Raw genomic sequence first — 56,430 nt, 5'->3', positions numbered from 1 at the left:
CAGGAAGTTGGCCGACATGATCACGGCCGCTGGCGGCTTGCCGGCCTTGATCGAGGCGCGCGTCTTGATCAGCGTGTCATCATAGGAGCCGGTGTAGACCGCGGTCGCCTTGATACCGGGATGACCGTCATTGAACTCCTTGATCAGCGTGCCCATGTCGCGGGCGAGCTTGCCGTCGACAGGGACAGGAAAGAATAGGTCGATCTCGGTCGGACCCTCGGCCATTGCCGGGACGGTGAGGGCGGCTGCCATAGAGCCTGCCATGGCGAGGCCAAGCATGAGCCTGCGGGAGAACAGCATCGAAAAATCTCCTATTTGATGCCTGAGGTGACGAAAGAGCTGATGAAACGCTTCTGGAAGATCAGGAAGGTGATGAGCAGCGGTGCGATCACCATCAGCGTGCCGGCGGCGATGGTGCCCCAGGCCTGCGTGCCCTCGGCGGTCTTGGTGAAGACGGAGAGCCCGACCGTGAGCGGCCGCTTGTCCGGCGAATTGATCACCATCAGCGGCCACAGGAAGTCGTTCCAGTGGCTGGTGACCGAGATGATCGCAAACGCCGAGAAGCTCGGCAGCGACAGCGGCACGTAGATGTGGCGAATACGCTGGATCAGGCTGGCGCCGTCGATCAGCGCCGCGTCCTCCAGCTCGGTCGGAATCGCCTCGAAGGCCTGGCGCATCAGGAAGGTGCCGAAGGCCGACGCGAAGAACGGCATCATCACGCCGGCGAGCGTGTCATAGAGGCCGAGTTGTGCCACCAGACTCAAGTTCGGCACGATCAGCAGCACCGGCACCAGCATCAGCTGCATCAGGAACAGGTAGAAGATCAGCGTCTTGCCGGCGAAGTCGAGCCGCGCAAAGGCGAAGCCCGCCAGCGTGATCGTGACGAACTGCACCAGAAGGATGCCGGTGCAGATGATGGTGGTGTTGAGCAGGTAGCGCGGGAAATCGCCGATCTCCCAGGCGTCCCTGATATTGTCGAGCGTCGGCTTCAGGCTCGGCATCAGCTCGGCCATCAGGTTGATGCCGTCGGAGGCCGGGCGCAGGGTCGCCACGCCCATCCACAGGAACGGTATGAGCCAGGCGAGCGCGAGCAGCACGGTCAGCGCGAAGCCGAGCTTCGGGGTGATCTCGTTGCGAGTGGCGAGCGGGGCGTCCCCGCAGATCCGGTCGATCAGCTTCATGGCCCGCCCTCGCGGTTCGCCATCGTGCGGAACGAGAGCGCGGTGAGGCCCATCAGGGCGGCGAGGGTCAGAAGCGTTGCGGCCGAGGCCTTGCCGACATCAAAATGCTCGACGGCCTGCTGATAGATGTAGAACAGCACGAGATTGGTCGCGTTGGACGGGCCACCCTGGGTCAGGACGAAGACGTGATCGACCTGCGTCACCGCGTTCAGCGTGGCGATCACGATGACGAACAGGAAGGTTGGCTTGAGCTCCGGCAGGATGATGTAGCGCAGCCGCATGAAGGGACCGGCGCCGTCGAGGTGCGCCGCTTCCATCACGTCCTCGGGCACGGCCTGGAGGCCGGCGAGGAAGAACAGCATGTAGTAGCCGGCGTTCTTCCAGATCGTGATGATCATGATGGCATAGAGCGCGATGTCGGGGTCGCCGAGCCAGTTCGGCAGCACCGGCAAGAGCCGGCCGATGTAGTAATCGAGCAGGCCGACATTGGGCAGGAAGATGAACAGGAATAGCGCGGAGGCCGCGACCATCGGGATCAGCACCGGCAGGAATAGCGCAGCCCGCAGCGCGCTGGTCACCGCATTGGTGCGCGCCAGCGCCAGCGCGAACAGCAGCGCGAGGCCGATGCTCGGGATCGCCGTGCCGACGGCGTAGACGAGGTTGTTGACGACGGCGCCGGTGAAGGCCGAATCCGCCAGCACGGCGCTGATATTGTCGAGGCCGACGAAGCGCAGCGGCGCCTTCGGCGTGGCGCGCTGATAGAGCGCGTCGATGAGCACGCGTCCCATCGCACCATAGGTGAACAGCGCGAGGAAGATCAGCGAGGGCAGCAGCAGCAGATAGGCCGGCAACGAAGCTTTGAAGCGCGTGGTGAACCGCCTCGCGATGTGCAGGCGCGGCGGCGCCGGCGCCGCGACCGGGAGAGCCGCGGGTTCAGCGAGGCTCATGTCACCGCGCCGGGAAATTGAGCGCATAGTCGCGGCCGTCCACTGCTGCAGGTGGATCGAACGGGAAGCGCAGGCTGGTGTCGAGGAAGTCGTGGCTGTGCACGACGAGGTTCTCGTCGTCGATCAGCACCACGCCATAGGCCGGCGGCTCGTGGCTCGCCAGATGATCGGTGGCGGCGGGGTTGAGCTCGAACCAGACCTGGTGATTGGTGCCGCGCAGCGTCGAGAACGGGATCTTGCCGAAGCTGCCGAAGATCGGCCGGTGCACATGTCCGAAGAACAGGTGACGGATGCGCGCGCGATAGGGTGCGATGACCTCGGCAAACTCTGCGCTCTGCTTCAACGCAATCTCGTCCATCGCGTGGACGCCGACCGGGAAGGGCGGATGATGCATGAACACGACGAACGGCTGGTCTGCGGGCGCGGCCGCGAGCGTCTTCGCCAGCCAGTCGAAGCGCCTGGCGCACATCTCGCCGGCGTGGCTGGTCTCGTCCAGCGTGTCGAGGAAAACGAACAGGCCGTGTTCGGTGGTGCGCGTGCCCTGCACGAAGCCATTGGGATCGCGCGGCGCAGCCTTCAGGCCGTCGAGGCAGGCCACGCGCTTGTCGTGATTGCCGACCATGGCAATGTAGGGGATCTTCAGCGCAGCCATCGCTTCAGCGAAATTGGCGTAGGAGTCGGGCTCACCCCAGTGAGTGAGATCGCCGGTCACGACCGCGAACGCCGCGTCGGACTGATGCTGGTTGATGTCGGCGATGGCCGCGTCGAGGCGGGCGCGCGGGTCGAGGCCATAGAGCTGCTGGCCCGGGTCCGCAAGATGCGTGTCGGTGAGGTGGATGAATTTGAAGGGCATAGCGTGTGTCGGTCTTCCAGGGAGGACGGTCGCCTCCGGCAAGACGGCCCGCCAGCCGGTTAGAGTGACAGTGTTTCAGTTTGATGACAGTGGTCGCCGATCCGGCAAATTGTCGGGCGGAAGAGCAGACGGGGTCAACGGGGTCATCTCGCGGTGCGGTAGTCGCCCGATGGCACAAAAAACATCGAAAACAACCCCATGCACAGTAGCCTGTGGTTGCCGGACAACAGGCGCCGTTCGACGTCCGTTGACACGTCGGGCAAAACAGCGGCATGATGGCAAAATCGGAAAATCCGCAGATCGGCGAGCTCCATGAACGGCGCGCGTTCGTCGCGTAGCGCGACGTCTGTTCTGCCGTTTACACCCGGGCGCCCAAACGGTGCTGGCCGGCTCGGGCCGCAGGCTTCGTCGGCTCGCGGCCAACGCTGGTTTGACCGCGACGCTGCAACCTCATGTTGCGGTTGAGACACAGTTGGACACGATTCGATCATCCGTTGAACCGGGCGGAACCCACACCCATGGCTCGCCCGCCAGGAACCGGCTACGCAGTGACCGTTTGAAATAACTGACAATAAAGCGCGTCGGGCGGCGCTGTGGAATTTGGAATGATCGGGGCAGGTTTTGCGAGGCCCGCACGTCGGGCCGTTGCGTTCATTGAGTCGTTTCAGCCGGCGCGTGCAGGTGCAGTCGAAAGCGTCCGGGCGGTGCGAACAGGGAGCCGGAGCGCCGGTCGAGCAACCAGGATAGGCCTGCTCGCTCTCGCGTTGGCGAGCACGAGCCTGTCGAGTGTCAGGGCGCAAATTTGGGGTAACGTCGGCTCGACCACGGCGACGAGCGACTACAATCTCGACACCAACTGGAGCAATCCGCCGGCCGGCGCACCGCCGGTCAACGCGGGTCAGACCGCGATTTTTACTTTGACAGGCAGCGCGACCGTGTCTGTCACGGCCGGTCCGATCACGCCGGACTCCTGGACCTTCACCACCAGCTCGCAGAACTACACGATCAGCGGCCAGGCCGTGAACTTCAACGGCGCCGGGCCGAACCTCGTCAACAACGCGTTTTTCGGCCAGACGATCTCCATCTCAAACAACATGACTGGTACCTCGATCTCGCAAACGGGGTTCAGCACGCTGACATTGTCAGGGACCAACACGTTTACCAGCACCAGTGTCACCGACGGCACGCTGGTCAATGGCGGCAGCTTGACCACTGCTGTCGCCAACAGCGCTGTTTTTCGCAACAACGGGACTTTGACCGGCGCCGTCAGCAACACAGGGACCCTCAACAACAATGGGGGCACGATTTCTGGAGCCGTCACGCAGAGCGCAGGAACGACCACCAACAGCGGCTCTATTAATGGTGGAGCCATTCTGATCGGCGGTACGCTCACAACCACCGGCACGATCCAGACCCAACTGAACAGCACAGATTCCATCGTGAATGTGCAGGGCACGGTTGGCGCCGTTTTCAACTTGGGTACCAGTGTGCTCAATGTGACGGGCGCGCTAACGACAAACAACACTTGGCTCAACTCCGGTACCGCGCAGCTAATGGTGTCAGGCGGCGATTTGACCGGTCTGCACTCGGACCTCAACAACTACTCGACTTCGGCGAACGCCGTGGTGGTATCGGCGACACGGACATTGAGCCTAGCGTCCATCGCTAACAACGCCGGGACCTTCACCAACAACGGCACGGTCACGACTACACCCAGCGGGACGTTCAACGACGCTCTATTTATCAACTCCGGAACGATGAACTCCGCGGTGGGAAACTCCGGCACCTATATGCAGAGAGCGGGTTCAACCAATGGAGGCATTTCTAACACCGGTACGGTAAATGCCAGCGGTGGGGCTCTGAACGGTGCGAACAGCAACTACGCAGCCGGAACGTTCTCCATCACTGGCAACGTGACGGCCAACAGCACATTCGCAAACAATGGCACGGGACATCTTCTCGTTTCCGGCGGCGATTTCACGGGCCTGACTGCGCTCACGAACAATTCGACCTCAGCCAGTGCCATCCAGATATCAGTGAACCGTACACTTGGTGCGACCAGCATCGCCAATTATGTGGGTACGTTCACAAACAACGGAACGGTCACGACGACCGCCGGGATCATGAATGCCGCTGGCGCGACGTTCAACAGCACGGGCACGGTCAACGGTGGGCTCACGAATTACGGTACGGTGAATGCCGGCGGCACCATCAATGGTGGTATCGCCAATCAGACCGGCGGCAATTTTACGGTCACGGGCAACTTGCTTTCCAACGGCGCGGTAACGGCCGGCGACCTTGCGTATTTTATCGTATCTGGTGGCGACATCACGGGCATCAGCACGTTCACCAACAACGCAGGCAGCATGATCTACAGTACGCAGATCGGTGCCGGGCGGACGCTGACTGCTGCCAACGTCGTGAATAACGGCATTATGATCGTTTATGGAACCGTGAACGCGACGAATAGCTTCGCCAATGCGGTCGGTGCCAACATCGTGGTCGATACCACAGGCAGGATCAACGGATCGATTGATGCCGCCGGCGGATACATCCAGCTCTACGGCGCGATCAACGGAAACGTCACGCTCTTGAGCAATCTCGCCACTATGAACAGCTATGGGGGCAGTGTCTCGGGGCGCGTAGACCTTGCATCCATCGGAGCGCGAGTCTATTCGACGTCGGGTGGCGCGACCTACGGATCGCTAGCTGGAGTGGCGTTCACCCAGGTCGATGTCGGCGGTTTCACGCTGATGGTCGGCAGCGACAACTCAGATTCGACTTTCGCCGGCTCAATTACCGGAACCGGCAACTTCGTGAAGACCGGCTCCGGAACGATGTCATTGTCGGGCGACAGCGGCACATACGCCGGCACCACGACCGTCAACGACGGTACCCTCATGGTGAGCGGCTCGCTCGCCGCGTCAGCCATGACGGTCAACAACGGCGGGGCGCTCTGGGGTTCCGGCACCGTCGGCGCAACCCAGGTCAACGCCGGGGGCTTGCTCGCGCCCGGCAGCCTCACGCCGGGCACGTCGATGACGCTGACAAGTCTCGCGATGCAGTCCGGCGCGGCCTATCTCGTCTTGGTCGATCCAACGACCTCGACCTTTGCGAATGTGACCGGCAACGCATCGCTCGGCGGCGCCACGGTGGGGGCGAGTTTTGCTCCCGGCAGCTATATCGCGAAGCAATACACAATCCTCAAGGCAGGCAGCATCACGGGCGCGTTCGACCCCACTGTGCTCTCATTCGGCCTGCCGACAGGCTTTCATGTCAGCCTGAGTCAGGACACGCACAACGCCTATCTGAATCTCGCGCTGAACTTCGCACCGCCCTCGGGCAGTCTGAACGGCAATCAGCAGAGCGTCGGCAACGCGATCATCAACTTCTTCAACACGAACGGCACCATTCCGATTGCGTTCGGCGGCCTCGGGCCGGCCGGACTGGCGCAACTCTCCGGCGAGGTCGGCAGCGCGCCACAGCAGGCGACGTTCGGCGCGATGACCCAGTTCATGGGGGTGATGACGGATCCCTTCGTCGCCGGGCGTGACGATGCCGCAGGTCCGGGCGGCGCCTCCAACGCTTACGCCGAGGAGAGCATGGCTTATGCGGCGAGCGGCAAGGCCGGCGCGAGGAGCGAGCGCGACGCTTACGCGGCCGTCTACACCAAGGCGCCGGCTGCACCGTCGTTCGCGCAACGCTGGAGCGTATGGGCGGCGGGTTTTGGAGGTTCGCAGACGACTGACGGCAGCACCGCAGCCGGTTCGAACAACAGCACCAGCAGCCTCTACGGCACTGCCGTTGGCGCTGATTATCGCATCTCGCGCGACACGCTGGTCGGCTTCGCAGTCGCTGGCGGCGGCACCAACTTCACGGCCGCGAACAATCTGGGTGGCGGACGCTCCGACCTGTTCCAGGCCGGGGTGTATGTCCGACACATCGTCGGTCCCGCCTATATCTCCGGCGCGCTCGCTTATAGCTGGCAGGACGTCGTCACCGACCGCACCTTGACGGTGGCCGGGATCGATCGGCTGCGCGCCGAGTTCAATGCCAATGCTTATTCCGGCCGGCTCGAAGGCGGCTATCGTTTCGTGAGGCAGGGCGTCGGTCTCACGCCCTATGCCGCGGCGCAGTTCACCACGTTCGATCTGCCGGCCTATGCCGAGCACGTGATTGTCGGCAGTAACCAGTTCGCGCTGACCTACAATGCCAAGAGCGTCACGGATACGCGCAGCGAACTTGGCCTTCGCACCGACAAATCCTTTGCGGCGCCGGACGGCATCGTCACGCTGCGCGGGCGCGTCGCCTGGGCGCACGATTTCAATCCGGACCGTGGCATCGGGGCGACCTTCCAGACATTGCCCGGCGCGAGTTTCGTCGTGAACGGCGCGACCATGGCCGCCGACGCCGCGCTCGTGACCGGGGCGGTCGAGAAGAAATGGCTGAACGGCTGGTCGGCCGCGGGGACCCTGGAGGGCGAATTCTCCAACGTCACACGCTCCTACGCCGCCAAAGGCCTCGTGCGCTATGCGTGGTAGGTGTGCGCCGGCTCGCGCTTTACGTCCCGCAGAACGTCTGCAGCACCCGCTGGTCCGGCAGCGGTGGATCGGCATAGGCGGCATACGCCGGCTGGTCCTCGAACGGCTTCGCCAGCACCTTTACCAATTCCTCGAATGGCGCGTAGTCGTCGTCATTCACCGCGGCCTGGATCAAGGCCTCGACGCGGTGGTTGCGCGGGATGAAGGCCGGATTGACGGCATGCATCGCGGCTTGCCGTTCGGCTGCGGTTTGCGGCTCCATCGCGGTGCGCGCGCGCCAGCGTCCGGCCCATTCGTCGAAGGCTGCCGGCTCCATGAACTGCGCGCGCACGTCGGCGCCGTCATCGCCCGTGGCATCGCCGAGCTTGCGGAAGGTCAGGGTGAAGTCGGCCTGGTTTCTGGCCATGGCATCGAGCAGGTCCTGGATCAGGGCCTCGTCGCCGTCGCGCTCCGTGAACAGGCCGATCTTCTTGCGCAGGCCGGCCTGATAGGCCGCGCTGAACGTCTCGCTGAAGGCACCGAGAATGTCCTGCGCTTCGGCGACGGCCTTCTCCTGATCGTCGGAGAACAGCGGCAGCAGGCATTCGGCCAGCCGCGTCAGATTCCACAACGCAATGCGCGGCTGGTTGGCATAGGCGTACCGGCCCATCTCGTCGATCGACGAGAACACCTGCGAAGGGTTGTAGGCATCCATGAAGGCGCAGGGGCCGTAATCGATGGTCTCGCCGGAGATGGACGAGTTGTCGGTGTTCATCACGCCGTGGATGAAGCCGACCAGGAGCCAGCGCGCGATGAGCTCGGCCTGGCGCGCGACGACGGCAGCGAGCAGCGCGTGATAGGGGCGCTCGGCATGAAGCAGATCGGGATAGTGCCTGACGATGACGTGGTCGGCGAGCCTGCGGATCGCGTCGGTGTCGCGGCGCACGGCGAAGAATTGGAAGGTGCCGACCCGGATATGGCTCGAGGCGACGCGCGTCAGCACGGCACCGGGGAGTGCGGTCTCACGGATGACGTGCTCGCCGGTGACCACGGCCGCAAGCGAACGCGTGGTCGGAATGCCGAGCGCATACATGGCTTCGCTGACGATGTATTCGCGCAAAACGGGCCCGAGCGCAGCGCGGCCGTCGCCGCGGCGGGAGAACGGGGTGGGGCCACTTCCCTTGAGCTGGATGTCGCGGCGGACGCCGTCCCTGTCGATGACTTCACCGAGCAGGATGGCCCGTCCGTCGCCGAGCTGGGGCACGAAATGCCCGAACTGGTGGCCGGCATAGGCCATGGCGATCGGATCGGCGCCGGCGGGAACCGTCTTGCCGGCCAGGATCTCGGCACCTTCAGGGGCCTCCAGCAGGTCTGGATCGAGTCCGAGCTGGATCGCCAGCGGCCGGTTCAGCTTGATCAGCCGGGGGGCGGCGACAGGGGTCGGCGCGACGCGGGCAAAGAAGCTGTCCGGCAGCGCCGAATACGAGTTCTGGAAGGGGAAATGGACCGTCATGGCCTCAAGATAGGGCTGGAACGCCCGATGGCAAAGGCTAGGGGCCGGATCGGGCAAAAATGGGCACTTCCAGCCCAAATCAGGCCGTTCCATTGGTTGCCGCATCGGGTTGCTGCTTTGGGCCTCGTCGGGTAAACCCTGCCGCAACTTCGGACCGGCCGTGACAGGCCGTTCGATTCGATCCTCAGACATCATTTTTGGGACGACCATGCATCGCTACCGGTCACATACATGCGGCGCGCTCCGCGAGAGCAACATCGGCGAGACGGTCCGCCTGTCAGGCTGGGTCCATCGCGTCCGCGACCATGGCGGCGTGCTGTTCATCGACCTGCGCGACCATTACGGCCTGACCCAGTGCGTGGTCGACCCGGACTCACCGGCGTTCGCACTCGCCGAAAAGCTGCGTTCGGAATTCGTGGTGCGGATGGACGGCAAGGCTCGCCGCCGCCCCGAAGGCACCGACAATGACGACCTGCCGACCGGCAAGATCGAGATCTATGTCACCGAGATCGAGGTGCTGGGCCCGGCCGGCGACCTGCCGCTGCCCGTCTTCGGCGACCAGGAATATCCCGAAGACATTCGCCTGAAGTACCGCTTCCTCGATTTGCGTCGTGAGAAGCTGCACCAGAACATCATGACCCGCGTCGAGATCATCAAGTCGATGCGCCGGCGCATGGAGGGGCAGGGCTTCTTCGAGTTCAACACGCCGATCCTGACCGCGTCCTCGCCGGAAGGCGCGCGCGACTTCCTGGTGCCGTCACGCATCCATCCAGGCAAGTTCTACGCGCTGCCGCAGGCGCCGCAGCAGTACAAGCAGCTGCTGATGATGTCGGGCTTCGACCGCTACTTCCAGATCGCGCCCTGCTTCCGCGACGAGGACCCGCGGGCCGACCGTCTGCCGGGCGAGTTCTACCAGCTCGACGTCGAGATGAGCTTCGTCACGCAGGAAGACGTGTTCGCGGCGATGGAGCCCGTGATCACCGGCGTGTTCGAGGAGTTCGCCAAGGGCAAGCCGGTGAGCAAGAACTGGCGCCGGATTCCGTTCGCCGAAGCACTGCGCAAATACGGCAGCGACAAGCCGGACCTGCGCAACCCCATCGAGATGCAGGACGTCTCCGAGCACTTCCGCGGCTCCGGCTTCAAGGTGTTCGCGCGCATGCTTGAAGATCCCAAGAACCAGGTCTGGGCGATCCCCGCGACCGGCGGCGGCAGCCGTGCGTTCTGCGACCGCATGAATTCGTGGGCGCAGGGTGAGGGCCAGCCGGGCCTCGGCTACATCATGTGGCGCGAGGGCGGCGAGGGCGCAGGTCCGCTTGCAAACAACATCGGGCCTGAGCGCACCGCTGCGATCCGCGCGCAGATCGGCACCAAGGAAGGCGATGCCGCCTTCTTCGTCGCCGGCGATCCCGACAAGTTCTGGAAGTTTTCGGGGCTCGCCCGCAACAAGGTCGGCGAGGAATTGAACCTCACCGACAAGGAGCGGTTCGAGCTCGCCTGGATCGTCGACTTCCCGATGTACGAGTACAACGAGGACGACAAGAAGGTCGACTTCTCGCACAACCCGTTCTCGATGCCGCAGGGTGGTCTCGAGGCGCTCAGGGGCCAGGATCCGCTGACCATCAAGGCGTTCCAGTACGACATCACCTGCAACGGCTACGAGATCGCCTCGGGCGGCATCCGCAACCACGTGCCGGAAGCGATGGTGAAGGCGTTCGAGATCGCAGGCTACGGCGAGCAGGAAGTGGTCGACCGCTTCGGCGGCATGTACCGCGCCTTCCAGTACGGCGCCCCGCCGCATGGCGGCATGGCCGCTGGTGTCGACCGCATCGTGATGCTGCTGTGCGGCACCACGAATTTGCGCGAGATCTCGCTGTTCCCGATGAACCAGCAGGCCATGGACCTGCTGATGGGCGCACCCTCGGAAGCCACGACCAAGCAGCTCCGGGAGCTGCATGTGCGGGTGAACCTGCCGCAGAAGTGAGAGTCTTCTGCGCTGGGAACACGCCACGAATACGTCATGCCCGGGCTTGTCCCGGGCATCCACGTTTTTGGGGTGTTGCGGGAACGTGGATGGCCGGGACGAGCCCGGCCATGACGGCAGGTGAGGGCCTGCGGTCCCAACTCCGGCCCCTACAACCCCGTCGAGGCCTCGATCCTGAACTGGGCCAGCGCGCTCTGCGGGTCGGTCTGCAAGAGCTGCATCAATTGCATCAGCGGCGCCTTGGCGCGCGGCGAGAGCTTGATGGACAGCGTCTGGCCCGGCGTCTCGACAAAGCTTGCGATGGCGTCCACTGCTGCGCCCGCATCCGGATTGGCGGCCGCGATCTCCTCCCGGTGCACTCTGACGCTGTCCGCGAGTGCCTGACGCGCCGCGTCACGGCTCACATTCTTGCCGCGTGCGTACTGCGTCGCTGCGGCCTCGACGCCGCCATTGTCGCGCAGTGAAAACTCGAGCGCGCCGGCCTCAATCCGAGCCGCCTGGCCCATCAACTGGGCGGGATCGGACGAAAACACCTCGCGCGGCACATTCTCGAGCGTGACACGCAATTGCGCTTTTCCAATTCCTCCGATGTCGAGGGTTGCCGGCGTCAGAGCGAAGCCGTTGGAAGACTCAGTCCACGCCGCGCCGAGGTCGAGATCGATCGCGAGCTTGTCGATCCCGACCGCAAGTAACGGGAGTTGCTTCGGATCGGATGGATCGGTGGGCGTGACAAATTTGGCCACCACGTGCGCCTGGCTCGGGATCGAGCCGATCAACTGCCCCCAGTCCAGGCTCAGCGTGTCGATCGTGACGAGCTTCTTGGTGGTCTTGTAGGGTGCCGTCACGCCCTTGATTTCGGCGCCTGCGAGCACGCCGAACAGCCCGAGCATCTGATCGGGCGAGGGCGCCCGCCCCGGCGTGGCAAGGCCCGCCGTCCAGCGCATCAGGTTTGCCGCGCTGAACGACTTCAGCGCGAAGCGCTCCATCTTGAACTGCCCCTGCGGGGCCGGCGTATCGACGCCCTCGATTGCGAATTCACCCTCGCGGTATCTGATCGCATTGACCTTGCCGGTCCCTTGGGGCGTGCCGACCGAGATCTTGCTGACCTCGGCCTTGCCGATGCGGAGGCCTTCATAGAAGCCGGCAAGCTTCTCCATGATCTCGCGCGCCTGCGCCGGCGTCGGTGGGGCCGATTGATCCTGCGGCAGCGCGGCAAACAGCTCGGCCAGCCGGAATTTCGACGGCTGCACGTCAATGTCCTCCATCGCGAAGCCGTCGAAATCGACACGCATCCCCTGAGCTGATCTGAGCGCGTAGGGGCCCGCCGAGACCTGCCGGTAGACGCGATGATAGGTCTCGTCACTGCTGGTCTTTGGATCGAGCGCGTCGATGATCGCGGTCGCATCGAAATCATTGACGATGATGTTCGACAGTTCGCCGGTCAGCTTGTCCTGCTTGCCCTTCTGCTTCACGTCGATCGAGATGACGGCGCGGTCCGCCTTCATCGCATCGATCTTGCCGTGCTTCAGATTCTGAATCGCCAGCCCGGAATAGGTGACGTCGCCGCTACCGCCGGGACCGCTGCCCGAATCGAAGCTCAACGTCAGCGTCGGTGCCGCGAGCGAAGACGCCTTGACGCTCGCGTATTGACCGAGCACGTAGCGGTACAGTTCGATCAGGGAGCCGTCCGCCGGCGCCGCCCCGGTGTGCAGGGGGCCGGCATAGTCGCGCAGCGTAAGTTGCGGGACCTTGTAGGACGCCTTCACCCTGGCCGGACCGACCTGATCCAGCGCGATGTCGAGGCCGGTGATGTCGATGCTGTCGGCCGAAAACCTGGTGTCGTCGATCTGGCGAACGCCGGTGCCTTTGATGCCGGCGATCTTGACCTGCGCCTGCGGCTGGCTGCCAGGCGTGACCGCGATGTCGTCGATGGTCAGCGTCCGGCTCATCAGGTCGAACTTGACCTTGCCGTGGCTCGCCTTGCCGCTGCTGGCGCGGATCTGCTCGAAGGCTGCCTCGATCTCGGCGGTGGCACGATGTTTTGCGTAGAGGCTGAAGCCGAACCATCCGGCCGCGGCCAGCACCACGACTGCGATCAGGCCGATCAGGATCCGCTTCATTCCCAGCTCCAGTTGTTCGTTGCGCGCTGCGCAACCTGCCATATTCGGGAAAGCTGACAAGGTCCAGGGAAAGCTAGCGCTTTCAAATATTTGAGCATGCGTCCTGTTGATGGGAACGCAATCGGATGTTGCCACCGGGCCTTCGGCCGTGCTTCATCCCGTTTCCACGGCCCGGAAATACCATCCGCTTGGATGGCCGCTCCGGATGATGCATTTTGAGCCGGTAACGCGAGGCAAGAGACCGCATGTCGTCCTATTCTGATGATCTCCACCAGGCGGCGCTGGCCTATCACCGTCTGCCGCGCCCCGGAAAGCTCGAGATCCAGGCGAGCAAGCCGCTCGCCAACCAGCGCGACCTCGCGCTGGCCTATTCCCCGGGCGTTGCGGCCGCCTGCACCGAGATCGCCAAGAACCCGGCGGAAGCCGCGACCCTGACCACGCGCGCCAATCTGGTCGCCGTGGTCTCCAATGGCACCGCGGTGCTCGGCCTCGGCAATATCGGCCCGCTGGCCTCCAAGCCGGTGATGGAGGGCAAGGCCGTCCTGTTCAAGAAGTTCGCCGGCATCGACGTGTTCGACATCGAGATCGCCGCCGACACTATCGACCGCGTGGTCGAGACCGTGGCGGCGCTCGAGCCGACCTTCGGCGGCATCAACCTGGAAGACATCCGCGGACCGGAGTGCTTCGAGATCGAGGCGCGGCTGAAGGAGCGCATGAAGATCCCGGTCTTCCATGACGACCAGCACGGCACCGCCATCATCGTCGCCGCCGCCATCACCAATGGCCTCCGCCTGAACGGCAAGAAACTGTCGGACGTGAAGATCGTGGCATCGGGGGCAGGGGCCGCGGCGATCGCCACGCTCAATCTGCTGGTGTCGATGGGTGCGCAGCGCAAGAACATCTGGGTGTGCGACATCGACGGCCTCGTGCATGAGGGCCGCAACACCTCGATGGATCGCTGGAAGGCGGTCTATGCGCAGAAGACCGACAAGCGCACGCTCGGCGACGTCATCGGCGGCGCCGATATCTTCATCGGTCTGTCGGCCCCGGGCGTGCTCAAGCCCGAGATGGCCAAGGCGATGGGCGAGAAGCCTCTCATCATGGCGCTCGCCAATCCGACGCCGGAGATCATGCCGGAGGAGGCGCGCAAGGTGCGGCCCGACGCGATGATCTGCACCGGCCGGTCCGACTATCCGAACCAAGTCAACAACGTCCTCTGCTTCCCCTTCATCTTCCGCGGCGCGCTCGATGTCGGCGCCAGCGCCATCAACGAGGAGATGAAGCACGCCGCCGTCGAGGCCATCGCGCAGCTCGCGCGCGAGGCGCCGTCGGATGCCGTGGCGCAGGGTTTTGACACCGGCGAGGCGGGTGGCTTTGGTCCGGGCTCGCTCATTCCGAGCCCGTTCGATCCAAGGCTCATCCTGCGCGTGGCGCCTGCTGTTGCGAAGGCCGCGATGGAGTCGGGCGTCGCGACGCGTCCCATCACCAATTTCGACGAATATGCTGCGCTGCTCGAGCGCTTCGCCTTCCGCTCCGGCCTCGTCATGAAGCCGATGTTCGCCAAGGCCAAGACCCAGCCGGTGCGCGTGATCTACGCCGAAGGCGAGGACGAGCGCGTGTTGCGCGCCACGCAGGTGGTGCTGGAGGAAAAGCTGGCGACGCCGATCCTGGTCGGCCGTCCCTCGGTGGTCGAGGCGCGCATCAAGCGCTTCGGCCTGTCGATCAAGGCGGGCAAGGATTTCGATCTCGTCAATCCCGAGGACGATCCGCGTTACCGTTCCTACGTGCAATCCTATGTCGAGGTCGCCGGCCGCCGCGGCGTGACGCCGGATGCCGCCCGCACCGTGGTGCGCACCAACAACACGGTGATCGCGGCGCTCGCAGTGACGCGCGGGGAGGCGGACGCGATGCTCTGCGGCGTCGAGGGCCGCTACATGAGCCATCTGCGTCATGTCCGGGAGATCGTCGGCTTTTCGCCGGGGATCAGCGACTACGCTGCACTGGCTCTGCTGATCACCAGCAAGGGCGCGTTCTTCATCGCGGATACGCAGGTGCGCCCCAATCCGAGCGCGGAAGAGCTGGCCGAGATTGCCTCGCTCGCAGCGGTCCATGTCCAGCGCTTCAACATCAAGCCGAAGATCGCCTTCGTCTCGCATTCCGATTTCGGCAGTTACGACACCGACTCGTCGCGCAAGATGCGCCAGGCGACCCAGCTGCTGAGGGAGAAGCATCCGGAGATCGAGGCCGACGGCGAGATGCAGGGCGACACCGCGCTCTCCGCCGCTGCCCGAAAGATGGTGCTGCCGCACTCCAAGCTCGAGGGCGAGGCCAACATCATGATCATGCCGACGCTGGACACTGCCAATGTCGCCTATCAGATGATCAAGTCGCTGGCGGACGCGCTGCCCGTCGGTCCGATCCTGATCGGCCCGGCCCGGCCCGCCCACATCCTCACCCCCTCGGTGACCGCGCGCGGCATCCTCAACATGACGGCGGTCGCCGTGGTCGAGGCGCAGGAGCGTGCGGCGCGACAACAGCCGACGTTGTTCACGTAGCGGCGCCGTTCCGCGGATTCGTCATGGCCGGGCTTGAGACCCGGCCATCTACGACTTGCCTCGCGGCACAATGACCGTGGATGCCCAGGACAAGCCCCGGGCATGACACTGAGAGCGTAGCGGTCAAGTCTGTTCCGGACGGTTCGAGTCTGCGAGGAAGCGCCAAAGCGCATCGTCAATTTTGAATAACTCGCAGTTTTCCATTTCCCCGTTTGAAAAGCGCAAACGGACTCTCCATAATCCGCATGCGTCCCGTGCTTAGCGTTTTGCAAGAGGCCGACCATGCCAGCGTTCGTGACTTTCGGGCGAATCCTGTTCGCCGTGCTGTTCATCTACACGGGCGCAACCAAGCTCTTTGCCATCCAGGAGACCGCCGATTTCATCGCCGGCAAGCTCGTGGTGCCCGATGTGGTGGCGCCTTATGCCAAGCAGGTCGAGGCCGCGACCGCGATGACGACGCCGCAGCTTCTGGCGATCGCGGTCGGTGGGCTCGAGGTCGTTGCGGGTCTGATGATCGCGCTGAACTTCGGCGCGCGCTTCTTTGCGATGCTGATGGTCATTTACATCGCGGTCTCGACGGTCCTGTTCAACGATTTCTGGAATCAGACGGCGCCCGAGAATGCCAAGGTGGTGGTCGACGCGCTGAAGAACCTCGCGATCATCGGTGCGCTGTTTATGATCATGGGTTATGGCCGCGCCACGCGCTCGGCCGAGACGGCCTACGGCGACGTGTGAACGCTAGGCTCGCCGCCACGGCGTAACCGTCACATCGTGCGCGGCGTCGAGCATGTAAGGCGTGCCTGGCCTCATGCCGTGGGACGTCAGCACCTCGTGCGGCGTCTGCTTGGGCACTTCGACAAAACAGCCTTCGCCGCCGGGCAGCCGCACATGCGGGGCTTCCGACAGCCAGAACGTGTCGTAGCGGTCCATGAACATGTCGAAGACGATAGGGCCGCCGATCACGGCGACTCGTCCCGAGGCGACATCGGCAAAGGCACAGGCTTCCTCGAAGCTCGCATGTTCCGGATTCCACAGCGTCGCGTTCGGCATCTCCGGATCGACGGTGAGGGCCTTGATCTTGCGGGTCAGGATCAGCCGCTTGCGCTTGGGCGAGTTCGCCTGCTGCTCATATGAATTGCGGCCGTGCACGATCAGGGCAGCACGATCGAGCGCCTGCTCGAAGAACAGCTTGTCGCCTTCGAACTTCAGACTGTCGGGCATGACATGGCTGGCGTCGGCAAGCATGCCGTCCGCCGAGACGATGACGTAACCTTCGAAATGGAAAGACAAGCGACGGCTATTCGGAGACGGTCGTCACCACGGAATTGACCGGACGCGTGCTCACCGTCGGCAGCTTGACGTCCTTCATCAGCTCCTGGTCGTATTCTGGGAGCGAGGCCACTGGTGCCTTGGCGCGCATCGCCACCACCTTGTAGCCGCCGGCCTTGAGACGGTTCAGAAGCTCGGGCAGGGCTTCGGCCGTGTGCTTCTGGAAGTCGTGCATCAGGATGATGCCTTTGCCCTTCTTGTCGAGCCCCTTCATCACGGTCTCGATCACCTTCTCGGGCTTCGAGGCCTTGAAGTCGAAGGAGTCGATGTCGCAGGAGAAGATCGCGACGTTACGGTTGCCGAGATAGGTGACCATCTCCGGCGGATGCTGCAGCGCCGGGAAGCGGAAGAACGCCGCGGGCGAGATGCCGCCGAGCGCCCATTTCACGGCGCTGATGCCCTTCTCGATCTCTTCCTTGCGCTGCGCTTCGGTCAGCTTCTTGTTGTTGAGGTTGGCGTGCGACCAGGTGTGGGTACCGACGGTGTGACCAGCCGCGTAGACCTGCTTCAGGATCTCCGGCTCATAAGTGGCGTGCTTGCCGATCGAGAAGAAGATGCCGGTGGTGCACTGGTCGGCGAGCGCCTTCAGCACGGCAGGCGTGTTGTGCGGCCAGGGGCCGTCGTCGAAGGTCAGGACGACCTCCTTGTCGCGCAGGAAGTCGAGCTCCTTGAAGTGCTCGAAGCCGAAGCCGGGGCCGCCGGTGGTGTCGATCTCCACGGTGCGGGCAACGCCCAGCGCGTTCGGATTGTTGCAGGCGGCGCGCGCCGGCTGCGGGGCCTGTTGCGGCGGCGGCGGGAAGGCGGCGGCCTGCGACGCCGGCGCTGCGGCAGGAGCCGCTGCCGGTGCCGGAGCTGCGGCCGGGGCCGCCGTGGGGGCGGCCTGCGTGGCGGCTGCGGGTTTTGCAGCCGGGGTCTGCGACCATGCCGCGCCTGTCAGCGCAACAGACATCGCGCTTGCCAAAATCAGTCCTGCCGCCACACGCATGGTGTTGTCCTCGAGATTGATCCCGTTGTTCCGCCGTAGCTTTTCGCCTCCGGCAAAACCCATCCTGCCCCTGATCATCCTAGCCTAGATGGTGGCCCATCGCCATTGCAACGGCTGTTTGGCGCTTCGCCACAATTGTGCCCAAGCCTGTTCAAGTCGGGAGCCTGTTCAAGTCAGGAGCCTGTTCAGGTCAGGAGCCTGTTCAGGTCAGGAGCCTGTTCAAGTCAGGCGCGTGTTCAAGTCAGGCGTGTCAGCTATCAGCCAAGGCCCTGGCAATCGCAGTCTTGATGCGCGTGTCGGCGGGCTCCACAGCGGACGGAAACACCTCAATGATATAGCCATCACGGCCGATCAGGTATTTGTGGAAGTTCCACTTCGGAACCTCCTTCGGTCGCGCCTCCGCGGCCCATTTGTAGAAGGGATGCGCCTTAGCTCCGACCACGACGGCCTTGGCGGTCATCGGGAAGGTAACGCCGTATTGGTGGTGCGCGGTCTCCGAGATCTCGCTGGTGCCTCCGGGCTCCTGACCGCCGAAATCGTTGGAGGGTACGCCGATCACGGTGAGGCCGCGCTCCCGAAACTCGTTCCAGAGCTCCTGCAGGCCCGCATATTGCGGGGTGTAGCCGCATAGCGAGGCGGTGTTCACGACCAACACCGGTTTGCCGGTGAAGGCGGCGAGGCGGATGTCCTCGCCGGACAGTGCGGGGAACGAGAAGGCGTAAGCCGAGATCCGGCTCATGCCGACATCGGCCCGCGCGTGCGTTGCCGAGGTGGCTGCTCCGAGCAGCGCGGCGGTGAGCACGGTTCTGCGGTTCAGCATGGCAGTGTCCCCCGGATGTGATCCGGGGCGGAGCTTACTCCGGTGATGCGACAGGCCCGCTCAACACCGCGTTATCGCCGTTCGAGGCTCAATAAAGGCGGACGATGAAGTCGGTGCCTTCGCCGGTCTCGCCCTGGTTGATGCCCTGGTCGGAGACGATGACCGAGCCGCCGGTGGTGAGCATCTCGTTGATCTTCGCCATGGCATCGGCCGGGATCGTGATGCGATCCAGTGCTTCGGCGGGGCTGTCCGGCGTGATCACCGGCTTTGCCGCGACGGGAATCACGGCAGCGCCACGCTGGCGGCGTATGTGGCCGTCATCGTCGCGCGCGGCGGCGCGAACAGCGACGGGCAGGGACACCACCGACCAATGCAGCGCATTGGAATCGGTCTTGTCGACCTCGGCGGTGAAAACGTGAGTGCCGAGCGGCCGGTCGCTTGCCGCGATCGTCACGGGCACGTCGAACAGCGGCGCAAAGTTCTGCCGGACGTAGAGCTTGGAATCCTTGCGGCTGATGAACACTGCAATCTGGCCGGTCCGCTTCGGCAGATCCGGCTTCACGGACGGCGCGGGATCGGCGAGGCGGGTTTGGTCTTTCTTCGCGTCGGGCGAAGCGGCTTGTGCCGGCGCCGTTGCCGTCACGGCCGCGTCGGGTTTCTTCTCGGCGGCGGCCGCATCGGATTTGGCCGGCTCGGCAGCGGCTTCCGGCTTCGGAGTATCGGTGGCCTCAGACTTCGCGGTCTCGACCTTGTCGTCCGAGGTCGCTTTGGGCGCCTCTGCAGTGTCAGTGGGCTTGGCAACCTCGTCCCTCTTCGCTGCCGCCTCCGGCTGCGTGGCCGGCTCGGAGGCCTCGGCGGACTTGGTGTCGGTCTTGGTTTCGATTTTGGCGTCAGTCTTGGCGGCTTCCTCGCGGACCGGCGCGTTGCCCGTGGTCACATCCGACATCACGGTGTGGCCGACCGTGGAGCGCAGTTCGAGCACGCCGTCCGCGCTGGCGGTCTTCGTCTCAAGAGACTTGGTCTCGACGGGCTTGGCATCCGTGACCTTGGTCTCGGGCGCACCCTTGTCCGCCTTGTCGCCAACGCTCGTCGTCGGCTCGAGGCTCGCTGCAGGCTGCGGCGGCACGCGCAGCGATGCGAGCATCGGATGCGAGAAGCTTTGCGGCGTCATCTGGCCGGGCGAGACGATCACGCGCGCGCCCATCTTGGTCCAGTTCCACATCTTCACCGCGAACGCCATCGGCATGCGGATGCAGCCGTGCGAGGCCGGATAGCCCGGTAGCACGCCGGCATGCATGGCAACACCGGACCAGGTGATCCGCTGCATGTACGGCATCGGCGCGCCGCTATAGATGTTGGAATGGTGGAATTTGTGCTTCTGGATGACGCTGAACACGCCCATCGGCGTCGAGTGGCCCTTCATCCCGGTCGACACCGGCGATTCCGCGAACACGCCGTTGGAGTCGTAGATCGTGACCTTCTGGCGGTCGATCGAGACGACGATGACGAGCGGACCTTGCGGCTTCGCGCCGGTCTCCTTCTCGACAAGCGCCTCCTTCTTGTTCTTAGAGGCTGCCGAGCCGCGCTTCTGCGGCTTCACGCGCGGCGGCTCGGGATACCGCTCCTGCCGTCCATAGGATCCGTCGGAATAATCCGAATAGTAATAGAACGCTGCTTCCGCCTGGCTCGCCGTGCCGATCGCACCCGCCGCCGTCACAATGGCGACCTGCCACAGCCGCCTCGGCGCGGCGGCAAAACGGGACCCATTCACGCTATTCATTCCTCGAATCCACAATCCAAATCAGACGTTAGTCTCGCAGAGGGGATACGCGTTCACCAGCATGGCGGTTCTGCCATCATCGACTTTTGTCCAAGACGTAGCAAAAAAGCCTCACGGAGCGGTAAACGGCGGCGGCAGCCGGCTTGCATCATCTTCCTGATCGGCCACCCCATGCCTACATTGCCAGGACTTGTTACCGGAGAACTTCATGTCATCTCGTTTCCCCGGTCTTTCCCGCATCCGCTTGAAAGACTTCGCTTTATTCCTGTTGCTGTTGGTTGTGCCGGCAGCATCCGCTTCCGCGGCCGATGAGCCGGATCTGATCTTCCGTCGCTCCACTGTCTTCAAGTGGATGAGCCCGAATGACAAGCTCGCGACCTACGGTCTCGACGACCCCGAAGTCGAGGGCGTGGCCTGCCATTTCACGGTGCCGGAGAAGGGCGGCTTCAAGGGCTGGCTCGGTCTTGCCGAGGAGGTCTCGGACATCTCGCTTGCCTGCCGCCAGGTCGGCCCGATCAAGTTCAAGGCCAGCAAGATGGAGCAGGGCGACGACATGTTCCGCCAGCGTCGCTCGCTCTTCTTCAAGAAGATGCAGATCGTGCGTGGCTGCGACGCCAAACGCAACGTGCTGGTCTACATGGTCTATTCGGACAAGCTGATCGAGGGGTCGCCGAAGAACTCGACCTCGACCGTGCCGATCATGCCGTGGGGACCGGCTGACGCCAACGTCCAGAAGTGCGGCGACTTCTTCACTCAGTGATGTGATCGCGGCTGCCGCGCGGTCTCGCAAGATGCGAGCCGCTCAGCCGCACGAACGCCTGGGGCGCGGCCTCGTAGCCGCGGCCTGATTGCTGCGCCATCGCGCCGGGCGAGCCGGTGCGGCGGCTCAACTCTCGATCGGCGCGGTCCGTGCGCTCTGCCGCGTCGCGCGTCGTTGCGCGATCTCGCGCCATCATGATGGCCATCCTTCACAGGTGTGCCCGTCGATGACGGGCCTTTCGGTTTCGAAGCTTCGGTCGCGCCCGATGGATGCTGGGTTCATCGGCGGGACCGGCCGTCGTTTGCAGCTCTCTTCAGCAGAGAACCGTAAAATGCATGTGAAGCGCTGACGTCGCGGATGTGACCGCCTCACCTCAACCTGTGTGGATGGTCGTTCCCAAACGCGTTCAAGCTGTCATGCATCCCGTCTGAAATCATTGATGTTTTCCGAGAATTGTGTCGTCGCGCCGCGGGCGACGAAACAATTCTCACCGGCAATGAAACCATTTTCGGCTTTGAGCGCATCACGGGAGAAACCGCGGATGGTTATCAGCATCACAACGACGACGGCGCACCGCCGGCCACGCAATTCGGAGAGAGATCCATGCGCGCGCTCAGCTTCATCCTTGCTTTCGGCTTCGTGCTCGCCGGTTCCTCGTTCGCAGGCGCGCCGGACGGCAATTTGCCGGGTATCGGCACCTTCCAGTACAGCGGCTCGCCGGTCACGACCACATCGCCGCAGCCTCTGGTCCTCGCGGCGCGCTTCTGATCACCAACAAGAAAATCAGCCGGCAAAGGCCATCATGTACCTTCGTCTCTGCGCCGCAGCGTTCCTCTCCGTTCTGACGATCAGTTCCGTTCAAGCGCAGGTGCGCGCTCCGAGCCGGTTGCCGGATCCGCGCACTGAGTTCGTGCGGCAGTGCGCTCCCCGCATGCTTGGGCGCTGGGAGCATCCGGAAGAGGTCTGCGGCTGCCTGCATGACCATGCCGCGGCCGTGGTCGAGGATCGCGACCTGCGCGAGGCGCTGCTGCGCGGCATCAGCGAGACCGGTGTGCCCACGATTGAAACCGATTGGGTGCCGGCAGCGAAGCAAGCCGAGATCGGCGCGACCTTCACCAAGATCGCCAAGCCGACCTTGCAGTGCATGTTCGACCCGGCGAAGTCTTAGGCCGTCATCTCGATTTCGGACCGAAGCGTGCCACGCAGGTTGCTGTTCGCACCACGCCCTTGTCGGTCATCTTCGAGCCCCGCACTTCCTTGATTTGTCCGGCGGGACAAGTTCCGTCGTCCACCTGCACGCGCTGGCCGAGCTTGAGATCGACGATATCCTGCTCACGCCCCACGGAAGCGGCGCTCGCCGTTGAGGCAAGGGCGATGGCGATCAGGAGGGCGAGGCCGGCTGCGCGGCCGAGTGACGTGACAATTGACATGATGAGAGATCCCGGAATCGATTGCCGCGATGTTAAGGAGCGGTCGGCGATTCTGATAGCCAACCTTCGTCACGCCCGCCGGGCCGATTTGCCCTTGCTGCGCAAGGCAGCGCGCGCCTCCCGCGCCAGCCCTTCTGCGGCGGCGACGAGGCGTGGAACCGCGTGCCCCGAAAATCCCAGCACGAAACCGGGAAGCGGGCGCGCCCGCGCATAGGTGTCGGCGAGCAGCCAGCCTTCCGCGCCCGCGGCCTGTTTCGCTTCGGCCGCAATCGCTGGCGCGACCGACGGATCGAACCGTGCCACCAGGTGCAGGCCCTGCGACGGCACCGGGACCGACAGCGCGCCCTCCGATGCCGCTTCGAGCGTTTCGGCCAGCGTGTCGCGCGCCTCGCGATAGAGTTTTCGCACGCGCTTCAGATTCGCCGCGAACGCGCCGGAATTGAGCATGTCGGCGACCGCGCCTTCCATCAGCGTTCCGGGAAAGCGGTCGAGCGCGGCGCGCGCGGCCGTGACGTCGCCGATCAGGCGCTCGGGCAGGGCGCAATAGCCGATGCGCAGACCCGGAAACAGTGTCTTGGCAAACGTGCCCATGTAGATCACGCGCTGGAGGTGATCGATGCCGGCGAGCGACATCAGGGGCGCGCCGTCATAGCGAAACTCGCTGTCGTAATCGTCCTCGAGCACGAAGGCGCCCGCCTGCTTTGCCCAGTCGAGCAGCTCGAGCCGCCGTGGCATCGACATCTGCACGCCCAGCGGAAACTGATGCGACGGCGTGACATAGGCCGCGCGTGCGGACGGCGCGGCGGTGCGGCCCCTCGCGATTTGCAGGCCATGGGCGTCGACTGGAATGGGCACGGTGCGATAGCCGCATTGCGCGATGGTTCTACGCGCGATGGGATAGCCCGGATCTTCGCACCAGACCTGATCGTCGGCCTTCAGGATCGCACCGAGAATGATGCGCAGCGTGTGCAGCGTGCCTGATGTGAGCATGATCTGGTCGGGGTCGCAGCGCAGCCCCCGCGCCGAGAGCAGATGATCGGCGATCGCGACGCGCAGCTCGCGGCTGCCGCGCGGGTCGCCGTAATGCAAATGCTCGCTGCCGAAGGCGCGCATGCGCCGGCCGACGAACGCGCGAAATCGCTGCAGCGCGCGCTCGTCGATATGGGTGCAGCCGAGCGCGAGTGCGGCCTGGCCGGGCGTTTCGACGATCGCCTTCTTTTTCGGTGCGGCGGCGGGCGCCGGAATGCGCGCAGCGACGAAGGTGCCGGAGCCGACGGTGGCCTGCGCAAATCCGTCGGCAATCAGGCGCTCATAGGCGGTGACGACGGCGTTGCGCCGAAAACCGGTCTGCTTCGCCAGCATGCGCGATGGCGGCAGCGGCTCGCCCGGTTTGACGAGGCCTGAGACGATCGTCTCGCACAGCGCCTGGTACAGCCGGTGCGCCGAGGAAGCGCCGATAGTGATGTGCGGGCCGGTGAGATCCAGCGGCAGCTCGGGCTTGGTTGGGGAATTGGTCGGAATTTTTCGCATGGAATTGGTACTATCGCAGACCAAATGCGCCGCTACAACTCTCCTGGAATTGTTCGAATCCCGACAGGAGCGGCCGTGAGCCAGACCGAGAGCCAAGAGTCCTATCCGACGTCAGCGCGCAACCAGGTGAAGCGCCGGCATGACCGTGGCTTCTACGATCACGCCACCGTTCATCGTATTCTGGATTCCTCGATGCTCTGCCACGTCTCCTATGTCATCGACGGCCAGCCCTATTGCACACCGACCTTCTTCTGGCGCGAGGGCACAAAACTCTATTGGCACGGCTCGAGCGCCAGCCGCATGCTGCGCAATCAGACCAGAGGCGAGCGTGTCTGCCTGACGGTCGCCCATCTCGACAGCCTCGTGCTGGCGCGCTGCGGCTTCAACCACTCCGCCGACTATCGCGCCGTGATGGCGTTCGGCACCGCCTATCTCGTCACCGACCCCGAGGAGAAGGAGCGGGCGGTGATCGCCATGGTCGACCGCTTCTTCCCGGATCGCACCGCGAGCCTGCGGGCGAGCAATACCCAGGAGATCAAGGCGACCTCCTTCATCGCGATGGAGATCGAGGAGGCTTCCGCCAAGGTCCGCGCCAAGGGCGTTGCGGATGACGATGAGGACTACGAATTGCCGATCTATGCCGAGCGCATTCCGGTGCGCACGGTGCTGGGCGCGCCCGAGCCGTGTTCGCGCTTGCTCGACGGCGTCACGCGTCCTGCGACGTTGAATGGCTATTTCGAAGGCCGACTGCTCGAAGATGCATTGCGGGATGCTTATTTTGAGGAGTACCCGAACGGCTGAAATCGGCTAGCTTGCGCGCACCCTCGACCAGTGGATGCCCGGAGTTGCCTGATGAATGCCGAAACGCAGCAGAGGATTGTTGACGCCGTCGACGCCGGCTTCGAAGCCCAGCTTGCGACCACAAGCGATTTCGTCGCGATCCCTTCGACCCGTGAGGCCGAGGGACCGTGCCAGGACATGATGGGCGACCTCCTGCGCGCGCGCGGCTACGAGGTCGACGATTGGCACATCAATGTCGACGACCTCAAGGATTTGCGGGGCTTCGGGCCGATCGAGCATGATTTCTCGAAGGCGCGCACGGTGGTCGGGACCTATCGTCCCAGGACCGAGGCCGGCAAATCGCTGATCCTCCAGGGGCACTGCGACGTGGTGCCGGCGGGGCCTCTGGAATTGTGGGACACGCCGCCGTTCTCGCCCGTCATCAAGGACGGCAAGATGTTCGGCCGCGGCGCCTGCGACATGAAATCCGGGACCATCGGCGCGCTCTATGCGCTGGATGCGATCAAGGCCGCGGGCTTCAAGCCGACGGCGCGGATCCACTTCCAGTCCGTGATCGAGGAAGAGAGCACCGGCGTCGGTGCGCTCTCGACGCTGCAGCGCGGCTATCGTGCCGACGCCTGCTTCATCCCAGAGCCCACCGCCGGCAAGATGGTGCGGTCGCAGGTTGGTGTGATCTGGTTTCGCCTGCGCGTGAAGGGCCATCCGACCCACGTCGCCTTTGCGGGCTCCGGATCGAATGCGATCATGGCGGCCTATCACCTCGTCCACGCGCTGCAGAAGCTCGAGATTGAGTGGAACGAGCGTGCCAAGGCGGATCGTCATTTCAAGACCCTGAACCATCCCATCAATTTCAACCCCGGCATCATCAAGGGTGGCGATTGGGCCTCGAGCGTGCCGGCCTGGTGCGACGTTGATTGCCGTATCGCGATCCTGCCGGGTTGGTCGGTGGCCGATCACCAAAAGGAGATCCTGGCTTGCGTCGCCGCCGCCTCGCGCAATCACCGCTTCCTCGCCAACAATCCGCCGGAGGTCGAATGGTCGGGCTTCCTGTCAGAGGGCTATGAGCTGACCGACGCCGCCGCGCCGGAAGCCGCCTTTGGCAAGGCGTTCAGCAAGGTCTATGGCGGCGCGGTCGAGGACCTCGTCTTCACCGCGCTGACTGACACCCGCTTCTACGGCCTCAATTACGGCATCCCGAGCCTCTGCTTCGGCGCCAGCGGCGGCGAGATGCACGGCTTCAACGAATTCGTCGATCTGGAGTCATTGAAGAAGACCACCAAGGCGATGGCGCTGTTCGTCGCGGAGTGGTGCGGGGTGGAGAAGGCGTAAGGGTCGCGTCAGCCGCAGCTCTCGTCGGGTGGGAAAAGGCGCACGTGCGCCGTACCCACGTCTTGGTTGCGGCGCGCGCTGAACGAAACAATGGCTCTCTAGATCCTTTAAGCTTAAAATAAAGACTAGGATGCCGTCCTCAGCGGTGGCAGACTGGCGCCTGGTTCGCTGGACGAGTCCCTGGGAGTGACGATGCGCGATTGGGATGATGCTTACGCCAATTCGGCCCATATCCCGGGCTCGGACAAGATGCCGGCGCAATGGGCGGAGCGGGCGGCGGCTTACCGCGCCGCCCTGAAGGGATTTCGCCCTGATATCGCCTACGGCTCCGATGAACGCCAGCGGTTCGACCTGATCCTGCCCGATGGCGACAGCCAGGGCCTCGTCGTGTTCGTTCATGGCGGCTATTGGATGCGCTTCGACAAATCGACTTGGACGGATCTGGCCGAAGGCGCGCGGCATCACGGCTGGACTGTTGCGCTGCCAAGCTACACGCTCACACCGGCCGCGCGCATCTCCGATATCACTGCCGAGATCACCGCCGCGATTGCCAAGGCCGCTTCGCTTGTCGCGGGGCCGATCCGGCTCGCGGGCCACTCCGCCGGCGGTCATCTCGTCACGCGCATGCTTTGCGACGACAGCCGGCTCGAGCCCGCGGTCTTCAACCGCATCGCCGGCACGCTTTCGATCAGCGGCCTGCACGATCTGCGCCCGCTGCTCAAGACGAAGATGAATGAGACGCTGCGCATGAGCATGGAGGAGGCGGCACTCGAAAGCGCGGCGCTGCATCTGCCGCGCGGGCATTCGCCTGTGACCGCCTGGGTCGGCGGCGGTGAACGACCCGAATTCATCCGTCAATCCGACCTGCTGGCGAATGTCTGGACCGGCTTTGACGTGCCGACGCGTCTCGTCGTCGATCCCGGTCTGAACCATTTCACCGTGATCGATGGTCTGAAAGATCCGTCGTCGCCGATCACTGCGCGCCTGATCGGCCTGGACTGACGAGGGCAGGGATGGTCGATCGAAAGGGTCTGTCATGACGTCCAGCGATTACGATCCCACACGCGAAGGCGCCGAGACCGATTTTGCCCGGCGCATGTCCTACGGCGATTATCTGGCGCTGGATGCGATCCTCGGCGCGCAGCATCCGTTGTCGGAAGCTCATGACGAGATGCTGTTCATCATCCAGCATCAGACCACCGAGCTCTGGATGCGGCTTGCCATCCACGAGCTCAGCGCCGCGCGGCGTGCCATCGCCAAGGACGAGGTGGCTCCGGCCATGAAAATGCTGGCGCGAATGTCGCGCATCTTCGAGCAGCTCAACAATGCCTGGGATGTGCTGCGCACGATGACGCCGAGCGAATATACGCGCTTTCGCTCCCAGCTCGGCCAATCCTCGGGCTTCCAGTCGCGCCAGTACCGGCTGATCGAATATCTGCTCGGCAACCGCAATCATGCCATGCTGAAGCCGCACGCGCACGATGTAGAGACCACGAAGCTGCTCGAAGCGGAGCTCGCAACACCCAGTCTCTATGACGAGGTGCTGCGGCTGGCCGATCGCCATGGGCTGACGATGCCGGCCGCAGTGCTCGCGCGCGACGTCCGCGAAACCCACAGTTTTAGTGAGGGCGTGCTGCAGGCCTGGCGTATTGTCTACGAGGCGCCGGAAACACACTGGATGCTGTATGAGCTCGCCGAAAAGCTGGTCGATTTCGAGGATTATTTCCGGCGCTGGCGCTTCAACCACGTGACGACGGTCGAGCGCGTCATCGGCTTCAAGCGCGGCACGGGTGGCACCGGCGGCGTCAGCTATCTCAAGCGCATGCTGGAGGTGGAGCTGTTCCCTGAACTCTGGCGCGTGCGGACCATTCTGTAGAAGAGCTCATGACCAGATATCGCGTTTACGACGACACCAAAGCGCTATTCCATCTTCCGAACGATGTGATCTATCTCGACGGCAATTCGCTCGGTGCATTGCCGCTGGGTGTTGCCGAGCGCGTCAGCCGCGTCATCACCGACGAGTGGGGCAATGAGCTGATCCGCGCCTGGAACACGGCCGGCTGGTATGCCCAACCGCGCCATGTCGGCGATCGCATCGCGCGACTGATCGGGGCGGAAGCGGGCTCGGTGATGGTCGGGGACACGCTGTCGCTCAAGGTCTATCAGGCGCTCGCGGCGGCGCTCGACATGAACGCATCGCGCAAGGTCGTCCTCTCGGACACCGGCAATTTTCCGACCGACCTCTACATGGCCGAAGGCCTGATCGCGACGCTTGGGCGTGGCCATCAATTGCGTCTGGTCGCACCGGAGGAGATCGAGGCTGCGCTGTCGGACGAGATCGCGGTGTTGTACATCACCGAGGTCGACTACCGCACCGGCCGCCGCCACGACATGGCGAAGCTGACGGCAAAGGCGCATGCACTCGGCATCGTCACGGTCTGGGATCTCGCGCATTCGGCCGGCGCGCTGCCGGTCGATCTCGCCGGCTGCGGCGCCGATTTCGCCGCCGGCTGCACCTACAAATACATCAACGCCGGCCCCGGCGCGCCAGCCTTTCTCTATGTCGCGCCGCGACACGCCGATACGGCGCGTGCTGCGCTGTCCGGATGGATGGGCCACGCAAGACCCTTTGCCTTCGAGCTTGCCTATGCGGCTGCCGGCGGCGTCGAGCGCATGCGCGTCGGGACGCCACCAGTCCTGGCGATGGCGGCGCTGGAGGCGTCGCTCGATATCTGGGACCGTGTCGACATCGAGGAGGTCCGCGCCCGCTCGCTGGCGCTCGGCGATCTCTTGATTGCGGAGGTCGAACGCCGCTGCCCGTCTCTGCGGCTGGTCACTCCGCGTGCGCACGAGCGCCGCGGCTCTCAAGTCTCCTTCGCCTTCGAGGGCGGCTATGCTGCCATGCAAGCCCTGATCGCCCGCAATGTGATCGGCGATTTCCGCGCGCCTGACATCATGCGGTTCGGAATCACGCCGCTGTATATCGGCGAGAGCGAGATCATCCGTGCGGCCGAGATCATCGAGGAGGTGATTGCGGGCGAGGTGTGGTGTCGGCCGGAATACCAGGTCGTGAATGCGGTGACGTGAATGTCGCGGCCGATGTCACGACGGACACTACCTTGGACGTCATTGCTTTGCCGCGCGAAGCCATTCACTCTGAGAGAGCAAGGAATTGGGAGGAGATGTGATGACGCCGCTCGAAAAGCTTAAAGCGATGAAGATGCCGTTCGCCGAGCTCAAGGGCGTCGAGTTCGTCGAAGCCGGGAAGGACCGCGTGGTGGCGCGGATGATGGTCAGGCCCGATCTCTGCACCCTGCATCACACCATCCATGGCGGTGCGGTGATGGCGCTCGCGGATTCTGTTGGAGCTGCTGCGACCGTGATCAACCTGCCGGAGGACGCCAAGGGCACGACCACCCTGGAGAGCAAGACCAATTTCATCGGCGGGGCGAAGGAGGGAACCACTGTCATCGCCACCACCACCCCGGTCCACCGAGGCCGCCGAACCCAGGTCTGGACCACCCGGCTTGAGACCGAGGACGGTAAGCTGGTCGCTGTGGTGACCCAGACGCAGCTGGTCCTGTAAGACTACGGAGGGTTGATTTTGTTAACGAATTAGTCGTTTGCGCTGCCTCAAACTTGAGCGGGTTCCCATCTTGAAAAACTTGCTGCGGCGCACAATATTGGAGGCCTAGGGATTCGAACGCCTCCTCGAGGGACACCAAGAGGAGTTTTGACGTGGTACTTGAAGATACCGTCCGCACCGCCCCCGGCTATGTGCGGACCCTGATCCAGCAGGAAGAATTGCCGCTGTTGCGCGATCACCTGCTGCGGCTCGATGCCCAAAGCCGGCACGACCGCTTTAACGGTTTCCTCGACGATAGTTTCATCGAGCGTTACGCAGCTCGCTGCGCCGAGGACGGCACCGTGATCGTTGCCTACATCGTCGATGGCGTCGTCCGAGGTGCGGCCGAGCTGCATCCGCCCGAGGGCGATTCGCTGCCCGAGGTCGCCTTCAGCGTAGAGACCCCCGCGCGCCGGCAGAATGTCGGCACCGTGCTGTTCAGCCGCCTGATCGCCGAAGCGCGCTGGAAGGGCTACAAAAGCCTGCGCATCACCACCGGTGCGGAGAACCATGCCATGCGCGCGCTCGCAAGGAAGTTTGGCGCTCACCTCGCTTTCCGCCATGGAGAATCCACCGGCACGATCGATCTCGCCAAGCCGCCCGAGGCTGAGCTTGCTGATCTTGCAGCCGCCCCGTTCAAGGCCGGCCGCGCGCTTCTCAGCTTCAACTCGACCTGCTGGAAGCTGATCTCCAGCATGTACGGCAATCGCGCGGCGTGAAATCCAAGGGCCTGAAATTCAAAGGCCCGAATCAACAAAAAAGCGGACCGGCTAGGCCGGTCCGCTTTTTTATTGAAGCTGCGAAGATTTAAAGGCTCAGGTGCCGGTGCGCTTGTCGTTGCCGAAGCGGCGGACGACACGGCGTTCGACCACGACCGAGCGCTGCGCCCCCTGTTCGCCGGCGATCACGCGCGTGGCGGTGATGCGGCTGTTGGTGCGAGCCTGCTTCTTGACCTCGGCGTGAACGACGTCGAGCGGCATCCCCATCAGCGCGGCTGCGATCTCGGCCTGCTGCTCCTGGTCGTCGGTGATGCCGACGGCGGCGAAGATCGCCTCGTCCAGGGTGGGCGGATCGTGGCGGACGCGCCGCGTGCCATATTTGGTATTCCAGTCTGCGCTCATAACGGCCTCATTTCGATGCCGGGATACCTAGTGCCCCAGATGTTGCATTGCAATATGAATTTGGTGTGGCATCTCAGCTATGCACTCACAACTTCTCAAGCCTGGTGGCATCGTAAAGTTCGAGCGTGGTCGGACCCGTGGCGAGCGAGCGCAGGATCCGGACGAATTCGCCGGACGCGGGTACCGCAAAATGGGCCAGGAGCGCGGCGCGGTCGGCCCATTGCTCGAAGAACACCAGCTTCAAGGGGTTCTCACAGTCGACATGGACCGCATGCGAGATGCAGCCGGGCTCCTGGCGCGAACGGTGGACGTGTTCGAGGCTGAGCCGGCGGGCCTCCTCGAATGTCTCGGGCCGAAGAGTTGCGCTGCCAGTCACCACGATCATGTCGTTCCCCAAAATGACGGCTGCTAGGGCAGGGATGCCTCGCGCGCGATGGTCTTGGCCGGCGCCTGGGGCCAGCGCTTCAGCGCCGCGTGGCCGGCCTCGGTCAGCCGATAGATGCCGCGCTCGGCGCGTTCAAACCAGCCGTAGACATTGTGCAGAAGAATCTTGCCTGCATCGGGACAACGTTCGCGCAATTCGCGCACGGGCCGCGGACCGCCTGCGAGCTCTGATGCGCAGGCCAGCGCCTGCTGCCGGTAGGCCGTCATGATCGGCGCGCGCGTGCTGCCGCCGAGCACGGGGTCCCCCTGGCGGCGCTGATGCTCGGCCACCAGCCGCGAGCGCGTTTTCGGCTCGCGGCGAGGGGCTGCCGTCGGCGGCTTCACCAGCACCTCGACCTGGCCATTGTCGGTCACGCCCAACATGCCGAAGCCGAGGCGACGGCAGAGGTTGCGGTAGCGCGTATCGCTCTCGCGGCCCTTGCCGCGGATCGACATCTTTGCGGCGATCCAGACCTCGTCGCCCGCCGGGGCGCGATCGACTGCCTGCAAGATCAGTTCGAGATTGAAGGCAAGCTTGAGCTCGCCGATCACCACCACCGGCGGATCGCCGGCGCTGAGGCCCACGAGATCGCAGCCGCCGATCTCGCCCTTCACGGAGAAGCCGAGCTCTTCGAGGAATCGTTTGACGGGGAGATAGAGCGCGGTTTCCAAGGCGAGTTTCCGATCGAAGAATCAGTTCGGCAGTCTAGCCCGGATCGGACTCGGACTGACGGGCATTTGCCCGGACGCGGTCAAGCCAGCTATATCCCCGCCCGGGGAACAAGCGGGCGCTGGCGAATATGACGATCAGGAACGGGCTTTATCACATCCGGATCGAGATGCTGGATGGCGTGCAGGGCGGCAATCAGGGCGTCATGGTGCTGCGTGACGGCACCATGCGCGGCGGCGATTCTTTTTTCTTTGCCTATGGCAGCTACACGTCCGCCGACGGCAAATGGAAGGGCGAGCTGACCAACGAGGAGCATTCGCCCTCGTTCGATGAGCGTCCGGTGTGGGGTCGCAAGGTCGTGACCATCGGCTTCAGTGGCACCTACACCGACGAGACTGCCTATGGCGAGGGCATTGCGCTCGCCGGGAAGCAGAGCATCCGTTTCAAGGGCAATCTACGGCTGCTGGTGCCGGATTGATTACACGCGTCCGCTCACCGGAATCAATGCACCCGTGACGCCGCTGGCGGCGTCGCTGACGAGGAACAGGATCACCTCGGCAAGCTCCTGCGGCGTTACCCATTTGGAGAAATCCGCATTCGGCATGTCGGCGCGGTTGGCCTTGGTGTCGATGATTGACGGCAGCACAGCGTTCACGGTGACCTTGCCCTTCCATTCATTGGCCAGAGCCTCGGTGAGGCGGTGCACGCCCGCTTTCGAGGCAGCGTAGGGACCCATGCCGGAGCCGGCCTGCAGTGCGCCCATCGCGCCGATATTGACGATGCGGCCTGCTTTTGAGGCGGCAAGATGCGGTAATGCCGCGTGCGAGGTGTTGAGGGCCGTCAGGACGTTCAGCGCATGCATGCGCTGCCACGTCTTGATGTCGCCGTCGCCGACGGTTTCGAAGGCAAAGCCGCCGGCGATGTTGATCAAGGCATCCAGCCCGCCGAAATGTTTCGCGGCAGCCTCGATCGCCGTCTTCGCTTGCGCCGCGTCGGACAGATCGACGCCACCGATCTCGATGCGCTCGGCCGTCGCGGGCATTTGAGGGGGCGCATGATCAATGCCGGCGATCCGCGCGCCGCGCGCCAGCGCGACGGCTGTGACCACCTTGCCAAGCGCACCGAGCGCGCCGGTCACGACGATGACTTTTCCCTGCACGACAACTCTCTCCGTCGTCTCACTTCCCGCCGACTTTTGCGCGAGGCGAATTGGACTTGCAATGGCGGCGGCATCAAGGCTGAGACATAGATGCAACTTTAGGGCGTAGGCTACCGCAAACTCCGACGGCGTGAGGCGTTCGGCGTCGCTTACGCCTGAAGATAGCGTTCCTTCAGCGCCGTCCGCTCGGATGCGCCTAGCTTGAGGCCGTCGCGCAAATAGGTTTCGACGTCGCCATAGTCGCGGCCGATGGCATCGAAAGCAGCATCGAGATAGGAGGCCTCGACCGAGCCGATCGCATCGAGGGCGTCGGCGGGCAGATCGGAGACGCTCGAAACGTCGCGTCTGTAGTGGCGGTTGGTCAGCAGATAGTCCTCCGCAATGACGTCCTCGGGTACGCCGAGCGCATGAAGGATCAGGGCGCTGGCAAAACCGGTGCGGTCCTTCCCTGCGGTGCAATGGATCACGAGCGGCGCGCGGTCTTCCAGGAGATGGCCGAACAGTGCGCGAAAACTGTGCGTGTTGTGGCGGACATAATTGCGATAGGACTCGCGCATGAGCTCGAGCGCGACCGCTCCAGTGAGCGCGCCCCTGGCGAGCTCGGTGCGCAGTGAGGCCACCACCGTCGGCTCGATCGGCAGCGAATGCACGGTGATTTCGTTCACCACGCAGATGCCGGTCGCACGCTCCTCGACGCCGCGGAAGTCGAACGCGCTTCTGACGCCGAGTTCGCGGACGACCTCGACGTCGGCAGCGGTGAGCTGGCCGAGATGGTTGGAGCGGAAGATGTGGCGCCAACGCGTGGTGCGGCCGTCCGTCGTGACGTAGCCGCCGAGGTCGCGAAAATTGCTGGCGCCTTGCAGGGCGAGGTGACGGGCAGGGGAATCTGTCATGGGCTCAGTTTGAGTTGTTGGGCTCAGTTTGAGTTATGGTTCCATTGGACGCACTCGGGGCGTCCTTGAAGTCTATTACGGGGGCGATCATGGGCCGGTACAAGGCCATTCTTTGGGGGATCACAATCCTGGCTGGAATGACCGGTGCGCGCCAGGCCGATGCGCAGACGTTCCGGACCTACCATTGCGCCGATGGTACCCAGTTCATCGTCGGGTTTTATGACTACGACAAGCGCGCCTTCCTCCAGATCGACGGCGAGCCGGTGACGCTTGCCAAGCAGCTGACGGTCTCGGGTGCGCGCTATTCGGGGGCGGGGATCACACTCACGATCGGCCGGAGCGGGGCCACCACGGTCAAGCACATGAAGCGGCCGGTCACGGCCTGCGCGGTGATCTGATCGCGCATCAGGTCCGGAATCAAAAAGGGCCGAAACGTCGTTGTTTCGACCCTTTTTCAAACTTCCGCCGGTGCTTCAAAGAGCGCGGCGGTCGCAAACCTGACGCAGACATCAGCGGTCCCATTTGGGCTTTGCTTCCTCGACCGCATCCTGGTGGTACCAGCTGTCGCTGCAGATCGAGACGTTCGCGGGGAGCGAAGCGTGATCGGCGGGAGGGCGGGTCTCGCCATAGCGGCGTCCGGCGAGAGCCGCGCGGCCCCCGACAGGGAATTGGTAGATCGTCGCAGATCCGTGACTCAGACCATTGTTCATCATTGCGATTGCTCCTTGGTCGAAGCGCCTTGGCCTCCATGGTGCGCCCGACTCGTTCGATTGTGGTTACTGGAATCCCCATATCGGCCGCGCATGGCGAATTGGAAAGTGCTGAAAAGGAGATCAGTTGCCGCACAATTTCTAGGCAGTCGTCTGCCTGCACCCCCTAAGGCACCGTGTTGGTGACTAACGCCTGGGCCATTCCAAAGGTTGCTGAGCAGGGGCCGGGCGCTTTGCGAAAGTTGCCGGACGTTGATGCGTGTTTCATCGGCAACCTGCGGCGGGGGATCGCCTGCCCCGGAATCAGGCGTTTTCCGCGGAAATTTTGCAGTGCAGCTTCACGCGAAGGTGCGCGGCTATGACGCATGTCGCCGTGGAGATGTTTCGGCCGGCGGGCCGGTTCCGTCCTCGGTGGAAAACCTCCCGTGCTGCGGCCTTTTGGCACGTAAAATGCTTATAAGGCGCTGGCCGATGATGGCCGGGTACAAACGTGCGGGGCTCTCAACCCCACCTTTCGCATCATCTACAGAGAGGCTCAATGACCAAGTATAAGCTCGAGTACATCTGGCTCGACGGATATACGCCGACTCCGAACTTGCGCGGCAAAACTCAGATCAAGGAATTCGCGTCGTTCCCGACGCTCGAGCAGCTTCCGCTTTGGGGCTTCGATGGCTCCTCCACCCAGCAGGCCGAAGGCCACAGCTCGGATTGCGTGCTGAAGCCGGTCGCGGTGTTCCCGGACGGTGCCCGCACCAATGGCGTGCTGGTGATGTGCGAAGTCATGATGCCCGATGGCAAGACCCCGCACGCCTCCAACAAGCGCGCCACCATCCTCGATGACGCCGGCGCGTGGTTCGGCTTCGAGCAGGAATACTTCTTCTACAAAGACGGCCGTCCGCTCGGCTTCCCGGCCTCCGGTTACCCGGCGCCGCAGGGTCCGTACTACACCGGCGTCGGCTACTCGAACGTCGGCGACGTCGCCCGCAAGATCGTCGAAGAGCATCTCGACCTCTGCCTCGCGGCCGGCATCAACCACGAAGGCATCAACGCGGAAGTCGCGAAGGGCCAGTGGGAATTCCAGATCTTCGGCAAGGGCTCCAAGAAGGCCGCCGACGAAATGTGGATGGCCCGCTACCTGATGCTGCGCCTGACCGAAAAGTACGGCATCGACATCGAGTTCCACTGCAAGCCGCTCGGCGACACCGACTGGAACGGCTCGGGCATGCACGCCAACTTCTCCACCGAGTACATGCGTACGGTCGGCGGCAAGGAGTACTTCGAGGCGCTGATGGCCGCCTTCGACAAGAACCTGATGGACCACATCGCCGTCTACGGCCCGGACAACGACAAGCGTCTGACCGGCAAGCACGAGACCGCGCCGTGGAACAAGTTCAGCTACGGCGTGGCTGATCGTGGTGCGTCGATCCGCGTTCCGCATTCCTTCGTCAACAACGGCTACAAGGGCTATCTGGAAGACCGCCGTCCGAACTCGCAGGGCGACCCATACCAGATCGCTTCGCAGATCCTGAAGACGATCTCGTCCGTGCCGACCGACAAGAAGGCTGCGGCCTAAAACCCTCCCGGCCCGGGCTGGGGGGCTGGCCCGGGTTGGTTTTCAATCCGCCGGAGCAGAACTGCTCCGGCGGATTTTTGCATTCGGATGACAACGGCTGTTGTGGGCTGGCGGCCATGCCGGTGTGACGCCTGTCCAACTCCGTCGAAACCGGGATAGAGTGTCCGCAGGATGCGCGGGCCGGGGACACGGCTGGTGTTTGAAGGCTTCTACAAGGTACGATTTCAGCTCGGCGACAGCATCGGCCGGAGCGTGATGCATGCCGGCAATGGCAAGATGCTCGGCGGCAATTCGGCGTTCGCCCATATCGGCACCTACGCCAAGACCGCGGATGGCATCGACATCGTCATCAAGACCGTCCGTCACAACCCTGATCCGAACTACCGCGCCATGGCCGGCACCGATGATGCGACCTTGATCGCGAAGGGTGTTGCCGACGGCGATCTCTATCGTTTCAAGGGTGAGCTGAAAGAGCTGCCCGGCGTTCCCTTTCAGTCGCTGATGACGCCGATCACGGAAGACGAGGTGCCGATCGCCGGTGGCGTCGGCGAGGGCGGCATCACCGACGGCCTCTACTCGATTCACCTGCGCATGCTCGACGGCGTCGATGGCGGGCTCACCGGCGTGATGCTGCTCAACCGGGGCCGCATCCTCGGCGGCGATGCTTCGTTCTACTATCTCGGCAGCTATACCGCCGCGAACGGCCGCTGGAAGGGGCAGATCCTCAACCAGGAGCATACGCCCGCCAAGGACGATCCGATCTTCGGCGGACACGAGGTCGGCATTGGCTTCTCCGGGAGCTATGACGGCGAAGGCGCGGTGCTGGAAGCAACCGCGCTCGCCGGCAAGCGCAGCCTGCGCCTGACGGCTGTGCTCAAGCTGATGCATCGCGCCTGATCTTACGGAAATCGCCGATGGAAAAAGTTCGTATGCTCTCCACGCTCGGCCTGATGGGGGCGATGCGAAGCCTGTCCGCCGCGTTCGAGGCCGCAACAGGCATTCACGTCGACGCCGACTTCGCGCCGACCCTGGCACTTCTGAAGCGCCTGCGCGCCGGCGAGGCCGCCGATCTCGTGATCCTCACGCGCGAGGGGCTTGACGAGGTGATCGGGGAGGGCCGGGTGATCGCAGATTCCGCAGCCGACCTCGCGCGCTCCTATGTCGGCCTTGCCGTGCGGACAGGTGCGCCGCATCCCGACATCGGCAATGAAGCTGCGCTGCGCGAAGCGCTGCTCGCGGCGCGGTCCGTTGCCTATTCGCGGCTGGGCGCGAGCGGCGTGTACTTCGCCCAGCTGATCGTGCGCATGGGTGTTGCGGCCGAGATCAACGCCAAGGCGACCATTGTCGAGCAGGGGTTTACGGCGGAGCGGCTCGTCAGCGGTGAGGCGGATCTCGCCGTGCAGCAGATCAGCGAGCTGAAGCAGGTCGAGGGCATCGAGGTGATCGGCCCGGTCCCGTACGAATTGCAGACGCCGGCCGTGTTCTCTGCCGGCCGCATGGCGAACGCGAAGCAGGCCGAAGCCGCCGACCGGCTGTTGCGCTATCTGGCATCGCCGGAGGTCGTGCCCGTGCTGCGACAGTCGGGACTCGAGCCTTGAAATGCCGGTGAGGTGAGGGCCTCGCTACGGGCGCTCGCGGTGGAGGGGTCGAGGCCGGCCTTGATCGAGCGCAAGGCTGCCGGCCGCCGTGCCGGCCTACATTGCGTCTTCATGGGAATGGAGACTTGCGATGAAGCTTCGGGCATGGATGCTGGCGCTGGCCGGCTTGGGAGCGGCGACGGCGGTGGCGGCGCAGGATCTGAAATCGCCGTCGGCGGACCAGTATGTGCCGCGGCTCGGCGACATCATGAGCGCCGCGCAAACGCGCCATCAGAAGCTCTGGCTGGCTGGCAAGGCGCAGAACTGGGAGCTTGCCGCCTATGAACTGCGCCAGCTCAAGGCGAGCCTGATCGAGGCCGCCGTGCTTTATTCCGGCATCCCCGTCAGCAACGTCACGACGCTGGAGCCGTCGCTGCAATCGACGTCCGACGCGATCGATGCGAAGGAGGGCCGCAAATTCGCTAAAGCGCTGGGCGATCTGACCGAGGGCTGCAATGGCTGCCATCGGTCGATGAAGCGCAGCTTCGTCGTGATGAAGGTCCCCTCCGACCCGCAGCCCTTCGCCAACCAGCAGTTCGCGCCGCAGGCGAGGCCGTGACGGAACGGACCAGGTGCGAAGCGGGTTGAATCGAGGCCACGACAGGAGGCGCAACCATGATCCGCAAGCTCGCATCCGGCGAATACCGGCTCTATTCCCGCAAGGTGAATCCCAAAACCGGCAAGCGCCGCAACCTCGGCACTTTCAGGAGCCGCGCCGCGGCCGAGAAGCACGAGCGCGACGTGCAATATTTCAAACGGCACTGATCCGCCTGAGGATCATGGCACGATCAGCTCCGCGAGCGGTCCCTGTGCGCTTAGGCCGGATGGCCTTGCTGCGCCGACAGTGCTAGGTAGCCCGCGATTCCTTTTGCTTTTTGCGGGTTCATGACTTTGCTGGACGGGCTCTACAAGGTTGAATACGGCATCCACGATGCGTTCGGGCGCAGCATCATGTGCCTGCACGACGGCAAGATGCTCGGCGGCAATTCGGCCTTTGCGCATCTCGGCACCTATTTCGAGCGGGACGGCGAGATCATCGCCGAGGTGATCACCGAGCGGCACAACGAGGATCCCCATTACAAGCCGCTGATGGGCGCCGATGTCGCCAGGATCGGCGCGCGCGGCCGGCTGAACGGCAACGAGATCCGTCTGAACGGCAGCGCGGACACCATGCCGGGCGGCAACTTCTGGGCCAATCTCACCCGGCTCGACGACGGCGCGTTGCCGCCCCGCGGCACGATCGGGGAAGGCAGCATCTCCAACGGGCTCTACGGGATGAGCCTGCGCGCGCTCGACGGCGTCGATGCCGGGCTCTCCGGCGTGATGCTGCTGATCGACGGCCGCATCCTCGGCGGCGATGCGTTCTTCTATTACCTCGGCTCCTACTCGTCGGCCGACGGCCGCTGGAAGGGCGAGATGCTCAACCAGGAGCACACGCCGGCGAAAGGCGAGAATCCGGTGTTCGGTGGCTACGAGGTCGGGATCGGTTTTTCGGGGACTTGCACGGACGACAGCGGCGAGCTCGAAGGCATCGCGCTCGCTGGCAAGCGCAGCCTGCGGCTGGCGGCCTCGCTCAGGCTGATGCGGCGGGCGTAGGGTGCTTGCTGACTAATGCGTGGTGTCTGCTTGGTTGTCAGAAGGTGGCGTTGGAGTCGATACTTCTGGACGTCGGCCTTGGGCCCAAAGGGAAGCAGACATCCCCGCGCTCAGGCACGGGCCACAAGCCGTCATCCGACGCTAACGCGCCAGTCCGTTCACGGCGGCAAGAATGCTGCTACTGATCCGACGACGTCGGTGCTGGCCGCCGGTTGATGGGATCGGGCGAAAATGAAACGAGATGTCACGGGAATATCCGCTTCGGATCGACCATCCTGGCCGATTAGGATCAATCCTGCACCGCCATTTGCCACATTGAGAATAATCGGCTCGCCGCTCCATGTCTTGATCGGCTCCATTCCGATGATGAGAAATTCCCCGATTGGCTGGTCGAAGTATTGGATGCGCAATTGCGGGCCAACTTCGGCCTCGGCAAGTTCAAGGCCGAGTTGCTGGGCGCGTGCGTAAACGCTGGCCAAGGTCACGGTATGGGACGTGAACCCAAGCTGCGCTGGCGATAGATCGACGAGCTCCACATTCGTCTTGCGAGAGCTAATGGTGAACGTCGGCCGAGCAAGGATTTCAGCAGCCTGACCACCGACATTGCAGCCCTTACTATCGAGCGCGTTGCGTAGCGTAAGAGAGTCGGGAAAGGTACCTATTGTAATCGTCTTCCATGTCGCAACGTCGCGAGCGGACTTGATAGGCTGTTGGGATGCGGGCGGTGAGCGCGCCTTGAACTTCAGCTGGTTCTGCAAGACGTCGCGGGCCGCGCATTGAGCGGACGCGGTGCTGGCGAAGGGAATGACGCAGGCGGCTCCGAGCGTGGAGGCCAAAACGTAGCGGCAAACTCGCCTTGCGCTTGATTGGTCATTACCTTGCGCGCACCGGGCGCGGCTTCTGAAAGGAGACATGGCGAATGGCTTTTTCTAAAGCGTTGGACGAAAAAGCCCGCCTCCGAGTCAATGGGAAGAACGGAGGGAAAATGGTGTCCAATGAGCATTCCCCCGGCCGACTTTGAAATGCGTCCGGAGGCGGGGCCTAAGGCTAAAGTCTTCCAATTTCCAAATGGCAGGCGGCAGTCCGTAAGCCTGATAACCCGCCCGCCTCATCAGCCCTAAGGGGAATGATGCCGTTGAAAGATAGCACCCGGAGCAGATCGGCTCAACATTGAAGTCGGCTGTGGGTCAAAGACCAACCAGTATGACCTTGATCGGGTTACCGTTCGGAAGCTACATCGCCGCGCTTTGGGCTGAGGTCAGCACGGGCCATCGGCGAACGCAGCATAATGGTGACAATGCTGCACTATTAGCGCGCTGAAGCGAACCCCATCAAACTTCTTCCTCACAATCAGATCGAACTAACGATTGCTCAATACTGCTTTCACCCGCTATTCAATCACCTCGTCGGTGCGAGCGAGCAGGGCGGGCGGCACGTTCAGGCCTAGTGCCTTCGCTGTCTTCAAGTTGATAACAAGCTCGAATTTGGTCGGCTGTTCGACCGGTAGATCGGCCGGCTTAGCCCCGTGTAGGATCTGGTCGACGTAATCGGCGGCGCGGCGGAAGAGAGCCGGAAGGCTCGCTCCGTAAGACATGAGCCCGCCGGATTGAACACCACCACTGACGCCCCAGATTGTCGGCAGCTGCGCGCCTAAGGCCAGCGCGTTGATCACAACTTGTCTGGCGTCGACCAATGCTTCGCTCGCGATGTAGAGCGCCTCGGCCCGTGCCTTCAGCCCTTCGAACGCAGGCGCGATATCCTGTTCGCCACGGATTTCCAGTGGAACATCCTTGACGCCAAGCGCGCGCGCCGCGACCTGGACCTCGGCCAGCTCCTGCCTAGCGGCCGGATAGGCAACATTGGCCAACACTGCCAATCGTTGGAGACCGGGAAGTAATTCTCGCAAAAGCTCGGTCCGTTTGCCCGCCAGATCGGGGCCTTGGATCGACAGGCCGGTCACATTGCCTCCCGGTCGCGACAACGTATCGACAAAACCACTGCCAACCGGGTCCACAGCCACGGCGAACACGACTGGAATTGTCGATGTCAACTTCCTGATCGCGAGGACCGCATTTCCTCCGGTCACAATGATATCGACCTTGAGACGGACAAACTCCGCGGCAATCTCGGCAATCCGGTCAGCGCGTCCATCGGCCCAGCGATAATCGATGGCAGCAACATTGCGGCCTTCGATCCAACCGAGTTCGCGCAACCTTCCTTCGAAAGCGGCGATGGATCTTGTCCAAGATGATTGTGCAACCGTCCCCAGGAAGCCAATGGTCGGCCGCTTTGGCGATTGCCCGCGCGCGCCGACTGTGCAGGCAACAGTCGCGCCCCCAAGCAGCGTGATGAACCCTCGTCGCCTCATGTCGCGTCCAAGATATAGCCGGGTATCTCAGGCCGCGAAACTAGCACATCAAAACACGCGGGATAGCTCTGTGGGATGGGAGCGAATCCATCAAACTTCGTTCTCACAATGAGATCGAACGAGCGATTGCTTGATACCGATTGCGCCCGTCAGGACGATGGGTTTCGCAAGAGTTCCTGTTGCGCGGTCGAAAGCTGGACCGGCTACACAGAACGAGCGATGCAAAACCCAAAGTATCAAGTTCGCGAAGCTCTCGGATTGTTGCCATCGATAATGCCCGCAATCGAACCGGCCAACCAGGAGGTCTTCACTATGACTCAGTTTGGCATTTTGGGACGAAAAGGACAGAAGCGCTGACAAGTACCGCTTGCAAGAGTTCTGCGGGAACCCTAGTCTCCCGGCGATTTAATAAGTTTAATTTGGCATGAAATGCCACTTAAGGACTGGGGATGCGACTTAAATTTTTGCTCGCCGCTGTCGTTGCTTTCTGGTCCACGTCCGCCTTGGCCAATACGGTTTTGCCGGATGGGATTGTAACTTCTGGCGCAGGATTCAACGGCATCACCGGCTGTTGCATCGGCGAAACCTGGAGTGCGATCTCAAGCCAATTCGGAACGACGTCCGTATCCGGGACGTCAGCGAACGGAGGATCCGGGCAAGCTGCTTTTACCGCGAGCACCTCTCCCTCAGCCCTGGCCACTCTCAGTTTGCAGGCCGGACCCACGAACGCTCCCTCCAGTGGCTACATGGGAGGAGCTGCGAGCGGGGCCGTCACTTACTACTTCGAAGTTCTGAGCTCTCAAAACCGAAACGTCACCCTGGATGTCAGCGCGGCGGGCCGGATCTCGGCCTCAGGCACTCTGCTGAACATCAGAGACGACTCCGCAATTTCCATGCTGCTCATCGACCGCGGATACGCGACGCAGGCTGTCGGCTCCGGTCTTCGACTCGGGCTCAATCAAACAGTGGATTGTTGCGGGGCGCCGCTTCACTCGGCAACCTGGTCCGAAACCGACAAACTTTTTACGGTCTCAACCAACGAGATCTATACGGTGACCTTGTACACCTATCTGTTTGCGAATGTTTACTTTGGCAAAAGCGCCTCGATATCGTCGTTCGTTGATCCGACATTCGCGATCAATCCTGCGACGTTCGACCCCGGTGAGCTGAACCTGATTTTCAGCCCCAATATCGGAGCCGTTCCTGAAACGGCGACATGGGCCATGATGATCCTCGGCTTCGCGGGTGTTGGCTTCATGGCATCTCGACGTCCCAAGAGGGCGATGCTCGCAGCCTGACGGTTTGCAGGTCTCGATATCGAACGATCCCTCGAACGAAGGACGCGCGCTTTCACCGCATCGGTTATGGAATCATCGGGCAGGCCCGTTCCGGCGTTGCACGAATTGATTCCCCGACCGGCGCAGGCATCGGGCCGACCCAATCGAAAATTCAGCCATAGCGCTCGTTCGGGCGCGGCGCATCTTTTGGGGTACAGGAATGGCGAGCTTGAGAACGGCTGCTGCTACGGCTCTTGCTGTGGCGATCTCGGTCAATACCGCGTCTGCGATCACGGTTTCGGAAAACTTCGACAACACGGCCAACGGTGTCAACGGCTGGATCGCGGCGGACGCGAATTCCTCGTTGGGTCTCTCTCCGTTCAATTCGCTGGTGTACAACGCGACAGGCGGCATTGGAAACAGCGGGTACATCTCCACCATCGATCCGAGTGCCGGAACGACAGTCTTCGTGGCTCCCAAATCCTTTGCCTCGAACATGACCTCCTATTTGGGCGGCACGCTCAGCTTTTCGCTGTTCGACGCCCAGCGAGCGGATATCAACTCGCCTGTCGTCATCGTCTATGGCGCCAATGGCAAGACGATCAGCTTCGCGCTTGGAGACCTGCCGAAGCCCGGAACGACTTTCACGCCCTACAGCATTGCGTTGAATGCGCGCGGATGGACGTTCTACAACGGCACTGATGTTAACGGAACGGTGCCGGTCAGCGCTGCCGATTTCGCTGGTATCCTTGCCGACGCGACCTTGACCATCCAGGCCGATTGGCACACCGGCGATGACAACACCGGATTGGACAGGGTCTCGCTCACATCGGCGGTTTCGGCCGTGCCTGAGGCCTCGACGTGGACGATGATGATCCTCGGCTTTTTCGGCACGGGGTTCATGGCCTACCGCAGGAAGAGTGCGCTGCGCTGGCTTTGACGGCACGACGGGGAAAGTTCGGCGAGGCCGCCCCTGAGCGGCCTTTTGCTTGGTGGGGCTCGCGCTTAACCGTGGCCACCATTCGCCGCTGCAGATCACTACCGCGACTAGCCTCCCTGACGCAGAGCCTCGACAGGATCGAGCCGCGCGGCGCGCCATGATGGGTAGAGCGTCGCGATGAACGACAGCGTCAGTGCCATGGTGACGACCGCCGCGGTTTCCAAGTAGTCGACGTCCGCCGGCAGCTTGGACAGAAAATAGAGTTTTGGCGGGAACAGGTCGGTGCGCGTCAACCAGGACATGAATTGTCGGATCTGTTCGATATTGACGCAGACGAGGAGCCCGACGACGAAGCCGACAAGCGTTCCCGCCACGCCGATTGCAGCGCCGGTGATCATGAACGTTCGCATGATCGCCCCCCGCGAGGCGCCCATGGTCCTGAGGATCGCGATGTCGCTGCCCTTGTCCTTCACCAGCATGATCAGGCCGGACACGATGTTCAGCGCGGCCACCAGCACGATCAGGCTCAGGATGAGAAACATCACATTGCGTCGACCTCGAGCGCGCCAAAGAAGGTCGCATTGCGCTGCCGCCAGTCGACCAGGAAGATCGGCCGGCCAGCGGCTTCCGCGACCGTCTTGCGAAACAGGTCGATGCGATCGGGATTGGCCGTGAACACCTCGATTGCCGTGACGTCCTGATTGCGGTTGAAGAACGCCTGCGCCTCCGTGATCGGCATGAAGATGACGCCCGCGTCATATTCGGACATCCCGATCTCGAACACGGCTGCGACCTGATATTTCTTGACGCGCGGCATCATGCCCATGGGCGTCACTGCGCCGCGCTGCGCAACGAGCGTGAGACTGTCACCGGCGTGGACCGAGAGTTGATCGGCGAGGACCTGGCCGATGGCGACGCCCTGGCCGTCGTCAAAATGTTCGAGTGATCCCTGCTTGATGCTGCCGGCGATCGAGGGAAGCGCATCGAGATCGGCAGCCCGAATGCCGCGCACCAGGACGCCGAAGGCGTTTGACGACGAGGCAAGGGCCGGACCGTCAACGACCGGTACCGCCAGACGAACGCCCTCTACCTGGCTGATGCGCTCAGTGACATCCTTCCAGTCCGTCAACGGCGTTTCCAGCGGCTGCGCCACGATATGCCCGTTGAACCCGAGAATCTTGCCGAGCAGTTCTGTGCGAAAGCCGTTCATCACCGCCATGACGATGATCAGCGTTGCGACCCCGAGCATGATGCCCAGAAACGAAAACCCGGCGATGACCGAGACAAACCCTTCCTTACGGCGGGCCCGCAGATAGCGTGCAGAGAGCATCCACTCGAAGGGGGCAAAGGGGCCGGCTTTTGCGGAATCCATCGCTATCTCGTCCGTCATCCGATCAGATCGTCATTCTCCCCTGATGTGGCCGGATTGGCTACGGTGGCATGCCGGGGGCGAAATCCGTACCCCGCCGGGCTTTCCCTTGGGGCCGGTATGGCCTATTACGCTGCAACGCAAAATTCCCCAAAAAGACCCCATGATCCGCCTCGACAACGTCAGCAAGCAAGCCGGCCACCAGATCCTGTTCATCGAAGCCTCCGCCGCCCTCAACAAGGGCGAGAAGATCGGCCTCGTCGGTCCGAACGGCGCCGGAAAGACCACCCTGTTCCGGATGATCGCCGGCGAGGAAATGCCCGACGAAGGGCAGGTCTCGACCGATCGCGGCATCACCATCGGCTATTTCAACCAGGACGTCGGCGAGATGTCCGGCCGCAGTGCCGTGGCCGAGGTGATGAATGGCGCGGGTCCCGTCAGCGAGGTCGCGGCCGAGCTGCGCCAGCTCGAGGCTGACATGGCCGACCCCGACAAGGCCGGCCAGATGGACGAGATCATCGCCCGCTATGGCGAGGTGCAGCACGCCTTCGAGGAGCTCGACGGCTACGCGCTCGACGGCCGTGCGCGCGAAGCTCTCTCCGGCCTCGGTTTCAGCCAGGAGATGATGGACGGCGACGTCGGCAAGCTCTCGGGCGGCTGGAAGATGCGCGTGGCGCTGGCGCGCATTCTGCTGATGCGCCCCGACGTCATGCTGCTCGACGAGCCGAGCAACCATCTCGATCTCGAGAGCCTGATCTGGCTGGAGAAGTTCCTGCACGATTACGAAGGCACGCTCTTGATGACCTCGCATGACCGCGAGTTCATCAACCGCGTGATCTCGAAAGTGGTCGAGATCGATTCAGGCTCGCTCACCACCTATACCGGCGATTACGAGTTCTACGAGCAGCAGCGTGCGCTGAACGAGAAGCAGCAACAGGCGCAGTTCGAACGCCAGCAGGCGATGCTCGCCAAGGAGATCAAGTTCATCGAGCGCTTCAAGGCGCGGGCCTCGCATGCGGCCCAGGTGCAGAGCCGGGTGAAGAAGCTCGACAAGATCGAGCGCGTCGAGCCGCCGCGCCGCCGCCAGAGCATTGCGTTCGACTTCCCGCCGGCACCGCGCTCGGGCGAGGACGTTGTGGCGCTGAAGAACGTTTACAAGGGCTATGGCGCCAAGCGGATCTATGACGGGCTGGATTTCATGATCCGCCGCAGGGAACGCTGGTGCGTGATGGGCGTCAACGGCGCCGGCAAGTCGACGCTGCTCAAGCTCGTCGCGGGTGCGAGCGAGCCGGACGAGGGGACTGTCGCGCTCGGCGGCAGCGTCAAGATGGGCTATTTCGCCCAGCACGCGATGGACCTGCTCGACGGCGAGCGCACCGTGTTCCAGTCGCTGGAAGATCAGTTTCCGACCGCGGGGCAGGGTAGCTTGCGCGCGCTCGCCGGCTGCTTCGGCTTCTCCGGCGACGATGTCGAGAAGCGCTGCCGCGTGCTCTCAGGCGGCGAGAAGGCGCGCCTCGTGATGGCAAAAATGCTGTTCGATCCGCCGAATTTCCTGGTGCTGGACGAACCGACCAACCATCTCGATCTCGCCACCAAGGAAATGCTGATCACGGCGCTGGCGGATTTCGAGGGCACCATGCTGTTCGTCTCGCATGACCGCCACTTCCTCAGCGTCCTGTCGAATCGCGTGCTCGAGCTGACGCCGGATGGCATCCACCAATATGGCGGCGGCTACACGGAGTACGTCGAGCGGACCGGGCAGGAAGCGCCGGGGTTGCGGAGCTAGCCGGGACGGGCGCCGATCGGCGCCCATCCGTTGTCGTCGTCAATCCCTACCGCAAAATCTCGTTCAGCACTTCACCATCGACCCCGTGCGGCCTGACGCCCAGGATCTGCATGATGGTTGGAGCGACGTCGAAATTGTGCATGCTGCGGATGGTCGTGTTGTCGCGGATCTGCGGACCGGAGGCGATGAAGGTCGCGCTCATCACCGGCAGCTTGGGATCGTGGCCGTGGGCCCCATAGAAGTTGGGCATCGACAGTATGGTCGTGGCTGCGCTGAACGGCGCATCGCCAAGGCGGGCGACGCCGGGGTTTTGGATGCCGTCGAAATTGTAGCCCGGCGCCATCAGCGCGAACACATCGCCAAAGTCCTGGCCGATGGTCTTGCTGGTGCACTGCCCGAGGCCGGCCTCGCATTGCGCCGGACGGGTCTCGACCACAGTGAAAATCTTGCCGTTGTCGAGCGAACCATTGAACTTCGGGTTCGGGTCGACAGCGTTCTGTACGGCGGCGGTGATCTGCGCCAGCAGCGCCTGATAGGTCGCGGGATCTACGGTGCCGCCTTGTTCGCGCTGCTGCAAGTTGATGTAGATGTTGGCCGCGGGACCTGAGGTGCGGATCGCGATCTTGGTGGTGTCGATGCCGGCATTCTTCAGGATGTTGGTCATGCTGACCGAGGTGTGAAACGGCGCAAAGCCGTGGTCGGAGACGACGATGACGTTGCTGTCCGGGCCGGCCGCGTCCATGATCCGCTTCACCGCCTTGTCCGCGGTCTGATAGGCGAAGCGGATATAGGAGGCGTAGCGCGCGACCTTGACGGGATCCTGGTTGGCGCCGATTGAGTTCGGGTCCTTCGGGTTGGTGCCCTGGCGGGGATCGGTCAGCAGGAACTGGTGCTCGGAGCCGTCGGGCTGCTCGATATAGACCATCACGAGATCGGCATCGGGATGGTTCTTGATCGCGCGCTCGCCGATCTCGGCCTGATAACGCACGAAGGTCTTCACCATGTCCTCGAACATCGCCTCGATCTCGACGTCGGGAAAGTTGGTGAAGCCCGGGCTCAGGCGCTCCGGAATACGAAAATCAGCCTGCGGACGCCAGAAGCCGATGCTGGTGTTGATGTCGTCGACATCGGCCAGCACCGGCGCATTGCGCGGAATGAAGTTGGCGCCGTAGCGGGCGAAGCGCACCACCGAGAGATCGGACGCGAGCTGCGAGACGAAATAGGCCGCGCCGACCTTGGCGCCGCTCCCGTCGAAGAAGAACGGCGAATTCTCGCCGCCGAACTCGACGTAGGCCGGACCAGTCGCCGGCGGGGCGAATGGTCCCGTCGTGATGCCGCGCGTAGCGTCGAAGAACACCAGCGTGTCGTAATTCACGACGTTGTCATTCGTGGTGTCGAGCGCTGCAACGCGGATGGCGTATTTGAGGTCGAGCGTTGCCGCGCTGGTGCAGGTTGCGGTCGAGGCCGACGCGCAGGAGAACGTCTCGATCGGATTTGCGGTCGTCAGCACCGGGCTGAACGAGAAACGGCCGGCTGCCTGCAGCGCCGCGGCCACCGCCGCATCTGGGGCGAAGTCGGTCCGGGTGAGCGAGAAGCCCTGGGCGCCGAGGCCGCCGAAGGCGCCGAACGGCACGGTATAGTCCGTGACGCGGGTCGGCTGGGCCGGCTGCACGACGGTGCCGTTGATGGAGATGTCGGCGCCGTCGCCGCCCGGCCAGGTCGCGGTGACGACCTTCTTGCCCTGCTGGCGCAGTTGCACCCAAAGCGGCGAGGCCGTCGGTCGCGGCGAGGGCCCGAGCGGGCTCTCGCGATAGCCGCCGATCGGCGCTGCGAAGCCACTCAGGCTCGAAGTGCTCGGCCCGACGATGGCCTGGAAAGTGTTCGAGGGGATGTCGTTGTGGACGGCGGTCGATCCGGTTGCGATCTCGATATGCGAGACAGCGGTGAGCGACGGCGAGGCCGTGATGTTCTGTATCGCAATCGCGCCATGGCGGCTCAGACGCGCCAACCCGCCATCGCGCGGCAACACGCCTTCCGCGATGAACTGCTGGATGAAATCGGGCTTTGCCCCGTCGAGCGAAATGAGGACCACGGGCGGCGAACGATGTCCGTGATGTCCGCCGCGATCGTGGTCACGAAAATTGTCCGATCCGCGATCGCGGCCGTTGCCGTCCTCATCGGCGTAGACGGGCATGGCCGTGCCGGTCAGCGATGCTGCGAGCGAGAGCGACGATATCAGGGTGAAAAGCCTTTTCTTGTCCACGTGCTGCCCCGTGATTTTTGCTGCGCAATCTGCGCGCGCTTCATCTGGAATGACACGTGGAGTATCGAGTGCGGCTGACGACGCGCGTGTGACGCTTGAGCGACGCGTCCGCGTCGCCGGGTGATCGTTGTCGCGGGAGTCCAACTCAATCTCTGTCGTATGAGTAACGGGAACTCAGCAATGCAGTCCTGCGCTCACGCGCCTTGAACGCCGCGAAGGCGTTCGTTACGCTTGAGAAAAATCGGGAGGGGCGCATGAAGCAGCTTCGGATCGGCGACATCACCATCGACGCGGTGATCGAGCGGGAAGGGCCTTGGCGGCGGCCGCAAGATTTTTTCCCGACTTATGACGACGGCGTGTTCAAGCGCCATCTCCCCACGATGGAGCCGGAGACATTCGATGTCGCGCGCGGCATGATGGTCATCACCTATCAGACGTTTGTCGTGCGCACGCCGCGCTACACCATTCTGGTCGACACCTGCACCGGCGAGGACAAGGGCCATCCGCCGCCGTTCGATTTCCCCGGCAAGGAGCGCTGGCGCAACGAATTGTTCGCGCTCGGAATCGGCTTCGAGCAGATCGACTATGTCTTCTGCACGCATTTGCACATCGACCACACCGGCTGGAACACCACCCTGCGCGATGGCCGCTGGGTGCCGACCTTCCCGAATGCGAAATATGTCTTTCACAAAGGCGAGTACGCGGCCTGGGAAGCCGAGCATGCCAAGGGCCACAATCCGCCTGGTACGGTCTTTCGTGACAATTGCCTGCCGATCGTCGAGGCGGGGCAGGCGCTGCTGGTCGACGACGACTATGCGCTGGACAACACCGTGACGCTGACGCCGACGCCGGGGCATTCGCCGTGTCATTGTTGCGTGAACATTCTCTCGAAGGGCCAGCGTGCTGTGGTCGCGGGCGACCTCATGCATCACCAGATCCAGTGCCGCGAGCCGGACTGGTCGGCCAGGCCCGATTGGGATGCGAAACAGTCGGCGGTGTCGCGGCGGAAGTTCTTCGCTTCCGTCGCCGACACCGACACGCTGATCCTGCCGATCCATTTTCCGGCGCCGACGGTCGGCCTGATCAAGCCGCTCGGCGCCGCCTTTGATTACCGCTTCAAGCGGGAATAGAGCCCCGCACGTCGGATGCTCTAATAGGTATAGAACATCCGCTGGATCTCCTTGCTGTCGGTCGTCTTGGTCAGCGCTAGCATCAGCAAGATGCGCGCCTTCTGCGGATTGAGCGTATCCGAGACGATGAAATCGTGTTCGTCGTCCTTGGCTTCGCCATTGCGAGCGACGATGCCATTGCCGACCCGGCTGCTGCGAACGATCGCGACACCTTTCTTGTGGGCCTCGTCGAGAGCCGGCTCAACCGCGGGCCGGGCCAGGCTGCCGTCACCCACGCCAGCATGCACGATCCCCTTGGCGCCGGCGGCGACAAAAGCGTCGATCGCGACCCGGTTCATGTTGGCGTAGCCGTAGACGATATCGACTTGTGGCAGGGTATCGAGATTGGAAACGTCAAACTCGGAATCCACCGTGTGCCGGCGCGTCGATTGGCGATAGAAGTACGGCTTGTTGCCCTGCATGTAGCCGAGAAAGCCAAGCTCAGGCGTGCGGAAGGTGTCGGCCGTCGAGGTATTGTTCTTGGTGACGTCGCGCGCCGCGTTGATCTGATCGTTGAGAGCAACGAGCACGCCCTTGCCGACGGCTTCTTCACTGCCGGCGAGGATCACGGCATTGAAGAGGTTGATCGGCCCATCCGCGCTGATCGCCGTCGACGGCCGCATTGCGCCGACGATGACGACAGGCTTCTTGCTCTTGACGACCAGGTTCAGGAAATAGCTGGTTTCCTCGATCGTGTCGGTCCCGTGCGTGATCACGATCCCGTCCACGTCGTCCTGCGCGAGGAGCGTGTTGACGCGCTTTGCGAGCTTCAGCCAGTAGTCATTGTTCATGTTCTCGCTGGCGATCTGGAAAACCTGCTCGCCCTTGACGTTGGCGACCGTTTTCAGCTCGGGGACGGCGTTCAGGAGGGTCTCGATGCCCACCGTGGCTGCAGTGTAGCCGACCACGGTGGTGCTGCTCGCCCCGCTGCCGGCGATCGTTCCGCCGGTTGCGAGAACCATGACGTTGGGCAGGCCGACGCCCCTCGCGTTTGCGACGTCAAGACTGATGAGCAGTGCAAAAAGCAAGCTCATTGTCGCCAATATCTGATTACGCACTCGAAGTTGCCACATCTTGACGTTCCCTTTCCTGGAAAGCCCTGTCGATGCGCCCCGTTTCGCTCAGCACTCCATGATCCGTCAGCCGACGGTTTCTGTCTAGGGTTGTGATGTTCAGGGATGATTTCGTTTGGGCGCGTGGCGCGCGCGGGGAGGCGGCGAAAGGTCTGCCTTCACCTCGCCCCGCTTGCGGGGAGAGATCGAATTTGCGCGTCGCGCAAATTCGGGTGAGGGAGACTCTCCTCGAAGTCCAGCTTGCACCGTGATCGCGGAAGCGGCCCCTCACCCCGACCCTCTCCCCGCACGCGGGGCGAGGGAGTAGATCGCGTAGCGCCTTACGCGCCCATCTCGCATTTCTTCATGAAGCTGTTCTTGGCGGCGCCGGCGAGCGGCTTGCCGTCGGAGCCGACGGCCTTGGGTGCGCAGGCGTCTTCCTTGCACTTCTTCATGAACGAGGTCTTGGCCGCTCCGGCGAGCGCCTTGCCGTCCTTGCCGACCGCCTTGCTCTCGCAGGTGTCGTCGGCAAGCGCCGAGCCCGCCGCAAAGGTGGCAACGATCGCAGCCAGGAATATTCGCTTCATCATGGGTGTCTCCCTAAACCAAAAGATGGCGCTGCGAATTGGAGCCCGGAATCGTGGCGCAATCAAGCAGCGGCGTCCGCGTGCGGCTCATTTTTTCCAGCGGGCGACGATGGCGATGGCCTTGACGAGGGCGTCGTCCAAGGCCGCCTGATTCCCGGGCGCGGATTGGCGGCGGGATGAGGGCTCGTCGAAATCATGGGTGGCGCCGGGATAGACGATGACGTCGATCGGGCTGCCCGCCTGGCGCGAGCGGTCGGCGACGTGCTGGCAGATCGCCGGCGAGACCTCCTCGTCGTCGGCGCCGAGGAACACCGCGATCGGCGCCCTGGTCGAAATGGTCGAGGTGAGCAGTGCGGTCTGTCCGCAGCCGGGATAGAACACGAGGGCGCCGCGATAGCCCGCTTGGTTGCCTTGCTGGTTGGCTTGCCGGATCATCACGTTCAGCGCGGTGCTTCCGCCGTTGGACCAGCCCTGGAGATAGATCTGATCGGCAACGACGTCGCCGCGGCCGCGCAGGTAAGCGAGCGCACCTTCGGCGTCGAGCGGCCGCACATTGGTCTCGTTGACGTCCGCGCGGTCGGGATCGCCATGGGTGAAGCGGCCAAAGCCATAGGCCTTTCCACGCGGACCAAAACTGTCCGGCAGCAGCGCGAGGTAGCCGTGCGCCGACCAATATTCGCCCCACATCGTATGGCGCTTCGACAAGGTGCTCGCATTGCAGGGTGAGGCGGTGCCGGCGCCGACGAAGCTGCAATCTTCGTTGTCATTGCTGGAATAGGGTCCGCCGCGCCCGTGCAGCATGACGATGGCGGGCCAGGGGCCGGGCGTGGTCGGCTGGAACACATAGCCCGTGAGTGCCGTAAGGCCATCGGCGCTGTGGAAATAGACGGTCTGTGGCGCGGCCGAGACGGCCGTGACCGAGAGCAGCGCGGCGACAAGGCTGATAAGAACGCCGACGAGGGGATGCGATAATTCAGTTCGGCCCAACGTGATCAGATCCCGCGCGCCAGCAACGCCCTGAAATCGGCGCGTGCACGCTGTGCCTCGGTGCGGGCTACCTCGGAGGCGTCGCCGAGGCCGAAATAGCCATGGATCAGCCCGGCGCCCTCGTGACGCTTCACCCGCACGCCTGCCATCTCCAGCGCTTTCGCGTAGGCTGCGCCCTCATCGCGCAGCGGATCGAACCACGCGGTGGTCACGACCGCAGGCGCGAGGCCTGCGAGCGAGGTGGCGCGCAGAGGCGAGACCCGCCAGTCGTTGGCGTGATTGACGTCGGCGAGATAATGACCGGCGAACCATTCCATGACGGCACGCGACAGGAAGTAGCCTTCGGCGTTCTCGGCGCGTGACGGAAACCGCGCGTTCTCGCGCGCGTCGGCATAGAAACCCACTGCGTCGGTCACGGGATAGACCAGCAGCTGCGCCGCGAGCTTGATGCCGGCATCGCGGCAGGCGATTGCGGTTGTGGCCGCGAGATTGCCGCCGGCGCTGTCGCCGGCAACGCCGAGACGCCTGGCATCACCGCCAAATTCCGCGACACGGTTGAACACGTCGCTGGCCGCGACGAGGGCGTCCTCGAACGCGCCGGGAAAGCGCACCTCCGGCGGACGCCGGTAGTCGACGGATACGACGACCGCGCCGGTCTCGATGGCGAGATTGCGCGCCTGCCGGTCGTGGGTCTCGAGGTCGCCCGCGACCCAGCCGCCACCGTGGAAGAACACGACGGTGGGCGCCGGCCCGCTGCCAGCCCGATAGACCCGCGCATCAAGCGGACCGGCGCCGCCTTTCACCTTGATATCGTGCACGGCATCGACGGGCGGCGGCGGCACCGCCGCGCGCGCGGCAGCGAGTGCGCGCAAGGAATCGCGGGCGCTCTGTGGCGTCATTGTCGCGGGATCGCGCAGCGGCAGCAGCGGAATGATCTGGGCGATGACGGGATCGAGCGGCGCGGGCATTTGCAGGTCCTCACGGGGTTCTTGGTCTTGCTTGGCCGTTAGCATAGATTTGGCGCACCGCATCGGCAACCGCCGCACGGCTGCAATTGCGCGGCCGGCTGAAGAACGGGCAGGGAGGTCCTTGAGGTGGAATTCGAAACGCTGGTCCAGTCGCGCCGCAGCGCGCGCGGTTTCAGGAACGAGCGGTGCCGCGCGCGGTGATCGAAGCGTTCATCGAGAGCGCCAAACGTGCGCCCTCGTCGATGAACACCCAGCCTTGGTATGTCCACGTGCTCACCGGGAGTCCGCTGGAAGAGGTGCGCCGCCGTAACATGGAAGGAGATGGTGGGCGGCGGTCGTCGTTTCGATCTCGGCGCGCTCTGCCACGGCATCGTGCTCGCGGCCTGGGACCGCGGTCTCGGCTCTGTCGTCAACGGGCAGGGGATCATGCGCTCCGACATCGTGCGCGAGGTCGCACGGATTCCGGAAGGCGAAGTCATCATGACCTGCGTTGCGATGGGTTATCCCGACGACGGCTTCGCCGCGAACGCCGTGCGTTCCGACCGCGAGGAAAATGGCGATTTCGTGCGCTTCGTCGGCTTCGCCGAATAGGGCGTGCGGGCGCGCGAATATCGGAGGGGCGGGATGCCGCTGCTTGTTTCAGCGGCGCCCCGTATCGCTGCCGAGAATATTTGATCTAGATCAAATGCGCCGACACGATTGGTATCATGAGCCCGCGATGCGATGCGGTGCCGTAGTCATACGGTGTCAATCAGCTGCATGAGCGCCGCTGCGTCGCGTGGTTCCTAACCGGATGGCAATTTCGAATCCGTAGTTCATTGCGTTGAGACGTTTCACGCGCCGAACAAGGATATTGCCATGCTCTCGTTGTTTTCCCAGGCTCGTCATAAGCAGCCCGCCCCATCGATCGTTCCGGAAGCTCATGATGACGCGCCGGCTTTCCGTGAAGCCTGTGCGGTCAGGGTGTTGGAAAGCGACGATAGGCTGCAAAATATTTCCGAGGGTGACTTCGTCGTAGAGGGCGCGCGCGCGCCGCTCGCCATCGCGTTCATCTCCCCGCACTGCGATTTTGCGCGTGTGGTGTCGTCATTACAGCGGCTGGCGGGTGCGACGCCGGTGATCGCGATGTCGAGCGCCGGCGAGCTTTGCTCGGCGGGCCCGTCGCTCTACAAGCCGACGGGGGTGAGCTGGTCGTCCGTCGTCGTGCAGGTCTTCCCGGCGGATCTGATTCAGTCCGTCAGCATCCACAGTGTGGGTCTGCACAATGATGACATCCGCAAGGGAGAGCCTTCCAAGGCACACGATGCGCGCATCGAGGCGATCGCGCGCGAGGTCGCGGCGATCAGGACGCCGTTCGCGGTCAACGTGCGCGATACGATCGCCTTCACGCTCGTGGACGGCGTGTCGGCGTCGGAGAACTACTTCATGGAGGCCGTTTACAGGAGCGGCAAGTTTCCATGCGCTTTCGTCGGCGGCTCCGCCGGCGGCAAGCTCGATTTCAAGAACACCTATCTCTATGACGGCAGACGGATTCTGGAAAATCATGCCCTCATCGCTTTCCTGAAGCTCGCGCCCGGGCGGGCCTACAGCATCTTCAAGACGCAGAACTTCAAGAAGACCGGAAAATCCTTCGTCGTGATGGGCGCCGATCCCGATCGGCGTACGGCCTCGGGCGTCATGGAGGCCAATGAGATCAAGCCGTTCGCGTCCACGGTTGCGAAAGCGCTGAACACCACGCCGGCGAACCTGATGTCGATGATGACGAAGCATTCCTTCGGCATCGAGGTCGGCGGAGATCTGTTCGTCAGCTCGGTCGCAGGCAT

The 56,430-nt window shown here is 63.5% G+C and carries 53 protein-coding genes and 3 pseudogenes (2 of these 56 only partly in view); 28 read left to right on the top strand and 28 right to left on the bottom strand.

Translation table 11 applies throughout. The features are described from left to right. The 4 genes in view from ACWAT4_RS22970 to ACWAT4_RS22955 are tightly spaced (at most 11 nt apart) and all read right to left on the bottom strand, a layout consistent with a single transcriptional unit that may run on beyond the window. Positions 1-300: the start of an ABC transporter substrate-binding protein gene (locus ACWAT4_RS22970; protein WP_449728130.1), read on the bottom strand. 1,032 nt of this gene lie to the left of the window's left edge; the window shows 300 of its 1,332 coding nt (coding positions 1-300); the start codon lies at positions 298-300; the stop codon falls past the left edge of the window. A gap of 11 nt (positions 301-311) precedes the next feature. After that, the gene (locus ACWAT4_RS22965) at positions 312-1,181 is read right to left on the bottom strand and encodes a carbohydrate ABC transporter permease (RefSeq protein ID WP_212299462.1); all 870 of its coding nucleotides are present in this window, start codon (positions 1,179-1,181) and stop codon (positions 312-314) included. Next, entirely contained in the window at positions 1,178-2,128 is a 951-nt protein-coding gene (locus ACWAT4_RS22960) for a carbohydrate ABC transporter permease (protein ID WP_449728129.1), read from the bottom strand. The genes ACWAT4_RS22965 and ACWAT4_RS22960 overlap by 4 nt, the downstream gene beginning before the upstream one ends. Position 2,129: 1 nt before the next feature. Then, positions 2,130-2,981: a phosphodiesterase gene (locus ACWAT4_RS22955; protein ID WP_449728128.1), complete on the bottom strand. Its 852-nt coding sequence runs from the start codon at positions 2,979-2,981 to the stop codon at positions 2,130-2,132. A gap of 764 nt (positions 2,982-3,745) precedes the next feature. Between ACWAT4_RS22955 and ACWAT4_RS22950 the strand changes: the two genes are divergently transcribed. Beyond that, on the top strand, positions 3,746-7,522 hold the full coding sequence (locus ACWAT4_RS22950) for an autotransporter outer membrane beta-barrel domain-containing protein (protein ID WP_449728127.1): 3,777 nt from the start codon (positions 3,746-3,748) through the stop codon (positions 7,520-7,522). 19 nt (positions 7,523-7,541) lie between these two features. Here ACWAT4_RS22950 and ACWAT4_RS22945 read toward each other — a convergent pair whose 3' ends face one another. Further along, positions 7,542-9,014 (bottom strand): protein adenylyltransferase SelO, encoded by a 1,473-nt coding sequence (locus ACWAT4_RS22945; RefSeq protein ID WP_449728126.1) that lies wholly within the window; start codon positions 9,012-9,014, stop codon positions 7,542-7,544. 208 nt (positions 9,015-9,222) lie between these two features. Here ACWAT4_RS22945 and aspS point away from each other — a divergent pair, with 208 nt between their 5' ends. Next, positions 9,223-10,995 (top strand): aspartate--tRNA ligase, encoded by a 1,773-nt coding sequence (gene aspS, locus ACWAT4_RS22940; RefSeq protein ID WP_212299469.1) that lies wholly within the window; start codon positions 9,223-9,225, stop codon positions 10,993-10,995. A 149-nt stretch (positions 10,996-11,144) separates the two neighbouring features. On the opposite strand, the gene ACWAT4_RS22935 is transcribed toward aspS, so the two are convergent. Then, positions 11,145-13,115 carry a hypothetical protein gene (locus tag ACWAT4_RS22935; RefSeq protein ID WP_449728125.1) on the bottom strand — a complete coding sequence of 657 codons (1,971 nt, stop codon included), beginning with the start codon at positions 13,113-13,115 and terminating at the stop codon, positions 11,145-11,147. A 245-nt stretch (positions 13,116-13,360) separates the two neighbouring features. Between ACWAT4_RS22935 and ACWAT4_RS22930 the strand changes: the two genes are divergently transcribed. Together ACWAT4_RS22930 and ACWAT4_RS22925 are read left to right on the top strand one after the other, a co-directional pair. Beyond that, positions 13,361-15,670 carry an NADP-dependent malic enzyme gene (locus ACWAT4_RS22930; RefSeq protein ID WP_212299473.1) on the top strand — a complete coding sequence of 770 codons (2,310 nt, stop codon included), beginning with the start codon at positions 13,361-13,363 and terminating at the stop codon, positions 15,668-15,670. Between the two features lie 282 nt (positions 15,671-15,952). Further along, a complete protein-coding gene (locus tag ACWAT4_RS22925; protein WP_212443669.1) occupies positions 15,953-16,405 on the top strand; it encodes a DoxX family protein in 453 nt (150 codons plus the stop codon). A gap of 3 nt (positions 16,406-16,408) precedes the next feature. Here the strand turns inward: ACWAT4_RS22925 and ACWAT4_RS22920 are convergent, their stop codons facing one another. From ACWAT4_RS22920 to ACWAT4_RS22905, 4 genes are all read right to left on the bottom strand, one after another. Further along, complete coding sequence (locus ACWAT4_RS22920) at positions 16,409-16,960, bottom strand: dihydrofolate reductase (protein WP_449728124.1); 552 nt, start codon at positions 16,958-16,960, stop codon at positions 16,409-16,411. Positions 16,961-16,967: 7 nt separating this feature from the next. Further along, on the bottom strand, positions 16,968-17,984 hold the full coding sequence (locus ACWAT4_RS22915) for a polysaccharide deacetylase family protein (RefSeq protein ID WP_449731247.1): 1,017 nt from the start codon (positions 17,982-17,984) through the stop codon (positions 16,968-16,970). A gap of 250 nt (positions 17,985-18,234) precedes the next feature. After that, entirely contained in the window at positions 18,235-18,804 is a 570-nt protein-coding gene (locus ACWAT4_RS22910) for a glutathione peroxidase (RefSeq protein ID WP_449728123.1), read from the bottom strand. A gap of 88 nt (positions 18,805-18,892) precedes the next feature. Beyond that, positions 18,893-20,584 carry a L,D-transpeptidase gene (locus ACWAT4_RS22905; protein WP_449728122.1) on the bottom strand — a complete coding sequence of 564 codons (1,692 nt, stop codon included), beginning with the start codon at positions 20,582-20,584 and terminating at the stop codon, positions 18,893-18,895. 208 nt (positions 20,585-20,792) lie between these two features. Between ACWAT4_RS22905 and ACWAT4_RS22900 the strand changes: the two genes are divergently transcribed. Continuing rightward, the gene (locus tag ACWAT4_RS22900; RefSeq protein WP_212299489.1) at positions 20,793-21,344 is read left to right on the top strand and encodes a CreA family protein; all 552 of its coding nucleotides are present in this window, start codon (positions 20,793-20,795) and stop codon (positions 21,342-21,344) included. Here the strand turns inward: ACWAT4_RS22900 and ACWAT4_RS22895 are convergent. Then, the gene (locus tag ACWAT4_RS22895) at positions 21,334-21,540 is read right to left on the bottom strand and encodes a hypothetical protein (RefSeq protein WP_212428296.1); all 207 of its coding nucleotides are present in this window, start codon (positions 21,538-21,540) and stop codon (positions 21,334-21,336) included. The two genes, ACWAT4_RS22900 and ACWAT4_RS22895, sit on opposite strands and share 11 nt — an antisense overlap. 218 nt (positions 21,541-21,758) lie before the next feature. Continuing rightward, entirely contained in the window at positions 21,759-21,899 is a 141-nt protein-coding gene (locus ACWAT4_RS22890; protein ID WP_212299493.1) for a hypothetical protein, read from the bottom strand. A 48-nt stretch (positions 21,900-21,947) separates the two neighbouring features. Between ACWAT4_RS22890 and ACWAT4_RS22885 the strand changes: the two genes are divergently transcribed. Together ACWAT4_RS22885 and ACWAT4_RS22880 are read left to right on the top strand one after the other, a co-directional pair. Beyond that, positions 21,948-22,112, top strand: a complete 165-nt coding sequence (locus ACWAT4_RS22885) for a hypothetical protein (RefSeq protein WP_212299495.1) — start codon at positions 21,948-21,950, stop codon at positions 22,110-22,112. 34 nt (positions 22,113-22,146) lie between these two features. Beyond that, positions 22,147-22,512, top strand: a complete 366-nt coding sequence (locus ACWAT4_RS22880) for a hypothetical protein (RefSeq protein ID WP_212299497.1) — start codon at positions 22,147-22,149, stop codon at positions 22,510-22,512. Positions 22,513-22,516: 4 nt separating this feature from the next. Here ACWAT4_RS22880 and ACWAT4_RS22875 read toward each other — a convergent pair whose 3' ends face one another. Both ACWAT4_RS22875 and pdxR read right to left on the bottom strand, forming a co-directional pair. Further along, the gene (locus ACWAT4_RS22875; protein WP_212299499.1) at positions 22,517-22,774 is read right to left on the bottom strand and encodes a DUF6719 family protein; all 258 of its coding nucleotides are present in this window, start codon (positions 22,772-22,774) and stop codon (positions 22,517-22,519) included. A 69-nt stretch (positions 22,775-22,843) separates the two neighbouring features. Further along, a complete protein-coding gene (pdxR, locus tag ACWAT4_RS22870; protein WP_449728121.1) occupies positions 22,844-24,304 on the bottom strand; it encodes a MocR-like pyridoxine biosynthesis transcription factor PdxR in 1,461 nt (486 codons plus the stop codon). Positions 24,305-24,379: 75 nt separating this feature from the next. On the opposite strand from pdxR, the gene ACWAT4_RS22865 reads away from it, so the two are divergent. From ACWAT4_RS22865 to ACWAT4_RS22835, 7 genes are all read left to right on the top strand, one after another. Beyond that, positions 24,380-25,105 carry a pyridoxamine 5'-phosphate oxidase family protein gene (locus ACWAT4_RS22865; protein ID WP_212299503.1) on the top strand — a complete coding sequence of 242 codons (726 nt, stop codon included), beginning with the start codon at positions 24,380-24,382 and terminating at the stop codon, positions 25,103-25,105. Between the two features lie 51 nt (positions 25,106-25,156). Then, positions 25,157-26,434, top strand: coding sequence for an ArgE/DapE family deacylase (locus tag ACWAT4_RS22860; RefSeq protein WP_212299504.1), 1,278 nt, complete (start codon positions 25,157-25,159; stop codon positions 26,432-26,434). A gap of 192 nt (positions 26,435-26,626) precedes the next feature. Then, positions 26,627-27,436 carry an alpha/beta hydrolase gene (locus ACWAT4_RS22855; RefSeq protein ID WP_212299507.1) on the top strand — a complete coding sequence of 270 codons (810 nt, stop codon included), beginning with the start codon at positions 26,627-26,629 and terminating at the stop codon, positions 27,434-27,436. 34 nt (positions 27,437-27,470) lie between these two features. Continuing rightward, positions 27,471-28,310: a tryptophan 2,3-dioxygenase gene (gene kynA, locus ACWAT4_RS22850; protein ID WP_212299515.1), complete on the top strand. Its 840-nt coding sequence runs from the start codon at positions 27,471-27,473 to the stop codon at positions 28,308-28,310. 8 nt (positions 28,311-28,318) lie between these two features. Continuing rightward, the gene (gene kynU / locus ACWAT4_RS22845; RefSeq protein WP_449728120.1) at positions 28,319-29,521 is read left to right on the top strand and encodes a kynureninase; all 1,203 of its coding nucleotides are present in this window, start codon (positions 28,319-28,321) and stop codon (positions 29,519-29,521) included. Positions 29,522-29,621: 100 nt separating this feature from the next. Then, on the top strand, positions 29,622-30,020 hold the full coding sequence (locus tag ACWAT4_RS22840) for a PaaI family thioesterase (RefSeq protein ID WP_212299519.1): 399 nt from the start codon (positions 29,622-29,624) through the stop codon (positions 30,018-30,020). Between the two features lie 152 nt (positions 30,021-30,172). Then, positions 30,173-30,778, top strand: a complete 606-nt coding sequence (locus tag ACWAT4_RS22835) for a GNAT family N-acetyltransferase (RefSeq protein ID WP_212443658.1) — start codon at positions 30,173-30,175, stop codon at positions 30,776-30,778. A 96-nt stretch (positions 30,779-30,874) separates the two neighbouring features. Here the strand turns inward: ACWAT4_RS22835 and ACWAT4_RS22830 are convergent, their stop codons facing one another. The 3 genes from ACWAT4_RS22830 to ACWAT4_RS22820 form a co-directional block, all read right to left on the bottom strand. Next, on the bottom strand, positions 30,875-31,180 hold the full coding sequence (locus tag ACWAT4_RS22830) for a hypothetical protein (RefSeq protein WP_212299524.1): 306 nt from the start codon (positions 31,178-31,180) through the stop codon (positions 30,875-30,877). A gap of 85 nt (positions 31,181-31,265) precedes the next feature. Beyond that, positions 31,266-31,565 carry a putative quinol monooxygenase gene (locus ACWAT4_RS22825; RefSeq protein WP_212299526.1) on the bottom strand — a complete coding sequence of 100 codons (300 nt, stop codon included), beginning with the start codon at positions 31,563-31,565 and terminating at the stop codon, positions 31,266-31,268. A gap of 23 nt (positions 31,566-31,588) precedes the next feature. Beyond that, positions 31,589-32,275 (bottom strand): DUF2161 domain-containing phosphodiesterase, encoded by a 687-nt coding sequence (locus ACWAT4_RS22820; RefSeq protein ID WP_212299528.1) that lies wholly within the window; start codon positions 32,273-32,275, stop codon positions 31,589-31,591. Positions 32,276-32,403: 128 nt separating this feature from the next. On the opposite strand from ACWAT4_RS22820, the gene ACWAT4_RS22815 reads away from it, so the two are divergent. Beyond that, complete coding sequence (locus ACWAT4_RS22815) at positions 32,404-32,751, top strand: GrlR family regulatory protein (protein ID WP_212299530.1); 348 nt, start codon at positions 32,404-32,406, stop codon at positions 32,749-32,751. Here the strand turns inward: ACWAT4_RS22815 and ACWAT4_RS22810 are convergent, their stop codons facing one another. Further along, positions 32,752-33,432, bottom strand: a complete 681-nt coding sequence (locus ACWAT4_RS22810) for an SDR family oxidoreductase (RefSeq protein WP_212299532.1) — start codon at positions 33,430-33,432, stop codon at positions 32,752-32,754. Positions 33,433-33,581: 149 nt separating this feature from the next. Further along, the gene (locus ACWAT4_RS22805; protein ID WP_212299533.1) at positions 33,582-34,325 is read right to left on the bottom strand and encodes a tyrosine-protein phosphatase; all 744 of its coding nucleotides are present in this window, start codon (positions 34,323-34,325) and stop codon (positions 33,582-33,584) included. 89 nt (positions 34,326-34,414) lie between these two features. On the opposite strand from ACWAT4_RS22805, the gene ACWAT4_RS22800 reads away from it, so the two are divergent. Next, positions 34,415-34,723: an MliC family protein gene (locus tag ACWAT4_RS22800; protein WP_449728119.1), complete on the top strand. Its 309-nt coding sequence runs from the start codon at positions 34,415-34,417 to the stop codon at positions 34,721-34,723. Between the two features lie 111 nt (positions 34,724-34,834). On the opposite strand, the gene ACWAT4_RS22795 is transcribed toward ACWAT4_RS22800, so the two are convergent. Next, positions 34,835-35,038 (bottom strand): DUF2735 domain-containing protein, encoded by a 204-nt coding sequence (locus ACWAT4_RS22795; RefSeq protein WP_212299536.1) that lies wholly within the window; start codon positions 35,036-35,038, stop codon positions 34,835-34,837. 535 nt (positions 35,039-35,573) lie between these two features. On the opposite strand from ACWAT4_RS22795, the gene ACWAT4_RS22790 reads away from it, so the two are divergent. The 6 genes from ACWAT4_RS22790 (at position 35,574) to ACWAT4_RS22765 (ending at position 39,841) form a co-directional block, all read left to right on the top strand. Then, positions 35,574-36,608: a glutamine synthetase beta-grasp domain-containing protein gene (locus ACWAT4_RS22790; RefSeq protein ID WP_212428307.1), complete on the top strand. Its 1,035-nt coding sequence runs from the start codon at positions 35,574-35,576 to the stop codon at positions 36,606-36,608. A 195-nt stretch (positions 36,609-36,803) separates the two neighbouring features. Beyond that, positions 36,804-37,505 (top strand): GrlR family regulatory protein, encoded by a 702-nt coding sequence (locus ACWAT4_RS22785; RefSeq protein WP_212299538.1) that lies wholly within the window; start codon positions 36,804-36,806, stop codon positions 37,503-37,505. A gap of 17 nt (positions 37,506-37,522) precedes the next feature. After that, positions 37,523-38,206: a substrate-binding domain-containing protein gene (locus tag ACWAT4_RS22780; protein ID WP_212428308.1), complete on the top strand. Its 684-nt coding sequence runs from the start codon at positions 37,523-37,525 to the stop codon at positions 38,204-38,206. 130 nt (positions 38,207-38,336) lie between these two features. Beyond that, positions 38,337-38,804, top strand: a complete 468-nt coding sequence (locus ACWAT4_RS22775; RefSeq protein WP_212428309.1) for a hypothetical protein — start codon at positions 38,337-38,339, stop codon at positions 38,802-38,804. Positions 38,805-38,860: 56 nt separating this feature from the next. Next, positions 38,861-39,010 (top strand): hypothetical protein, encoded by a 150-nt coding sequence (locus ACWAT4_RS22770; RefSeq protein WP_212299541.1) that lies wholly within the window; start codon positions 38,861-38,863, stop codon positions 39,008-39,010. A 126-nt stretch (positions 39,011-39,136) separates the two neighbouring features. Beyond that, a complete protein-coding gene (locus ACWAT4_RS22765; RefSeq protein WP_449731246.1) occupies positions 39,137-39,841 on the top strand; it encodes a GrlR family regulatory protein in 705 nt (234 codons plus the stop codon). A 158-nt stretch (positions 39,842-39,999) separates the two neighbouring features. On the opposite strand, the gene ACWAT4_RS22760 is transcribed toward ACWAT4_RS22765, so the two are convergent. Both ACWAT4_RS22760 and ACWAT4_RS22755 read right to left on the bottom strand, forming a co-directional pair. Beyond that, on the bottom strand, positions 40,000-40,677 hold the full coding sequence (locus ACWAT4_RS22760) for a hypothetical protein (RefSeq protein WP_449728118.1): 678 nt from the start codon (positions 40,675-40,677) through the stop codon (positions 40,000-40,002). Positions 40,678-41,231: 554 nt separating this feature from the next. Further along, positions 41,232-42,053: an ABC transporter substrate-binding protein gene (locus ACWAT4_RS22755; protein ID WP_449728117.1), complete on the bottom strand. Its 822-nt coding sequence runs from the start codon at positions 42,051-42,053 to the stop codon at positions 41,232-41,234. Between the two features lie 1,355 nt (positions 42,054-43,408). On the opposite strand from ACWAT4_RS22755, the pseudogene ACWAT4_RS22750 reads away from it, so the two are divergent. Together ACWAT4_RS22750 and ACWAT4_RS22745 are read left to right on the top strand one after the other, a co-directional pair. Next, positions 43,409-43,507, top strand: a pseudogene (locus ACWAT4_RS22750) (PEPxxWA-CTERM sorting domain-containing protein); the annotation flags it as partial. Positions 43,508-43,706: 199 nt separating this feature from the next. Further along, positions 43,707-44,426, top strand: coding sequence for a laminin B domain-containing protein (locus ACWAT4_RS22745; protein WP_449728116.1), 720 nt, complete (start codon positions 43,707-43,709; stop codon positions 44,424-44,426). A gap of 107 nt (positions 44,427-44,533) precedes the next feature. Here ACWAT4_RS22745 and ACWAT4_RS22740 read toward each other — a convergent pair. Then, a pseudogene (locus ACWAT4_RS22740) lies at positions 44,534-45,798 on the bottom strand (lipoprotein-releasing ABC transporter permease subunit). A 160-nt stretch (positions 45,799-45,958) separates the two neighbouring features. Here ACWAT4_RS22740 and ACWAT4_RS22735 point away from each other — a divergent pair. Next, positions 45,959-47,581, top strand: coding sequence for an ABC-F family ATP-binding cassette domain-containing protein (locus ACWAT4_RS22735; protein ID WP_212428417.1), 1,623 nt, complete (start codon positions 45,959-45,961; stop codon positions 47,579-47,581). Between the two features lie 46 nt (positions 47,582-47,627). Here ACWAT4_RS22735 and ACWAT4_RS22730 read toward each other — a convergent pair whose 3' ends face one another. Beyond that, positions 47,628-49,844, bottom strand: coding sequence for an alkaline phosphatase family protein (locus ACWAT4_RS22730; RefSeq protein ID WP_349629556.1), 2,217 nt, complete (start codon positions 49,842-49,844; stop codon positions 47,628-47,630). A 254-nt stretch (positions 49,845-50,098) separates the two neighbouring features. Between ACWAT4_RS22730 and ACWAT4_RS22725 the strand changes: the two genes are divergently transcribed. Continuing rightward, positions 50,099-50,974, top strand: a complete 876-nt coding sequence (locus ACWAT4_RS22725) for an MBL fold metallo-hydrolase (protein ID WP_449728115.1) — start codon at positions 50,099-50,101, stop codon at positions 50,972-50,974. Positions 50,975-50,994: 20 nt separating this feature from the next. On the opposite strand, the gene ACWAT4_RS22720 is transcribed toward ACWAT4_RS22725, so the two are convergent. From ACWAT4_RS22720 to ACWAT4_RS22705, 4 genes are all read right to left on the bottom strand, one after another. Next, positions 50,995-52,047 carry a type II asparaginase gene (locus ACWAT4_RS22720; protein ID WP_449728114.1) on the bottom strand — a complete coding sequence of 351 codons (1,053 nt, stop codon included), beginning with the start codon at positions 52,045-52,047 and terminating at the stop codon, positions 50,995-50,997. Between the two features lie 359 nt (positions 52,048-52,406). Beyond that, positions 52,407-52,655, bottom strand: a complete 249-nt coding sequence (locus ACWAT4_RS22715) for a hypothetical protein (RefSeq protein WP_148753029.1) — start codon at positions 52,653-52,655, stop codon at positions 52,407-52,409. A gap of 84 nt (positions 52,656-52,739) precedes the next feature. After that, positions 52,740-53,639, bottom strand: coding sequence for a dienelactone hydrolase family protein (locus ACWAT4_RS22710; RefSeq protein WP_449728113.1), 900 nt, complete (start codon positions 53,637-53,639; stop codon positions 52,740-52,742). A gap of 5 nt (positions 53,640-53,644) precedes the next feature. Next, entirely contained in the window at positions 53,645-54,607 is a 963-nt protein-coding gene (locus ACWAT4_RS22705) for an alpha/beta hydrolase (protein ID WP_449728112.1), read from the bottom strand. A gap of 126 nt (positions 54,608-54,733) precedes the next feature. Here ACWAT4_RS22705 and ACWAT4_RS22700 point away from each other — a divergent pair. Beyond that, positions 54,734-55,198, top strand: a pseudogene (locus ACWAT4_RS22700) (nitroreductase). Positions 55,199-55,465: 267 nt separating this feature from the next. Beyond that, positions 55,466-56,430 carry the beginning of an FIST N-terminal domain-containing protein gene (locus ACWAT4_RS22695; RefSeq protein WP_449728111.1) on the top strand. It continues 1,051 nt past the right edge of the window, so 965 of the gene's 2,016 nt are visible here — the first part of the coding sequence; its start codon is at positions 55,466-55,468; the stop codon falls past the right edge of the window.

The organism is Bradyrhizobium sp. T-1 (assembly GCF_053592855.1).
The sequence above is the reverse complement of the archived record's forward strand: the minus strand, read 5'-3'. Positions and strand labels throughout refer to the sequence as shown.

Excerpts from the sequence above, each read along its gene's own strand:
- ACWAT4_RS22875 (WP_212299499.1), bottom strand. The coding sequence starts at position 22,774 with ATGTCAATTGTCACGTCACTCGGCCGCGCAGCCGGCCTCGCCCTCCTG.
- pdxR (WP_449728121.1), bottom strand. The coding sequence starts at position 24,304 with ATGCGAAAAATTCCGACCAATTCCCCAACCAAGCCCGAGCTGCCGCTG.
- ACWAT4_RS22930 (WP_212299473.1), top strand. The coding sequence starts at position 13,361 with ATGTCGTCCTATTCTGATGATCTCCACCAGGCGGCGCTGGCCTATCAC.
- ACWAT4_RS22880 (WP_212299497.1), top strand. The coding sequence starts at position 22,147 with ATGTACCTTCGTCTCTGCGCCGCAGCGTTCCTCTCCGTTCTGACGATC.
- ACWAT4_RS22725 (WP_449728115.1), top strand. The coding sequence starts at position 50,099 with ATGAAGCAGCTTCGGATCGGCGACATCACCATCGACGCGGTGATCGAG.
- ACWAT4_RS22780 (WP_212428308.1), top strand. The coding sequence starts at position 37,523 with ATGGAAAAAGTTCGTATGCTCTCCACGCTCGGCCTGATGGGGGCGATG.
- ACWAT4_RS22945 (WP_449728126.1), bottom strand. The coding sequence starts at position 9,014 with ATGACGGTCCATTTCCCCTTCCAGAACTCGTATTCGGCGCTGCCGGAC.
- ACWAT4_RS22825 (WP_212299526.1), bottom strand. The coding sequence starts at position 31,565 with ATGATCGTGGTGACTGGCAGCGCAACTCTTCGGCCCGAGACATTCGAG.
- ACWAT4_RS22885 (WP_212299495.1), top strand. The coding sequence starts at position 21,948 with ATGCGCGCGCTCAGCTTCATCCTTGCTTTCGGCTTCGTGCTCGCCGGT.
- ACWAT4_RS22910 (WP_449728123.1), bottom strand. The coding sequence starts at position 18,804 with ATGCTGAACCGCAGAACCGTGCTCACCGCCGCGCTGCTCGGAGCAGCC.
- ACWAT4_RS22745 (WP_449728116.1), top strand. The coding sequence starts at position 43,707 with ATGGCGAGCTTGAGAACGGCTGCTGCTACGGCTCTTGCTGTGGCGATC.
- ACWAT4_RS22800 (WP_449728119.1), top strand. The coding sequence starts at position 34,415 with ATGGGCCGGTACAAGGCCATTCTTTGGGGGATCACAATCCTGGCTGGA.
- ACWAT4_RS22905 (WP_449728122.1), bottom strand. The coding sequence starts at position 20,584 with ATGAATAGCGTGAATGGGTCCCGTTTTGCCGCCGCGCCGAGGCGGCTG.
- ACWAT4_RS22715 (WP_148753029.1), bottom strand. The coding sequence starts at position 52,655 with ATGATGAAGCGAATATTCCTGGCTGCGATCGTTGCCACCTTTGCGGCG.
- ACWAT4_RS22855 (WP_212299507.1), top strand. The coding sequence starts at position 26,627 with ATGCGCGATTGGGATGATGCTTACGCCAATTCGGCCCATATCCCGGGC.
- ACWAT4_RS22815 (WP_212299530.1), top strand. The coding sequence starts at position 32,404 with ATGACGATCAGGAACGGGCTTTATCACATCCGGATCGAGATGCTGGAT.
- ACWAT4_RS22705 (WP_449728112.1), bottom strand. The coding sequence starts at position 54,607 with ATGCCCGCGCCGCTCGATCCCGTCATCGCCCAGATCATTCCGCTGCTG.
- ACWAT4_RS22805 (WP_212299533.1), bottom strand. The coding sequence starts at position 34,325 with ATGACAGATTCCCCTGCCCGTCACCTCGCCCTGCAAGGCGCCAGCAAT.
- ACWAT4_RS22860 (WP_212299504.1), top strand. The coding sequence starts at position 25,157 with ATGAATGCCGAAACGCAGCAGAGGATTGTTGACGCCGTCGACGCCGGC.
- ACWAT4_RS22890 (WP_212299493.1), bottom strand. The coding sequence starts at position 21,899 with ATGCTGATAACCATCCGCGGTTTCTCCCGTGATGCGCTCAAAGCCGAA.
- ACWAT4_RS22900 (WP_212299489.1), top strand. The coding sequence starts at position 20,793 with ATGTCATCTCGTTTCCCCGGTCTTTCCCGCATCCGCTTGAAAGACTTC.
- ACWAT4_RS22795 (WP_212299536.1), bottom strand. The coding sequence starts at position 35,038 with ATGATGAACAATGGTCTGAGTCACGGATCTGCGACGATCTACCAATTC.
- ACWAT4_RS22830 (WP_212299524.1), bottom strand. The coding sequence starts at position 31,180 with ATGAGCGCAGACTGGAATACCAAATATGGCACGCGGCGCGTCCGCCAC.
- kynA (WP_212299515.1), top strand. The coding sequence starts at position 27,471 with ATGACGTCCAGCGATTACGATCCCACACGCGAAGGCGCCGAGACCGAT.
- kynU (WP_449728120.1), top strand. The coding sequence starts at position 28,319 with ATGACCAGATATCGCGTTTACGACGACACCAAAGCGCTATTCCATCTT.
- ACWAT4_RS22790 (WP_212428307.1), top strand. The coding sequence starts at position 35,574 with ATGACCAAGTATAAGCTCGAGTACATCTGGCTCGACGGATATACGCCG.
- ACWAT4_RS22960 (WP_449728129.1), bottom strand. The coding sequence starts at position 2,128 with ATGAGCCTCGCTGAACCCGCGGCTCTCCCGGTCGCGGCGCCGGCGCCG.
- ACWAT4_RS22735 (WP_212428417.1), top strand. The coding sequence starts at position 45,959 with ATGATCCGCCTCGACAACGTCAGCAAGCAAGCCGGCCACCAGATCCTG.
- ACWAT4_RS22925 (WP_212443669.1), top strand. The coding sequence starts at position 15,953 with ATGCCAGCGTTCGTGACTTTCGGGCGAATCCTGTTCGCCGTGCTGTTC.
- ACWAT4_RS22955 (WP_449728128.1), bottom strand. The coding sequence starts at position 2,981 with ATGCCCTTCAAATTCATCCACCTCACCGACACGCATCTTGCGGACCCG.
- ACWAT4_RS22775 (WP_212428309.1), top strand. The coding sequence starts at position 38,337 with ATGAAGCTTCGGGCATGGATGCTGGCGCTGGCCGGCTTGGGAGCGGCG.
- ACWAT4_RS22915 (WP_449731247.1), bottom strand. The coding sequence starts at position 17,984 with ATGCGTGTGGCGGCAGGACTGATTTTGGCAAGCGCGATGTCTGTTGCG.
- aspS (WP_212299469.1), top strand. The coding sequence starts at position 9,223 with ATGCATCGCTACCGGTCACATACATGCGGCGCGCTCCGCGAGAGCAAC.
- ACWAT4_RS22720 (WP_449728114.1), bottom strand. The coding sequence starts at position 52,047 with ATGAGCTTGCTTTTTGCACTGCTCATCAGTCTTGACGTCGCAAACGCG.
- ACWAT4_RS22935 (WP_449728125.1), bottom strand. The coding sequence starts at position 13,115 with ATGAAGCGGATCCTGATCGGCCTGATCGCAGTCGTGGTGCTGGCCGCG.
- ACWAT4_RS22965 (WP_212299462.1), bottom strand. The coding sequence starts at position 1,181 with ATGAAGCTGATCGACCGGATCTGCGGGGACGCCCCGCTCGCCACTCGC.
- ACWAT4_RS22770 (WP_212299541.1), top strand. The coding sequence starts at position 38,861 with ATGATCCGCAAGCTCGCATCCGGCGAATACCGGCTCTATTCCCGCAAG.
- ACWAT4_RS22840 (WP_212299519.1), top strand. The coding sequence starts at position 29,622 with ATGACGCCGCTCGAAAAGCTTAAAGCGATGAAGATGCCGTTCGCCGAG.
- ACWAT4_RS22895 (WP_212428296.1), bottom strand. The coding sequence starts at position 21,540 with ATGATGGCGCGAGATCGCGCAACGACGCGCGACGCGGCAGAGCGCACG.